The following is a 57,671-nucleotide window of genomic DNA, read 5'->3' as shown; positions in this document are numbered from 1 at the left end:
GATCCGCGATTGGCCATTAGTGGAATAAAACTACAGTTACTGGGCAACATGCGGAAACATGTACATCAATTGTTTAAAAATGAGCAATTGAGGAAACTTCTGGAATTTCCGGTTTTATTTTTAGGTGCCACACCGCAAAATACTCCTGCTTTATACAGTCTGATGAACTATGCAGATCTTGTTTTAGGTACCTGGTACCCCATGGGCGGGATGCATAAAATTGTGGCTGCCATGCAAAACATAGCTGAAGCTGAAGGCGTAAAATTTATTTTTGATACAGAAGTAACCAAAATTGAAGTTAAAAATAACATTGCTGAAGAAGTGATTACTGATAAGGGCACATTTAAAAGTGACTTTGTAGTGGGCAATGCTGATTATCAACATATAGATCAGCATTTATTTGAAAAACCATACCGCAATTACAGCGAAAAATATTGGAACAGTAGAACAATGGCTCCCTCATGCCTTTTATTTTATATTGGGCTTAACACAAAGCTAAAAAACGTTTTACACCACAACTTATTTTTCGATGAAAATTTCGATCAGCATGCAGAAGAAATCTACACGGATCCGAAATGGCCGGCTAAGCCCTTGTTTTATGCCTGCTGCCCTTCAGTTACCGATCCAAGCGTTGCACCTGAAGGTTGCGAGAACCTCTTTTTTTTAGTTCCGCTTGCACCCGGTTTAAGCGACAGTGAAAGCAAAAGGGAAGAATACTTTAATTTATTGCTTAAACGCTTCAAAGATTTAACAGGAAACGACATTACTAATCATATTTTGTTTAAACGCAGTTACGCTATGGATGATTTTGTTGCAGACTATCATGCCTTTAAAGGAAATGCGTATGGACTAGCAAACACTTTGAAACAGACCGCTTTCCTAAAACCTAAAATGAAAAGTAAAGTAACAAATTTTTTATATACCGGACAATTAACCGTTCCAGGCCCTGGAGTGCCACCTGCAATCATATCTGGACAAGTGGTAGCGAAAAGAAATAAAAAAAAAGTTAAAAAAAGCTTGACAAATTTAAAATTTCCCTTATCTTTATAACCACAGAACAAAAACACTGCAATAAAGCTTTAAAACGCATGAGAATTGTTCGAGGTTTGCATTTGTTTCGAAATAAGAGAGAAGGCGAATTGTTGAAAGCAAAAATCAAGAATCAACTAACCAAATATATGATAAGCAAAAAGGCCTGATAATTCAGGCCTTTTGCTTTTTACAGAAAACTGCAAATATCGAGTTCAATAGCTGATCGTCATTTCGGCCGGGCAACTAGGCAGAGGTAAAGCAATTCATTTATCGAAAGCCGTTATTGGCATTCAATTCATGATCCTTAAAAAAGATGCTTAGGTAATTCCGATTTTGCCAAAATATTAAGATCCCGCAAATAGATTTCTTAACTGCATTGCAATACGCCAGAAATCAAGGATCATATATATAAGGGAACAAGAAAGGGCCCAGATAAAATCTGAGCCCCAAGTTTTTCAATCGATGTATCTTAAGCCATTTCACTAACGGCAACTTCTTTAGAGTACGTTTTAAGGTATTTTTTCAAAATTCCTCTTGCAACGTGAATACGGGTTTTAACTGTTCCAATTGGAATTTCCAACATATCAGCAATTTCATGGTATTTATAGCCTTCAAAATAACGGATAAACGGCACATAATACTCTTCAGGTAATTGTGATAATGCTTTATCAATATCACCTAATACAAATTTACTTTCAGCCTGATTTTTTGTAGCACTATATGAAAGGTTAAGCAGAAGAAATATCCTCGCTTTGTGTAATTAATGTATTCGTTTTCACTAAACGGCGGTAGTTATTGATAAAAGTGTTTTTCATGATGGTAAATAACCAACCTTTTAAATTCGTACCCTCTTTAAACTTATTATAATAAGTGATCGCTTTCAGCATGGTATCCTGAACCAAAATCATTAGCGTCTTCTGCGTCTTTTGTAAAATTTAAAGCATCAGATATCAAGTGATACCGAGTGATGACTAACCAGATGATTGAATTCAAATTTTGTCATGATGTTTAGCTTTAGGGGATTTAAAAAAAACAAATGAATTTATGCTCATTCCCTTATTTGTAAACAAACTTAGTACCAAAAATTTTTGGCATGGTGCCAAAGGCGTACAAATACGCTAAGGCATGGTTTCGTCACAGAATATTTACTTCTCTTTCTAAAGTGACTCCAAAAGTGGACTTTACACTGTCTATAATCTGTTCAGAAAAAGCATACACTTCCGTGCCAGTTGCACCACCATGATTAACTAAAACCAAAGCTTGATTTTTCCAGGTGCCTGTTTGCCCAACAATTTTACCTTTCCAGCCACATTGTTCAATCAACCAGCCTGCAGCCAATTTAATTTTATTATCAGCTGTAGCGTAATGAACCACATCAGGGTGTTTTGATACAATATCTGCAAACTCATACTTTTCAATCACAGGATTTTTGAAGAAACTCCCGGCGTTTCCAATGGTTGAAGGATCTGGCAATTTGCTTACGCGGATATGTGATACAGCCGCCGAAACATCTGCAATAGTTGGATTTTCGATCTCTCTGTTATGCAATTCTGTTTCGATTGCACCATAAGAAGTATTTATTTTCGCTTCGGAAGAAAGGCGGAACGTAACAGATGTAATAATATATTGGCCCTTTAATTCCCCTTTAAAAATACTTTCGCGGTAGCCGAAGTGGCAATCTTCATAATTAAAAGTTTTAATTTGACCGGTGCTGATCTCAAATGCAGTACAGCTTTCAAAAACATCTTTAAGCTCTACCCCATATGCACCAATGTTTTGTACGGGCGATGCGCCTACAGTACCTGGAATCAGGCTTAAATTTTCTACACCAGCAAAATGATGCTGGACACAGTAGTTTACAAAATCATTCCATACCTCACCGGCACCTGCACTTACCAGGACCTTATCCTCCAAAACTTCAGATTGAATACCTTTGATGCTGATTTTGATTACCAAACCATCGTAATCCTTGGTAAACAACACATTGCTGCCTCCACCTACAATCAGAAGTTTTTGAGATTTTACCAGCTCATTTTCAAATAACTTAACCAGATCTTTTTCAGCAAATACCTCTGCGAAATATTTAGCTTTAACATCGATACCAAATGAATTGTATGGTTTTAGCGAAATATTTTCCTGAATTTGAAGCATAGTGATTTTGTATTATGCTGCAAAAGTAAAATAAAAATTAATTAAGGAACGATTTTGGTAATCTCCTTATCAAAATTAAAACTCAACCCCTTCGCTTTCGCATCTTCTGATTTTACCCCAGAAAGTTTCCAGCCAATAAATTCTGGTTTGGTTTTGGCCAGATCCAGCAGGCGGTACCGCTCTCTTAGTCAATTGCGCACTGATCAATCCTACACTATCAGATTCTTCCTGACTTAAATGTTCTATCTCACTTTCAAGCAAAGCCAAAGTTGTATCCATTTTACTTCCTTTTTTTAAGCTATCGGTATAAGCTTTAGGAGAAATAGTATAGATACTATCTAAACTTGCTTGATCAAAATCCAGGCCTTCATCACGGTTATCATAGCGGGCTTCTACAAGTGCAATGGCGCGATCTTTATTGGTTTTAGTTTTCTTACCACATGAATACAATAACAATGAAGCAGTACAAATAAGAATGATCAGAGAATAATTTTTCATATTGTAATTTAGCTTTTTAATACATCTTTCCTCACAAACAGCAATCCAAAAGCTTTCCCTTTCTCCTTACCCCTATTTTTATGGTGAATTTTATGCGCTTTCCGAACGGCCTGCAAATAGGTGTTGTTGCTCTTAAAAGTTTTAAACCGACGGTGCACAAACCAATCGTGTACCACAAAATAAATAATACCATATAAAGTAATACCCAGGCCGATAAAAAACTTATAGCTTAAGTGATCGCGATCTATATACATTAAATACAATGACAGTGCAGCAAATAAAACCGCAAAAACATCATTCCACTCAAAAAATGATTTCGCTTTTTGATGGTGGCTTTTATGCATAAACCATAGCGGGCCATGGAATAAATATTTATGTATAAACCAGGAGAAACACTCCATTATTATAATGGTAAATAGTACCGTTAGGAAATTGATAATTACTGACAAGTTTTATAAATGATTGGTTTGTAAAGATATATAAACACGCTAAGATTAAAAATTATGTCATACCATTGTAAGCTTAATATACTTTTCAATAAACCATTCCTGACAAATCATTTTTTAGCACTATTTTTGACTAAAATATTAAAAAAGTCAGAAAGTAGAAAAGTAAAATGATTGTAGCCGATAAAAAGAGAGAGCAAATTATTGATGGTGCTATAAAACGCTTTATCCATTTTGGGATTGGTAAAACAACGATGAATGATATTGCTGAGGACCTGTCAGTTTCCAAACCATCACTCTATTATTATTTTCCGGATAAAAAGCATTTAATCATTGGTGTAATTGAACGGGTATTTCACGATTTTTTTGAGTTGATAAAAAAGAAATACAATCCGGACCAACCCCTGGATGAAATACTTTTTAACACCATAGATGTAAGAAATACATTTTTTCAGAAATATTACATGTTAAGAATTACAGAAGGTATTCCTGATTTATTAAATGATGATGTAATTAAAGGCAAGTTACAAACACTTAAAAGATCTGAAAAAGATTTTTTTGCAGAGATATTCAGTCAGGCCGAAGCCAAGGGAGAAATAGAACATGATGATACGGCCCACGTTGCCGAACTCTACCTGGAAAGTTTGATGGGCCTTTGTACCATGTGCATTATGGAAACCGGAAAAGATCTGTTCCCTGATAAAAAAGCTTTCAACAGGATGACCCTTAAACAAAAAAACCTCACCAGCATTTTTGTTAGGGGTTTAAGGTGTGCAGACTAACAGAAAATAAAATCTTCAGCTATTACAGAAGAACTTAAATAAGAACCCAAAAACAAAAAAACAATACATTATGCTTAGAGTAAAAATGGTAAAATTAATGCTCATACTCCTTATCGGTTCGGTTTTGCCGCAACTGGTGGTTGCTCAGCAGCAAATTACCTTAAAAGATGCGCTAACCTTTGCGCTCCAAAACAACACCAAGGTTCGGAATGCGAAACTGGATATTGAAGGCGGACGTTATAAGGTAGAGGAAGTTAGGGCTCAGGCCTTACCTCAGCTTACAGGAAACGTAGGCTTAACCTATAACCCAATTATCGGCCAGTTGGTTGCTAACTTTGGCGGACAAACACAGGCGATTAAATTAGGCCAGAACTGGAATTCGACTGCAGGTGTTCAGCTTTCGCAACAGCTGTTTAACCAACAGGTTTTTACTGGTTTACAGGCGGCTAAATCAAGCGAGGAATATTATAACCTTACTTCTCAATACACAGAAGAGCAGATTATCGAATTGGTTGCCAACAATTATTACCAGGTTTTGGTAAACAGACAGCAGCTAAATGTAATTGATACAAACATTAAAAATGTAAAGATTGTAGAAAAAATTGTTTCCAATCAATATAAAAACGGTTTGGCAAGAAAAATCGATGTAGATCGTATTACTGTAAATTTAACCAACCTGAACACACAACGCGAACAGGTAATTAACGCGATTACCCAACTGGAAAATCAGTTAAAATTTTCGATGGGGATGCCGGTTTCTACACCAATCAGTTTACCTGCCACCGAATTAACTGAAGTAACTACTTTACCTGTTTTTACAGATTCTATTGATTTGGCGAACAGAACTGAGGTAAAACTTTTGGATAACCAGGATAAACTCTTATCGCTGCAAAGAAAAGCCTATGTTGCCGAATATTATCCATCGTTGGCTTTAACGGGTAATTATACTTACTCCAGTCAGAGCGATAGTTTCGACTTTTTAAAATCCAATGCGGCAGCAATTGGTTACGGGGCATCAGCAATTGGCTTAACCCTGAGAATCCCTATTTTCAATGGCTTTTTAACACGCTCTAAAATCCGCCAGGCAGATGTTGATATCAGAAAAGCAAAAGAAAGCCGAAAAGAATCGGTAAACTCTTTAAATCTTGCTTATGAAAATGCAAAGATCCAATTGCGGAATAACATCAATACCATAAAATCGCAGCGTAAAAATGCTGATTTAGCTCAGGAAATTTACAAAAGCACCCAAAATAACTACAACAATGGTTTAGCTTCATTAACCGATCTTTTGGATACGGAAAATGCACTTACCTCGGCACAAAACAGCTATACACAGGCTTTATTAAATTATAAAATCGCCGAAATACAATTAATCAAATCAAACGGAAATATTAAATCGCTAGTTAAATAGAAATGAAAAGAGTAATTATCATAATTGTCGTAATTGTTGTTGCCATTGGCGCAATAGCTTATGTTTTAAGCAACAATAAAAAGAAGAACGAAGAAAAAACTGCTTTCATTGCTAAAGGCGGTGGCGCTGTTGCTGTTCGTATTGCTGAGGTAGAGAAAAAAGCAGTGAATTTAGATTTCAGTGCAAATGGAAACTTTATTCCTAAGCAGGAACTTAATTTCTTATCAGAAAATGCTGGTCGTGTTACTGCCATTTATGTAGATGAAGGTGACCGCGTAAGCAAAGGACAGGTTTTGGCACGCGTTGATGCTGAAATTATCAATACCGACAGGGAAACTGCAGAGGCTAACTACCAAAATGCGGTTAAAGATGAAGCGAGGTATCAAAGTTCATTCTCAACAGGTGGGGTAACCCAACAACAGTTGGATCAGGCTAAATTGGCTACCAGAAATGCAAAATTGCGTTTACAGGCTTCGCAACGTAAATTAAGTGATGCCAATATTAAATCGCCAATTAATGGAATTGTTAACAAAAGATACATCGAAGTTGGTGCTTTTGTAAATACCCAGGGTACACAATTATTTGAACTGGTTGATGTTTCCAAATTAAAATTAAAGGTTAATGTGAACGAATCGCAGGTGGCCAACCTCAAAGTTGGAGATCAGATTGAAATTAAATCGTCGGTTTTCCCAACTGATAATTTCTCAGGAAAAATAACTTTCATCGCTGCTAAAGCTGATGCAACTTTAAACTTCCCGATTGAAATTGAGGTAGATAACAGCCATAAAAATACACTTAAAGCAGGTATGTATGGAACTGCGGTATTTAAATTCCCTAAACAGGCACCAAGCATCCTAATTCCACGTACCTCATTTGTTGGTAGTGTGAGGCAGCAACCAGGTTTTTGTATTGGATAAATCGAACAACACAGCCAAAACCCGCACAGTTGTAGCTGGCCGTATTTTGGGAGATAATGTTGAAATTCTTGATGGCTTAAAAGAAGGTGAAACGGTAATTACCAGCGGGCAGATTAACTTAACTGAAGGTACTGCAGTGAGTATCGTAAAATAAGTTAGGGGATTTTTTGGCTTTAAAACGCGGTACGCCAATCGCAAAACGCAATACTAATTAAAATGAAGATAACAGATATATCTATAAAAAGGCCTTCGCTGGTAATTGTGGTATTTACCGCATTAACCTTGCTTGGGCTACTAAGTTACTTTTCGTTGGGTTATGAATTACTTCCAAAATTCTCTAACAACGTAGTATCTATTTCGACCATCTACCCTGGTGCTTCACCAAATGAGGTTGAAAATACCGTAACCAAAAAGATTGAGGATGCGGTATCATCGATGGAAAACATTAAAAAGATCAACTCGGTATCGTTTGAGAGTTTATCAACTGTTACCATCACCTTAACTGATGCAGCAAACATTGATATTTCCTTAAATGATGCACAAAGAAAGGTAAATGCCATTCTTTCTGATCTGCCTGAGGATGTAAAAACACCATCATTAAGTAAATTCTCTTTGGATGATTTACCGGTAATTACCATGTCTGCTTCGGCAAATATGGACGATATTACATTTTACGATTTGATCGATAAACGTATTGCCCCGGTAATTTCGAGGGTAAGCGGTATTGCACAGGTAAACTTGGTTGGTGGTTCGGAACGCGAAATCCAGGTTTCGTTAGATGCTGATAAATTACAGGGCTATAACCTTTCTGTTCCACAGGTGCAGCAATTAATTCTGAGTTCTAACTTAGATTTCCCTACAGGAAGTGTTAAAACGCAAAACCAGGATGTACTGATCCGTTTATCGGGTAAGTACAGAAGTATGGAAGAGTTAAGAAACCTTGTTTTAACAACAACCAAAGATGGCGCACAAATTCGTTTAGGTGATGTTGCCGATGTTCAGGATTCACAAAAAGAAACTGAAAAACTGGCACGTATCGATCGTAAAGCTTCTATTGCAATCCAGATTATTAAACAAAGTGATGCAAACGCGGTAGAAGTGAGTAAAGGTGTGCATGCTATTATTGCTAAGCTTAAAAATGAATATGCTGCAAATAAGTTGGATATCAGAATTGTTAACGATAGTTCAATTTTCACCTTAGAATCTGCCGATGCGGTAATTCACGATTTAATACTTGCAGTTATCTTGGTGGCTTTCGTAATGCTTTTCTTCCTGCACAGTTTACGTAATGCGTTAATTGTAATGGTATCAATTCCGGTTTCATTAATTGCTACTTTTATCGGAATCAGCTTATTTGGCTTTACCTTAAACTTAATGTCGTTATTGGGGCTATCACTCGTGGTAGGTATCCTGGTGGATGATGCGATTGTGGTACTGGAAAATATCCAGCGACACATGGAGATGGGTAAAAACAAAGTAAGGGCAGCATCTGATGCAACAAGAGAAATCGGTTTTACCGTAGTATCCATTACTTTCGTAATTGTGGTGGTATTCTTCCCGATTGCGGTAAGTACAGGTTTGGTATCGAACATTCTTCGCCAGTTCTGTATTGTGGTAATTATTGCAACTTTGCTATCATTGGTAGCCTCATTCACCATTGTACCGCTTATTTTCTCACGTTTTGGTAAGTTAGAACGTATTGAAGGTAAAAACCTATTTGGCCGTTTCATCCTTTGGTTTGAAAAACAGTTAAAGAAATTTACACTTTGGATCACCAGCATCTTAACATGGTCATTAAACCATAAGGCACTAACATTGGTTGCCGTAGTAGTAATGTTTTTAAGTTCATGTGGTTTATTGGTTGGCGGCTTTATTGGATCAGAATTTTTCCCTAAATCAGATAAAGGAGAGTTCTTAGTGCAGTTGGAATTACCAAAAGATGCATCTTTAGAACAAACCAACTTTTTAACCCAAAAAGCTGAAGCTTATTTAGATAAACAACCAGAAATTACTCAGTTAATTACTACAGTTGGACAATCAACCGGTGATTTTGGTGGTACGCAAGCTACGGCATATAAATCGGAGATTAACGTAAAATTAGTTGAACGCGATCAGCGTAAAGGTGTTTCTTCGGATATTTTTGCTACAAAAATGAGTCGTGCGTTAGCTAAAGAGCTTGTTGGTGCTAAAGTTAAAACTGTGCCGATTAGTATTTTAGGTATTGCAGAAAATGCACCAATCCAGTTGGTGGTAATGGGATCTGATTTAGATAGTGCATTGAAATATGCTGAAGGTGCACAAAAAGTACTTGCTTCTATTCCCGGCGCAACTGAGATAAAATTATCGGTAGAAAAAGGTACACCAGAGATTAATGTTCAGGTAGACCGTGATAAGATGTCGGCTGTTGGCTTAACGTTACAAACGGTTGGTTCTACCATGCAAACCGCTTTTGCCGGTAATACTGATGGTAAATACCGTAAAGGTGAGTACGAATACGACATCAATATCCAATATCAAAACTTTAACCGTCAGAATATCGACGACGTAAGGAACCTGATTTTTGTAAACAGCGATAATAAACAGATTAAGTTATCACAGTTTGCAACCATTACAGAAGGTTCAGGACCGAGCCAGTTAGAACGTTTAAATAAATCTACTTCAGTATCGGTTAAAGCCCAATCAATTGGTAGGCCAACAGGAACCGTGGTTGCAGAATTCCAGGCAAAACTGGAAGATATGCAGAAAAACGGCAAATTAAAGGCACCGGTTGGCGTAAGTTATAGCTGGGCAGGTGATCAGGAGAATCAGAGCGAAGGTTTTGGTACTCTGGGTATCGCTTTATTGGCCTCGATTATTTTGGTTTACCTGATTATGGTTGCACTTTATGATAGTTTCATCTATCCTTTGGTGGTAATGTTCTCGCTTCCTTTGGCAGTAATCGGCGCATTGTTAGCCTTAGCATTAACCAATAACTCAATCGGTATCTTCACCATTTTAGGTTTAATTATGTTAATGGGTCTGGTAGCGAAAAATGCGATTATCCTTGTCGATTTTACCAACCACTTAAAAGCAGAAGGTAAAGAAACCAAAGAAGCGCTAGTTTTAGCCAACCACGCACGTTTACGCCCAATTTTAATGACCACCATTGCCATGGTATTCGGTATGCTTCCTATTGCATTGGCAAGCGGTGCAGGTGCTGAGTGGAAAAATGGTTTGGCCTGGGTTATTGTAGGCGGTTTAACCAGTTCGCTGTTCTTAACCCTGATTGTTGTACCTGTAGTATACTTAATATTCGATAGAATGTTAGAAAGATTAGGCTTCAATAAAAAAGGCAAAACAATTGATGAACTGATGGAAGAACCATACGATCATAAAGATGTAAATGAATACGATCTAGATCACGGACATTAATAAACATCCAGATTAACAATCAATTTAGCCCCGACCCCAAATCGGGGCTTTTTTGTGGATTTAAAAATCAGGAACAGTGGTTTAGCGAGCTATGAATCCTTCTGATGCACTATTAGGGTAAAAACAAATCATCCATGGTAACTTCATTCTGCACCAGCCCAATAGAATATATATTATTTTTAATACCATAAGTTGTAACCATGGCTAGAAATAATGCTTTTTTTGTTTTGCTCTGCCCACGGAATATCTCAAGTTTGTATTTTAACGCTTCAGCATAGGCTTTATCTATTGCGAATTCAGTATTCGAAAATTTCATTTCACATACACTGATCACATTATCTTGCCTGTCTAACAACAGATCCACCTGTGCACCGTTTCCATCTTTTGGGGCATATCGCCAAGCTGATGTTTCAGTAAACACTCCAGAGATACCCAGTGCCTGTTTAATATTAACTGTATGTTTCATGCAAATCCCTTCAAATGCATCAACCACTCCAGCTCCTCCACGAAGACGTTGATGATTTTTTAAGCCACGTACCTGCACCAGTGGCGCGGAGAGTGTTCGATAAATTTAAGATAGAAAAGGCTGTATTCGTCGCTGAGTTTGTAAATGCTCTGATTTGCATTCTTCTGAAAAGGCAGGTGCGGAGTAATGAAGCCAGATTCCACTAGTTCCTCAAGTAAAAAACTGGTAGTTCCCCCACTCTGCAGGTTACACGCCGCAATGATTTCGTTTCTTGTTAAGCCTGATGGTTTTTCTGCAAGTGCTTTGACTACCGAAATGTGCCTGTCTGCGTTTTCGAACAGCGAACGGTAAAGGTTAGCGAATTCTGTTGAAAGGAGGCCGTCCTTAGTGAAGCAAAGCCTATCGATGGCCTGAGTAGCACTTTCCCCCTTTTTTGATTTCTTTCAGGTAATGTGGCACACCGCCCATCGCCATAAAAATAGTCAGCATCTGGTAACGGTCAAGTTGGATATTATTGCTTTTTAGGTACTGTTCTGTTTCATGCAAGGTGAAAGGCAACAAGCGTATTTTTCGCGTTAACCGATTGTGCAGGCCGCCTTTGTTGTTTACAACTTTTTTAATCATCCAGGTGGCAGCAGATCCACATATCGCAACAATCAGATTCGGTTGTTGTGAGGCCCATTGGTTCCAAAAATATTCAAAGGCAGAAAGAAAGCCAGATTTATGTGAACTTAACCATGGAAATTCGTCAAAGAAAATTACAGCTTTTCTTTTTTTAAGTATAGGCGTTGCGAATTCTCTAAGTTGCCAAAAGGCTTCTGTCCAGTTTTTAGGCACTGCAGGAGTTAATGGCGAACCTAATGCTTCTGCAATGGCTTTGCTAAAATTAAGGAGTTGTTCGGCAGCATTTGCATCATGAACGCCAGAAAGTTCGAAAATGAGCTGTTTCTGGAAAACTGAGCGGATCAGGAAAGTTTTTCCTACCCTTCTCCTGCCAAACACCGCCAATAGTTCTGATGAAGATGAGGTAAGTGCCTCTGATAATATTTTTTTCTCAGCTATTCTTCCAATAAGCAATTCCATTTTTTATCCCTTTTAACGTTAACGATTGAAAACAATTTTATCCGCAGCCAAAACATGCTTCAAATATATGGTTTTGGCTGCGGATAAAAAAACATCCGCAGCCAAAACATACCTAAAATTTACGATTTTGGCTTCGGATAATGAATTATATTTAAATACAATATTTCCTGATATAATCGGAACCAATTATTTTATTAAATCCGTGAACACTGAAATTACTTTTAAATTAAGTGTATTGAACCCTGCGCGGATAATTCTACAATATTGTATCCAAACAAATTATAGCGCAATATTGTATATTAGGGATTATGTTTAAATTCATTTTTAGCCTGTTAATAGTCTGCTCGGTTCTCATAGTAAAAGCTCAACACCCTCCCGTATTTGCGGCAATGACTACTGATTCCAGTTTCATTAAACTTTCTAATCTTGATATTACCCTGGTAAAATACAGTTACAAACCCAATGGAATTAAATTTTTAGTGGTACATGATAATGAAGATACTGGCGTAAAAGCAGGCTTTGATTACATCCGTTGGAGTGGCGGCGAATTAATTGATAGTCAGTACGGTAGTATTAGGGATTATTATTTCAGTTATATGGATGATCAATACCGTATAGATCCGAATGCAATTTACACAGAAGTGGGTGTTAATACCCGATTAAAAAAGGATCTATTCAGTTCGAACGAAGTGGAAAAGGCAATCCTAAAGGCAGGTAAACAGATAGTTGATTTTTACGACCCAAAAGCTACCGGTTACTTTTTAACGCTACACAATAATGCAGATGGCGGCTTTGGAATCTCTTCTTATTTGCCAGGTTATGATTTGGCCAGCACTGCAGATTCCGTTTACATCAACTTTCAGATGGACGGCGATGACCTTATATATGTAACTGAACCCAGATTATTTTCGAGTTTGAAAAAAGCCAACGTGAATGTGATCCTGCAATCTAAATTCGCTTCTAATGATGGCTCACTTTCTATTTACGCCATGCAAAATAACATTCCATACATCAATGTTGAAGTGCAGCACGGGCATCAAGATGAAAATTTGCGCCTTATTGAATTAGCCGTTGCCACACTAAAAGAACATGGCTTGGTAAAGAAGGAGTAAATCTGCTTTCATTATGGTAACGTTGAAAAGTAAGCCAAAAAGGCGTACAGCCAATGCCTTTAAAATGAGCACATAATAATCTATTGAATTTTCTTTTGACGCAAATCAGGTTCTATCAATAAAAAAAATTATTTGGTAAGTTTAGTTGGAACTGGATATACAACACCATTAGGCAATAATATCACCTGTTGCAGCGAAGTGATTTTCCCTTTATCATCGCGGATCACATAAAGCCTTGTACTATTTTCACCATAGCTTGCATTATAGCCTTTAATTGTTAGCGTATCTTTATTCACTTCCCTTATCTTATAATCTTCGGATGGCTTACCAGGCATCAGCCCTCCTCCAGATAAGGCCGTCCTTTGTAGCAATTATATCCCGGTTATTGTTGTATTTACCAACGATGCCAGCATATCTTTTTTCCCAGCCAATATTCATTTATCTCCTGCCTTGCTATCTTCCAACTGCCATTTAACACTGGCTATTAAATCCGAATCTTTAGAATTTTTGATGATGTCTTCAAAGATTATTTGACGCGTTTTGGATAAGGACAGTTGACTTTTAACAACTGAATCGGGGATAACGCCTGTACCCTCCCAGCCCACCTGCGAGTTTGGTGCAACTACCATTTTAACTGGTAAAAAAGCGACAAGATTATTTTTCAAAGGAATGTAAGAGCCAGCAATTCCTGCTCCTGCTGAGGCTTCACCTATTATGGTTGCCCGGTGCATTTTTTGCATGGCATAAGCAAACCCTTCGGCAGCCGAACCTGTATTCGGACTTATCAATATAAATACTTTGGCGTTAACATTCCGCCTGCCCGGTACAAATGAATAGGTCCATTCCTGTTCATCCTGGGTACGATCTTTATAAAATCCGTTTAAATAAAACTTTTCATCCCCGGCTGCGAAAAAATAAGAGGCCAGAAATCTTCCCATTTGTCCACTGCCGCCACCATTCGCCCTTACATCTATAATTACATATTGGCTATAAGCTGCGGTATTCATTACTGCGGCGGCTGTTTCAAACGCTTCTTGAGTGGCGTAAAAAGGGCCTGGGATGTTAATATACGCTGTTGAAGATGAGGGATCGATATCTACACCGCGGAATCCGTAATTTTGTTTACGTAAAAGCTCATTTTCTGTTTCTTTCTCATCGGCTTGAGGTTTAGGATGCTGCAGTTTAGCAAATTCAGCTTCACTGCGAATAATACGCAAGTGCACATCGTTGTGCTGCAACTTCAAATCATTCGTTAACTTATCGGCAAGTTGCTGCTCAGTAAGATTGGCATATTTTCCATCGACCTCATTTTGCATAAGGCTTTTGCTATAAAGTGCAGATATTTCTGGAAACGGATAACGATCCTTCAATGCAGTGCCAAGTTTATCTACAATTTCATGCACATCTGCCTTACTTACAGTTTGAGCATTTGCATTAAAAAACATTAAAAATATGACTCCACATAATACTACCGTACATTTAAATGGCATTATCTTTTTAGTTTTTTTATTTCTCATTTTTATGTTGCTTAATTTTGTTGTTTGATTGCTGAGCCAAAATTTACAATGTTGCATTGATAATGAATATTTAATCATTATGCGCTACCTGGTAATACTCTAGTTACAATTTAGCTTTTTTAATCGATGGCAAAAGAACAAATTATCATGAAAATCAACATTAAAAAATCTCAGGTAACGTTAAAATAAAAAATGGGTGGCCCGACATATTGCCAGACAACCCTTTTTTGTTAAAAGTTATTAAACTATTAATCAGCTTAGTAAATAAGGTAATTAGAATACTCTGATGTTTTACCATTTTCTGTAATCGTAACAATCGCAAAAATCGCCCCACAGCTATCAGCAAAAGTGGCTGTTGCATTAAGGATTTTACCATCCGAATCTCTTACTTCAGTGCATGGACCATTATAATTCCCATAAAAATATACCATTCCAATGGTTTCATTGATATAAGCACTTCCCATGTAAGTATCTGCTGCTCTAACTACTGAATGTGATGGATTAATAATTTTTGCCTGTACTGTTTGAGCTCCAATGAATAAAGATGCTACGGCTGTTAATAAAAATAATTTTTTCATAATAAATGTATAATTGTTTAAATAAATTGATGTACAGGTATTACGCCTGGAAATTGAATAAGGTTGCCTGCCAGAGTAAAATTATTTGCATTAACATTCAAATTTCATTGATCAGTACCATAATTTTGGACAACAATGCAGGTTATCAAACTGATTTTCAGCCTATAAAAAGCACTGCAATACATTTTATTAAAGCTTAAGAATTTTAAAAAATAATACAGATGAAATGTTCTAAGCGTAAATTTTAACGTGGTGGATTACAAATTAAACACATCAACCAATAAAAAAAGCGCCCCACTTTCGTGAGCGCGCTTTCTTTCTAGCAAAGCCAAAGTATATTTTATTTGTATAGGTAATTAAGTGCAATAATATCATTTGCGTTAAAAGTTCCTGTGCCTGAACCAGCGCATGCCAACATGATTGATCCTGCATCTGCTGCAGATGGGGTTCCAGGTATATTGATGGCCCCCACACCTGATTGCCCTTCATTGTTGGTAGAAGGTACATATGGGCAACTGAAATCGCGATTAAAATAATCAGTGTGACGGAAACCAATACAGTGCCCTATTTCGTGTTGAATTACGGTTGCAACAAATTCGGTGCTTCTGCTTCCATAAGCATCAGGATGTTGGTTCATTTGGATTCTGTTACCCGGCTGACCAGATGCTGTAGGGAATGTGCCTTGTCCAAGGACAACTCCATTAACAGTACCTGGCTGAGAAAAACCGACAAGATCAATATTTCCTCTTGTGCCAACTGCTGCGCGTTGAAATTTTAAACGCAGACCTAAAGAATTGTATCTCGAAATCATAATATTTGCAGCATCACTAAATTTTTGCGGCAAATTAGTAACCGAAATGGTAATGGTTCTAGGCAGGGCTTTCACAAGATTTGTGGTTCTATATTGCTCTGTTTCTGCGATTTTTAAATTCGTTCCTGAAGATATTTCTGTTAAGTTTTCATCAGTTAATAAAAGGTCACCTTCAATAAGATAACCGTCAGCTGTTTTTACTACACCATTTGTACTGAAACCTAAAGCCTTTATCTGAGCAAGTTTATCGGCATTAACCACATTTGTGGTTGGCACATCAGCAACCTTTTCTGTGTTGCTTTCTTTACAGGCATTTAATGATGCGATGGTGAGACATACCGCAATAGCATTTAAAAATTTAATCTTTTTCATAGTGAAGATAGTAGTTAGTTAATAAATAATTGTTTGATTTATACTTAGCTTTGGTAGAGTAGAATGTGGTAAGAAATTGGGTATCCATAGGGTTTATGGCGTTTAAGCTACAATTGCATGGCAAATGACTCCAAGCAAATACAAACGATAAAATCATCACTTGAACTTGTAGAACAAGAGGTGCTGAAGAAATGCTAAAAGAATTAGAAGGGTATTTTTGGCGCTTGCAGATGTAATAAATATATCCCACTATTTGCATTTTTAGGTTTACAATGTGTACGTGGGATATAGACAAAGATAAAAACGAAATGTATATTGCTACAGGGATTAAGTTTATTTTACACGAAAAGAAAAACAGATCTTGCTTCAAAAGAAGAGGACCGGCATTTTTTTTAAGAACTTTACACAAAAGCTATTTTCCATTGTCGTTTAATTAAATATTGATAACCATTTAGTGCTGAAACTGATCCAATATTATTATTATTTGGTTTAGAAAGGTAGTTCAATGACAGGCTTAAACAGATCAGTTTTATTGTATACCGGAAAAATTATCTAGTTTATACTCTTAATCTTAGTAACCAAAAAAGTAATCAGCAATCCAAACACAGAAATGATCCCGAAAGAATAACGCAAACTTGATAGCTGCGATACATAGCCAATTAATGGCGGACCGAACAAAAACGCAAAATAACCAATGCTCGAAACCATTGTAATGGCCTTACCTGATGGCACTTTTTTATTGTTGCCGGCAATACTGTAAACCATTGGTACAATACTGGAAACACCTAACCCAATAAGCATAAAACCTAAAATTGCCACGATAATATGAGGGAATATTACAGCAAGGGCCATACCTACCGATATAATTGCACCACTGATTTGCAACAGGTTTTTACGCCCGAACCTATTGATCAGATAAACACCTAAAAACCTACCGCTGGCCATCATAAACATAAATGATGCATAGCCGATTATGGCCTTGTTGTGCGGTAGTTTAACCACATCTTCAAAGTAAATTGCACTCCAATCGAACATTGTTCCTTCGGTTGCCATACTGCAAAAAGCAATAACGCCCAATAACACTAATATACCTTGTGGCCGGGTAAAAAATTTTGCTTTCTCCATCAGCACATCTGGCTTACTGTAGTTCAATAATTTTTTCCCGTTAAATGCTACATTGGTTAAGGAGAATAAAGCGATTACCCAAAAATGGGTATACATGCCCAACTTTAAGTTTACCAAACCAAGTGCAATTAATGCCCCGGTTAAATTGCCTATAGCCCATGCACCATGAAAAGAACTCATAATGGGTTTACCATAAAAGTTTTCGCCGGCTACACCCTGTGTATTTAAGGCAATATTGCAAAGATTACCTGTGATACCGAACAGCACTAAAAAAAGCGGCCAGTTGTAAACCTGTGGTAGCCAGGGCTAAAAATGTTAATGCAATTGCATAAAGTGGTGCGGTTGCCCTTAACATTTTCTTGCTTCCAAAATGTGTGGTCAATTTTGCAGAAAAAAACATCGTAATAATCTGTCCTGCCGGCAATGCAAAAAGAATGGAACCTAATTCTGCATCATTAAGCCCCATAGATGCTTTGAAAGTTGGTATTCTACTTGCCCAACTGGCAAAACAAACGCCTTGCATAAAGTAAAATGCGGAAATGGCGAAACGTACTTGTTTTGGAGAGCTTTGTGCTGTTACAGGTGTATTTTCTTGTTTTATTAGAATTTCCTTTCCTTGCTTGCTTTCTTCCAAAATGATGTTTTAATTATAGATTGAGCTACAAAGTTCTTTAAATCTATTGTAAAAACCGACAATTTTTTAACTTTTATCCGAATTTCTGTCTGCAAACTGGTTAAAATCTTAAATTTTCCATTTTTCAAGTTGATAAGCACTATCCCAAAACATCCACTCCAATCGTGTAGCCATTTCAAAAGCCTCAAACATTTTCTGCCGGGTTTCGGTATTGGCAATAGCCGCCAGTTGATCTGCAATGGTAATCGCTTTTTCTACTGCGGTTGCAAATTCTGCTCCTGCATACATATCTATCCACCTTTTATATGGATTTTGATCTCCGCTTTGCTTCGAAAATATATAATCGCCAACTGCTTTGTAAATCCAGAAACAGGGTAAAACGGCGGCAACTGCAATTTCTACATTGGCGTAAGCAGCCTGACTAAGGATATAATTTGTATACAATAAGGTAGATGGTGTAGGCTGAACATTTGTTGCTAAGCCAAATTCTACAAAATAACTTTCATGTAAACTCCGCTCTGCGAAAAATTGCTCCTGTAGAAAATCCGGCGAAGGCCATTACCAGGTCGGCATGCTGCATCCGGCTGCTAATTGTACTTAACGTCCGCCCGAATTCCAATAAATAATAGGCATCCTGCGCCAGGTAAAAAAGGAACTTTTCTTGCGGTAAGGTACCATTGCTAAGTTCGGTATTAAAAGGCATTGTCAATATTTTGGCATAAATGGGTGCTACCTTTTCCCATGCCTGTTGGCTCCACATCATTGAATAATTAGTTTTAGCGGATTAAAAAAATGATTTAACGGGCCATTGCCCTTACCAGTTGTTACATTACTTCCACTTTGTAGTGCCTCGCTGATATATTTTTTTGCAAGTTTTATAGCCGTTAATAGATCATAACCTTTTGCCATCCCGGCAGCTATGGCTGATGATAAAGTACACCCCGTTCCATGCAGGTTTTTTGAAGCAATAAATGCACTTTCGAGTATAACTGGTGCATCTTTTCCATTTATGAAAACATCGTAAATAATTGGTCCGGCCAAGTGCCCGCCTTTCAGTAATACAGCGTTTGCGCCTTTTTGGATAATTTTGTACCCTGCCGCAATCATATCTTCAAGGTTATGGATCGGTTGCCCGGAAAGTATAACGGCTTCATCAATATTTGGGGTAACTAAACTAACAATAGGAAACAATTTTTCAATCAGGAGGATTACGGTATCGGGTTCTATTAAACGATGACCGCTGGTAGCCACCATAACAGGATCTAAAATTACCGGAGCAGGATTATTATAACTGCTTAATGCCTTTACAATTACCTGTACCACATCTGCACGGTTAATCATCCCGATTTTAATTGCAACAGGTGCAATATCATCCATCACGGCCTGCAATTGATCTTTGATGATTTCTATCGGAATGCCGTGTACGGATTTTACGCCCATAGTATTTTGTGCCGTTACTGCTGTAATTACAGAGGTACCAAAGCAGCCCAGTGCCGAAAAAGTTTTTAAATCGGCTTGTATACCAGCACCTCCTCCACTATCGGAGCCAGCTATTGTTAATACATTAATGTAATTCATTGCTTAAAGACTTCATTTTGTTTAAACAACTTCAGGAGTCTTCAAATGCAGTATGCATTTTACACAATATGTGCAGACAAACTAATTTTCCTACGCCGGCATTATCCGGATCAGGTTCATTTATAGGGCATAGGGTGTAAGGTTTAGGGCATAGGGTTGTTCACCTTCCGCTTTACCTCTTTGCTTTCACCTATAAAATGGGTATGTTCTCAGCCAACTTGTTTTTGAAGGCACCCCTAAAGTTTCGTACCGCAATATAGGGCTTAGTTTTTATTCTTTATTTATATAAATTAATTAAAGAGCTGATCCCCGCCTGCGCGAGGATAACGGTACGGAGTAAAATACTTGTTAAATCGTCATTTCGACCGTAGTGGAGAAATCTTTGAACTTCGTTTTTAATAAATTTAAAAGATTTCTAGGCTGCGCTATGTTTCGCTCGAAATGACGGATGGAAGAGTAAATTATCATTACGAGCTTGATTGAGCAACCTAATGTCGCTAAAAATGTGTGGTAAGATCCCCGCCTGCGCGAGGATGACTTTAATTGCCAACTTGCTAGAAAGTTAACAACTCTGAATTCAAATCAACTAATCAAACGTATAAAATTCAATGTTAAAGAGTTGTCAACTTTAATTGCCAACTTGCTAGGAAGTTGACAACTCTGAATTCAAATCAACCAATCAACTGTAAAGAAAATCAATGTTAAAGAGTTGTCAACTTTAATTGCCAATTTGCTAGAAAGTTGACAACTCTAAATTGAAAATTTAAATCAATCAACCGTAAAGAATTCAATGTTAAAGAGTTGCCAACTTTAATTGCCAACTTGCTAGAAAGTTGACAACTCAAAATTCAAATCAACCAATCAACCGTAAAGCAAATCATTGTTAAAGAGTTGTCAACTTTAATTGCCAACTTGCTAGAAAGTTGACAACTCAAAATTCAAATCAACTAATCAAACGTAAAGCAAATCAATGTTTAAGAGTTGTCAAACTTTAATTGCCAACTTGCTAGAAAGTTGACAACTCTAAATAAAAAAAGCCGACAATTTCTTATCGGCTTTTATCTTTGCATGATTAAACTTTATTAATCGACTCTAACATCGACTTATCAATTAAATATGTATCGCTCTGTTATCAGTTGCAGCAAGTGCAGCTTCTTTTAAAGCTTCTGTATAGGTTGGGTGAGCATGGCACGTACGTGCAATATCTTCTGCAGATGCACGGAATTCCATAGCAATAACCGCTTCGGCAATCATATCGGCAGCACGAGGACCAATCATGTGTACACCTAAAACTTCGTCAGTAGCAGCATCGGCCAAAACTTTAATAAAACCATCGGTATCCATGCTTGCTTTTGCACGTCCGCTGGCTTTGAAAGGGAATGAACCTGCTTTATATTTAACGCCTTTTTCTTTTAATTGCTCTTCGGTTAAACCTACAGAAGCCACTTCTGGCCAGGTGTAAACCACACCAGGAATTAAGTTATAGTTGATATGCGGTTTCTGCCCGGCAATGGTTTCGGCAACATAAGTACCTTCATCTTCTGCTTTGTGGGCCAACATGGCACCAGTAATTACATCGCCAATGGCATATACTCCTTTAACCGAGGTTTCTAAATGTTCGTTAACCGGAATTTTTTTACCTCTTTCTTCAATAGTGATTCCGATTTTATCTAAGCCCAAACCTTCGCTATAAGCGGTACGGCCAACGGCTACAATACAATAATCGGCATCAAATGATATGGTTTCGCCTTTTGGTGTTTCGGCAGTAACTGTTACAATTTTACCTTTGTTGGTAGCACCGGTAACTTTATGCCCATATAAAACTCCATGCCTAAGTTTTTCTTGAACACGCGTTGCAGCTCTTTACCTAAACCAGCATCCATTGTGTTAATAATTGATGGTAAAAACTCTACTACAGAAACTTTTGTACCTAAACGGGCATATACAGAACCCAACTCTAAACCGATTACACCGCCACCGATTACAACCATTGTTTTAGGTACTTCTTTAATATTTAAAGCCTCGGTAGAGGTAATGATGCGTTTTTTATCGATTGGCAAAAACGGTAAAGCTGTTGGTTTAGAACCAGTAGCAATAATTACGTTTTTAGCTGATAGGGTTTCGGTAGAGCCATCGGCTTTGGTAACGAGTATGGTATTTTTATCAACGAAAGAGCCAACTCCTTCGAAAGAATCGATTTTGTTCTTTTTAAATAAATAAGTAATACCAGCAGTATTTTGTGCAACAACATCATCTTTACGGGCGATCATCTGTGGCATATCAACCTTTAAATCTTTTATGTTGATACCGTGGGTAGTAAATGTGTGGGCAGCGTTGTGGTAGTGTTCTGAAGAATCCAACAAAGCTTTAGACGGGATACAGCCTACGTTTAAGCAGGTACCTCCAAAAGTTTTATATTTTTCAATAACTGCAGTTTTTAAACCTAACTGAGCACAACGGATTGCGCCTACATAACCGCCCGGCCCTGAACCGATAACAACGACATCGTATTGCATAATTTCTTGATAATTTTGATTAGTCAAATGTAGGGAAAAAAGGCCGAAAGCTGAAAGCGCATCAGGCAATAGAAGCACTTTCTTAGTCATTGTTTTATCAGTTATTTGCACTTCATCAATCGGCTATAGCCAATACACGTTTAGCTTAAGCGTAATTTTTAGAAAACAATTGATTAATCATTTGATACGCTTTGCCCAGTATGATTTTAAAATTTACTGGGGTAAGTGCTTATATCAATTCTTTTTGAAGCATAAATTCTTTAGCGTTTGCAAAACTTAAAAACAATTCATCAGCAATTTTTAATTTTTGATGTGCGCGCACATTATTTTGGATGGCATAACAGGTAATGCCCGCAGCCAAGGCAGATTTAACACCGTTTAATGTATCTTCAAAAACTATGCATTCGTCTTTTTGTAAGCCCAAACGTTCTACACAAAGGTTATAACTTTCGGGGTGAGGCTTAGAGTTACTTACATCGGTACGGGTAATAAACAATTTAAAGTACTTGGCCAATCCGTTGCGCTCAAAAACAGCTTCAACATCAATTTTAGGGCTTGCAGTAACCACAGCCAGCGTTAATCCTCTTGCGTATGCAAACTGGATAAAATCCAACGCAAAAGGCATTAGTTCAATATCGGTTGTTCTAAAACCATCGAAAGTAATCTTCTCCCTCCTGTTGATGAAACCTTCAAGCTCTTCGTTAATTTTATACCTGTCTATTATCGTTTTGGCATTTTTAGGCAATGGGATGCCTGCATAATTGCTTAGCCAATCTTTAAAATCGATAGCCACTCCATAATCGCACAAAAAAGTATTCCAACAATCGAAATGAAACTTTTCCGAATCAATTAATGTGCCGTCTAAATCGAACAGCAATGCTTTTATTTTACTCATTATAATTTTTAAAGGAATGATTTATGGGATGATCTCGAAGAGAAAAAATTGTTGTACCTGCGATTTCCCAAAGTTATTATCAACGCAAAAGATTAAAGATTGATGTCCGTTAGCCAATTTTGGACCAAAAGTTACGCCTTCAAAGTTGTCTATATGCCTGTTTAAAGTATCAAAATCAAAAAGCAGTTTTTTAGTTAACGGTTTTGGCGGATTTCTCACAAACGAAGGGTTATCAATTTCATTTTCTGCCCCGTTTAAATCAACCAGGTAAAGTTTTACAAAGCTATGGTCATCATGGCCTTTTGCCCAGGCCCTTTCCATAACCAAAAGCGTATGGTTATTTACCGCCAGTATTTCTGAAATGCCATTTACATTCCAGTCGTTTTCAACCGTTGGCTTAACTGGTAAAGCGCCAAGGTTATAAGCATATTGCGCAGTATTCTTTTTGCTTGCCACATCAAATTTCAGAATACGTGTTAAAGCTTTATCATATTCAAAAGCTGCCTGTAAACCATCTTCATATCTTGGCTCCTCTAAACTGGCATATAATGTTTTATAACCATCGGCATAAGTTAGGCCTTCAAACAATGCATTTTTGCGTGTTCCGTTTTCGGTTTTGGTAAAATGAAAACCTTTGGGCAGTGGGATGGTATCCAAAAACTTCCCATCAGTAGAAATAAAAGTTAAACCAGGTTGAACGATTGTTGTATCACCATTTTTAAATAACCTTTCGCCTTCACTACTCCAAATTAATTGCTTGCTTAATGGGTTATACCTTACCGATTCCCCATCTGGTTTAACGCTCTTATCAGTACCATATTTAGGATATTGTTTCCCGTTTTCCTGGAGCATATAAGTTACGCCCGTTATGCGAACAGTATCTATTTTATTTTCTTTAATATCAATCTGTGCGGTATAAATCCTCGCCGGACTAAATTGCGAAGGATCATCGCTGATCATATAATATTGGTTTTGTTTTACATCATAATCAATACCTGATAATCCGCCTACTACCGAATTTTGGAAATTTGGATTTAAAGGCATAATGTATTCATCCAAAAACTTAATGGCTGATACACTGCTTTCATTTTGTTTTACCGCAGCATACTTGGTTGCAGAACAAGATGAAAGAACGATGGAAAGAATAGAATAAACAAGGAAGAGCTGTGATACAGATTTCAAATCGTGATGTTTAGGCTGTAAAAATATGGATTTTTGATGGCACAAAATACGTCAACCTTAATTTATTTCAGGTTCTTAACAGTGATGATTGTTGTTTAAGTTTAACTAAAATAAATTTCTAATTTCATAACGATTAACGGAACAGTCGGATTCTACCATTTAACTGCACACTTAATAACTCGATCTGCTTAACTTCTTACAACATTATGAAAACCTGATTATTCTTTATAAAAAGAAACAGTCGAACGTTACCATCCGACTGCACAGTTATTGTATAATCTAGTGTCAGATGTTGTTATCTGACACTGATAAAATTTAAGATTTAAAACAACTTACCAATAACACGGTAAGTAATATTGTTTCCATCTACAATCTCTTCATAATATACATCATCAGGAGAAACAAAATATTTTTCATTTTTAATGGTCACTTCCCTGCATCCTTCTGGCAACTCGTTAATCACATCACCTATATTGTGCGAATCAACAGTTCCTCCATCAGTATTTAAAACCCCGTCTTTACCTGCAACCACATATACTGCTTTACCATCGGCATTTTCTTTTTGGGTGTAATAAACGCCCTTATATTCGTAATAATCTACCCCGTTAATGGTAACCTGAGTGGCATCAGAAGGTAAATTCGGAACTTCTGCACCAACAGGTGGAGTTACCACTTCATATTGTTCGTTATTTTGTTGATAGAATAATCCACCTGAGTAATAAAACTGATTGGCACCATAGTAAAACGGATAATAACCATAAGGCAATACACCAATTCTAATACCTAAAAACGGACGATAATAATTGTAGTAGCTATAATACGGACGGTAATAAGGTCTGCCATATCCCGGGCGATATGCATAACCTGGTCGGCCATACCCTGGTCTGCCATAACCTGGTCGGTAACCCGGTCTGTTATAACTGTAATTTGGTCTGGCTACACGTCCTCCGTAACTTGGGCTATAACTTCCTCTGCCTGGTGCACGCATTGATGGCTGTCTGGAAATCGAACCTCCACCTCTTGATGAACTTATCGAACCAGATCTTCCTCCTCCAGAAAATCCTCCTCCACCCCTACTTGCCCTTTGTGCAGAAACACTTTCGATGTTTAAGGTTGCAATCATCGCTGCTGCAGCGAAAACAACCAATCCTTTATTTAATAACCTATTCATTTTATTATGTTTAACTTGATTACGAATATGACGATGAAAACGGTTAAAAGATTATCCCTTAACAAGATTTAACTAAATTTTGATACAGCAATGACGAATGTAGCCCTTGGAATTACCTGCTCATGAATGGAAATTGTAAAACACCTTTCCCATCAATCCCATCCATGCTAACAAACCTTTTACGGGTTGTTTTTTTTTATCAATCGTTAATCACCTATATTTAAATTTTATTCCTTAAAACTAGCTTAAATGAACCTTACCAGAATTTTTAGCCTTTTATTTTGCCTGCTTATTGCTAACCAATTAATGGCCCAGCAAACCGATTCGGCTTATGTGAGAGAAAACTACACTAAAATAGAGCGCCAAATACCCATGCGCGATGGGGTTAAACTATTCACTTCCATTTATATACCCAAAAATCAATCCAAAAAATATCCATTTTTAATTAACCGCACACCATACACTGTTGCACCCTATGGCGAAGACAAATACAAGCTTAGTTTAGGTAACTTTCCGGCAATGATGCGCGAAGGATTTATCTTCGTTTATCAGGATGTACGTGGCCGTTGGATGAGTGAAGGTACCTTTGCCGATATCCGCCCGCAGCAAACTGGCAAAAAGAGCAAAAACGCCATTGATGAAAGCACCGATACCTATGATACTATTGACTGGCTGGTTAAAAATGTGAAAGGCAATAATGGTAATGCCGGAATTTATGGAATATCCTATCCTGGTTTTTATTCTACCACATCACTACCAAACGCACACCCGGCCTTAAAAGCTGTTTCGCCGCAGGCACCGGTTACCGATTGGTTTATGGGCGACGATTTTCACCACCGTGGAACTTTATTTTTAATGGATGCCTTTAGTTTTATGGGAAGTTTCGGTGTTCCGCGTCCTAAACCCATCACACCAGATAAAGGCCCTAAGGGTTTTCAATTCCCGATAGAAGACAATTACCGTTTTTACTTAGAAGCCGGATCGGTTAAAAGCCTTAAAGACAAATATTTTGCCGATAGCATTAAATTTTGGAATGATTTATTTAAACACCCAAACCTTGATACGTTTTGGAAAGCACGCTTAATTACCCCGCATTTAACCAATGTAAAACCTGCCGTAATGGTGGTAGGTGGTTTTTTTGATGCTGAAGATGCTTACGGAACCTTTGCAACCTATAAAGCAATTGAGAAGCAAAATCCCGGAGCCAATAATATTCTGGTTGCAGGTCCTTGGTTTCATGGCGGCTGGGTACGTAGCGATGGATCTTATTTTGGAGATATTCCTTTTGGTAAAACCACCAGTATAGATTATCAGGAGCAATATGAACTGCCATTTTTTAAACACTATTTAAAGGGTGAAGGAGATTTTAATGCCGCAGAGGCAAATATTTTTGTAACCGGCAGCAACGAATGGAAAAAGTTTAAAACATGGCCACCACAGGATGTAGAAAGCAAAAACCTGTATTTACAGCCTTACGGAAAACTGGCCTTCGAAAAAGTTGGCAGAACCGACAGTTGGGATGAATATGTGAGCGATCCGAATAACCCTGTGCCTTATCAGGATGGCATTCAATCCAAACGTACCCGAGAGTATATGATAGACGACCAACGCTTTGCAGCCCGCAGGCCAGATGTAAAATCTTACCAAACTGATGCCTTAACAGAAGACATTACCCTAACCGGACCTGTTTTAGCCAACCTTGTAGTTTCTACCACCGGAACCGATGCCGATTACGTAGTGAAATTGATTGACGTTTACCCGGAAGATGCACCAAACCCTGAACCTAACCCTAAAAATTTAATTATGGGTGGTTACGAAATGTTGGTACGCGGAGAGATTATGCGCGGCAAGTACCGCAACAGTTTCGAAAAACCCGAAGCTTTTATTCCAGGCACCATTACCAAAGTAAATTATCCATTGCCTGATGTGGCCCACACCTTTAAAAAAGGACACAAAATCATGATTCAGATTCAAAATTCATGGTTCCCTTTGGCTGATCGCAATCCGCAGAAATTTATGGATATTTATCAGGCAGAACCACAGGATTTTCAGAAAGCAACACATAAAATTTACCATGATATACACAACAGTTCATATATAACCGTTTCAGTATTGAAATAAAGCGAAAAAGTGCGCTCACACTCGTTTCTACGAGTGTGTAAATATTCAATCGTTTTCAACCATGCAAAAACATTACCCGGTTCGTGTTCCCACGAACCGGAAGCTTATAAAAGTACCCGCTTAACTTATTTATTCAAAATGAAATACTTTAAACTAATCATCATTCTGCTTTCAGCATCATCAGCATTTGCGCAAGGCGATGCCGGATACCCTAAAGCAAACTACACCAAAAAGGAAGTATACATCCCTATGCGCGATGGAACAAAACTTTTTACGGCAATTTACTCTCCTAAAGACGCCTCAAAAGATAAAAAATACCCTATGATTATGCAGCGTACCTGCTATAGTGTAGCCCCATACGGAGAAGATAAATTTCCTGCCCGCTTGGGTCCATCAGAACTCATGATGAAAGAAGGCTATATTGTGGTAATGCAGGATGTGAGGGGCCGTTGGAAAAGTGAAGGTACCTGGACCAACATGACACCTGTAATTGATAATAAAAAAAGCAAAAAGGATGTTGATGAAGGATCAGATACTTACGATACCATCGACTGGCTGGTTAAAAACGTAGCCAACAATAATGGTAAAGTTGGTCAATGGGGAATTTCCTATCCGGGTTTTTATACCGCAGCAGGAATTCTGAGTAATCATCCAGCATTGAAAGCATCATCGCCACAGGCACCAATTTCCGATTTCTTTTTTGATGATTTTCACCATAATGGATCATTCTTACAAAGTTATTTCTTCACCTTCCCGGTATTTGGAGTACAAAAAACCGATACCACATCTAAACCCTGGTACAATAACCAGATAATTTTGCCAAAAACAAAAGATGGTTACCAGTTTGCTTTAGATCTTGGCCCTTTAACCAATGCCGATAAATATTATAAGAATAACTTTTTTTGGCAGGAAACTGTAAACCATCCAAACTACGATGAGTTTTGGCAAAAACGCGGTTTATTAAAACATTACAATACTGTAAAACCTGCCGTAATGTTGGTTGGCGGATGGTATGATGCCGAAGATTTATCAGGCCCGTTAAACATTTATAAAACTATAGAAAAGAAAAATCCTAATGCTTACAATACAATAGTGATGGGGCCGTTTGGCCATGGAAGATGGAGCCGCGAAACTGGCCATACCATGCACAGCAATGTATATTTTGGCGACAGCATAGCTACCTTTTACCAAAAAGAAATCGAATCTAAATTTTTTAATCACTTTTTAAAAGGCAATGGCGACAAAAACTCTGGTTTACCAGAAGCCTACATGTTTGATACCGGCAAAAAAGAATGGGAAACTTTTACCAAATGGCCAACAGAGAAAGCTATTAAACAGAAATTGTATTTAACTGCCGATGGTAAACTCAGCATGACTGCCCCTGCTGCCGCTGGTTCCGTAAACTACATCAGCGACCCTTTAAAGCCTGTTCCTTATACAGAAGATTTAACCACAACATTGGGTTTTACGCCACATAATTACATGAGCGAAGACCAACGTTTTGCCGGAAGAAGACCAGATGTATTGGTTTATCAAACCGAAGTATTGGATAACGACATTACATTGGGTGGTGAAATTATGTCGCACCTTAAAATTGCAACTACAGGTACTGATGCCGATTTTATTGTAAAACTGATCGATGTTTATCCTGCCGATGAACCCAACAATGCTTATATGCCCAATAAAAACATTACCCTTAGCAATTACTGGCAAATGGTACGCTCGGAAATAATGCCTGCCCGTTTCCGTAACAGTTTTGAAAAACCTGAAGCTTTGGTTGCCAATCAAAAAACCGATGTAAACTTTCAGTTGCAGGATGTATTGCACACCTTTAAAAAAGGACATAAAATCATGATCCAGGTACAAAGCACTGCATTTCCGCTATTTGCACGCAACCCACAAAAATTTGTAGAAAATCCTTATAAAGCAACAGAAGCAGATTACATTAAAGCCACGCAAACGGTATTTAACGATAGCTTTATCGAAGTTGATATTATAAAATAGCGCGCGCGTAAATAGCCCCGATTCGTGTCTCCACAAACAGGAAAATTGATCAACACTGAAAAAAAATGAAAAAATTACTCTTCATCCTTGCAACCGCCCTAAGTATTTCAACTGCTCAGGCGCAGCTGCTTGGAAAAAACCAGGTAAACTCCCGCGCCGATAGTCTTCGTGGAACCCTTACCCCATTGCGCACCTGTTACGATATCAATTACTACCACTTAGATGTGAAGATTGATATTGATCAGAAATCGGTAAGCGGAAACAATGAATTTGCCTTTACTGCCACTCAGGATTTCACTAAACTACAATTCGATCTTTTCGACAACTTAAAAGTTGATAAAGTGGTTTATCAAGGCAATAATTTACCTTTTACACGCGAGTATAATGCTGTTTTTGTTACTTTCCCCAAAGCGGTAAAAAAAGGAAGTAAAGATAAATTCACAGTATTTTACTCCGGTAACCCTACCGTAGCAAAAACACCACCATGGGATGGCGGATTCATCTTTAAAAAAGATGCTGCAGGCAATCCTTTTGTTTCTGTGGCTTGCCAGGGGCTTGGTGCCAGCGTATGGTGGCCAAATAAAGATCACCAAAGTGATGAGGTAGACAGCATGTTGATTAGCATTACCATACCAAACACCTTGCAGGAAATATCAAACGGAAGGTTAAGAAACACAGTAGATAAACCCGATGGTTACAAACAATACAACTGGTTTGTGAGCAACCCCATTAATAACTATGATGTTACCTTTTACATTGGAAAATATGCACACTGGCAAGACAGTTACGATGGTGAAAACGGGAAACTGAGCATCGATTATTGGGCTTTACAAACGGATAGTGCCAAAGCGCGCCCACACTGGGATGCAGATGTTAAGCCCATGCTAAAATGTTTTGAATATTGGTTTGGCCCATACCCATGGTACAAAGACGGTTATAAACTGGTTGAGGCACCACACCTGGGTATGGAACATCAGAGTGCGGTAGCCTACGGCAATCAATTTAAGAAAGGCTATTTGGGTAGAGATTTGAGCGGAACCGGCCATGGCCTAAAATTTGATTTTATTACCGTACACGAAAGCGGCCACGAATGGTTTGGCAACAACATTACCGCAAAAGATATTGCCGATATGTGGATACATGAAGGTTTTACCAATTACTCAGAAGTATTGTTTACAGAATGTACAGAAAATAAAGCAGCTGCAGATGAATATGTAATCGGACTGCAAAAAATAATCAGCAACGACATTCCCGTGATCGGTGCTTATGGTGTTAATAAAGAAGGATCAGGCGATATGTACCCAAAAGGAGCAAACCTGATTAGCACCATCCGCCAATTAATTAATAATGATGAAAAATTCAGACAGATTCTTCGTGGATTAAACAAAACATTTTATCACCAAACCGTAACTACTGCACAAATCGAAAATTACATTGCTAAGCAGAGTGGTTTAAAATTAGATAAGGTGTTCGATCAGTATTTACGACATACCAATATCCCTGTACTTGAATATAAAATAGATAACGGAACCTTGTCTTATCGCTGGTTAACCGATGTAAAAGGCTTCGATATGCCTGTACGCGTTACCTTAAAAACTGGTGCTTATACATTAATCAAACCATCAAATGATTGGAAAACGGTTAAAGTAGACGCCAGTATTAGTGCTGATAATTTTAAACAAGATCCATTATTTTACATCAAAACAAATAAAGGATAATGGTTGATTTTTCTTTACCCCAGACTGGAATTTAAAGAAATTTTCACTTTGTGCAACTTTTCTGCAAAACAACCGTCTTATTAGAAAAACGACATTATTCCATTTAAAAATAAAATCTATAACCATGAAAAAAGTATTTGCAATATTATTGGCATCATTAACATTAACTGCTGGCGTTAACGCAATTGCAAAATATGGCAGCAACACAAATGAATTCCGTACCAAAAGCGACGATCGCCAGGTTAAAAACTTTAATGGCGTAGCATCTGCAGGCCCAATTAATGTAATTGTAACACTAGGCAATACCGAGAGCTGCCGTTTAGAAGGCGATTCAGAAGCAATTGCTTCAATTATTACGGAGGTAAAAGGCAATGTGTTGGTTATCCGCCCACAAACGAGTATCACCAGCTGGTCTAGAAAATACGAAGGCAAAAAAATCACAGCATACGTAACCGCAAAAGAGTTGGCAAGCTTAACAGTAAGTGGCGATGGAAACTTAACTGTTAGCGGCAAAATCAGCACTGGTAGCCTAACCACAACGGTGAGCGGTTCGGGCAGCATTAAAGCAACAGCAGATGTAGATGATTACAGCGGTGTGATTAGCGGATCGGGCGCAATTAATATCACTGGTGGCGCAGATCATGCAAAGGTAGTCATCAGCAGTTCTGGTACATTTTCAGGTAAATCATTTTCTACTAAAACCGTAAACAGTACCATTAGTGGATCAGGAACTGTAAATATTGCGGTTAGCGAAAGCATTAAAGCAGTAATCAGTGGTTCAGGAAACGTAAATTATTCTGGCAATCCAAGTGTTGATAAAACTGTTATTGGCTCAGGTGGTGTAAGAAAAGTTTAAATAAAAACCATTTAATAGCGAACACCTGTAAGAAATTACAGGTGTTTTTTTGTGGGTAAGGAATAAATTTTTAGTTCCATTCCCCAACACAATCGTTATGATGAACTTGTTATAGCATCTTTTTGTAAAACACCCTGATCCAGAAAGCTCTTTGGATAAGACCCGGTATTCAAACTAAAAAATTATCTTCGCTTAACAACATCCCTAGCTAATGAAAAAAACCTTATTTGCACTCCTTTTACTATTTAATATCAGCTTTGGTTACAGTCAAACACTCGATAAAAAGTATCTGCCAGTGGTAAATTCTTTTATCGCAACAATAAAAAGTGGTTCGATAGAAAAATTGAGCGCCAAAATCAAATATCCTTTAACCCGGACTTATCCCATCCCGCCAATTAAAAATAAGCAGGAATTTATAAAAAGATATAAAGAGGTTTTTGATGACCAACTCATCAAAAAAATTATCAACTCCAAACCCACAACGAATTGGAGCGATGTGGGCTGGAGAGGTATTATGCTTTTAAACGGCGATTTATGGCTCGATACCGATGGCAAAATCATTACAATAAACCAGCAATCAAAGCTCGAAGCCAAAGAACAAACTAAGCTAATTAATGCCGACAAAAACAAACTTTATCCATCTCTCGCTAATTTTACACAACCGGTTCTGGTTCTCGAAACTGCCCAATACCGGATCAGAATTGACGACCTTGGGAACAACAATTACAGATATGCCTCTTGGTCGCTAAAAAGTAACATGAGCGAAAAGCCTTCATTGGTATTAACCAAAGGTAGGTTGACGGCCGATGGCAGCGGCGGAAACCACAACTATCAATTTAAAAGTGGCCAATATACCTATACCTGTTATATTACAGTACTTGGAGAAGAAGATTCGCCTCCCGCCCTACTCACTATCACTAAATCAGGTAAAGAAATTTTATCTCAAGAAGCAAAAAAACTCACTTTATAATAATGCAAGCATATGCTTATCGAAACTTTAAAAGCACTTTTTAACCGTGATTTAAATAAGCTCAAATCCGAAATCGAATCCTATAATAATGAAACTAATTTATGGATTATAGATAGAAACATTGCCAATTCAGCAGGTAACCTTTGCCTTCATTTAATCGGAAACCTGAATACATATATCGGTGCAACCTTAGGTGCTAGTAATTACATCCGCAATCGGGAACTGGAGTTTTCTTTAAAAAATATCCCAAAACAAGAACTGATCAACATGATCCAAGCAACTCTGATAACAGTTACGCAAACTCTCGAAAAAATAACCGAAGAACAGCTTAACATTGAATATCCGATGTTAGTTCTTCAGGAGAAAACCTCAACCGGATTCTTTATGGTTCACCTTACCACACACTTAGCCTATCATTTAGGACAGATCAATTACCATAGAAGGTTGTTGGATGTTTAAAATTATGTTGTTATAAATAGAAGCCAGGTTGGGCATCCAGTAATGCAATCTACGTGCTAAACCATCAATTGCGAGGAGGATTTTCAGCGACAAAGCAATCAATCAAGAGAATGCAATTAATGCATGAGAATTACCCATCATGCAACAACCCTTTGCTCAAAATAAAAATAATATCCTCCGTGCCTTTATTTTCTGTGGCTTTATTTTCTGTGGCTTTCTACATCCAAAACAAAAAAGGAGGCTTAAGCCTCCTTCCATATCTTTTTAAAACTGAACCCCGATGAGCCACATATTTTCAATGTAGTTAATCTTCTGACTGGCATGATCGTACTCATCCCATCCAGTGGTATGCACATTTGTTAAATTGGTAGCACCAAACTTAGTGGTGTTCTGTAAATAAACATTTTTCCAAACGTAAAACTTAAGTCCGATTTTAGCCGACACCCCGTATCCTGAAATATTCCAGTGGTTGTTGCGGCCAAGTCCGAATAAGCGAACATCAGAACGAGGAACCATAATTCCTCCGCCTAAGCCAGTTTCTAATGTTAATGAAGTATTTCCACCTGGTGCAACCCAAATATCATCGTAACGTTCAACCTCTATATTGGCATAGTTAAAACCATCAGTATGTTCATAAGTAAGCATACTTTCTTTAACATTAATATTTTGCCCGTTATAATCACCTGCTAAAGATCCTGTTGCAACATTTTCGGGCGTAATATTGGCACCGATGTGCCCAGTAATGGCAACAGTTTGCGGAATATCCACCACATATTTCATGTGGTCCCATCCGATTGAAATGCTGTAGTTATCTTTAATAAAATAACCTACGCGAATATTATATTGCGGAACGGTGATTAAGCCCGGGTTTAAATAAGCCCAGCTCAATTTAGACTGCCTATCATGTGCAACAACATCTTTAAGTGTAAAATCGTAATTTGGGCCCTGAAACCTGATATCGCTTTTGCCATACCATGAACTGTTATAACCCCAGTGAAAAAAGAAATCGCCCTTGCGCGAAAAATTTCTTTTATGCTCAGGATTAAATAAACTTTTAGATGTTGGTGTATGGTCAGTTGAAGAGGTTTGAATCTCCTGAGCCTGCATACGCTTTCCGAACAAGAGTGCTAAAAATAGAATGGTAAGTCTTTTCACGGGGCAAATTGAGCAAAAAGACCAGTCAATTACAACAGCTTTAACATTTTGTAGGACTTATTGTACAAAAAATGACTTTGAAACATTAAAACCTGGTATAAACGGCCAGTTGAATGATATTATTAACTGTATTATTCGTCATGCCCTTACTCGCCTGGTTCATGTAACCTGCTTCAAGATCAAATTTCTTCGAAAATCGATAACCCGCAGCCACGTACAACCTGTTTTGATCGAAAACGCTATTGTTAATTTGATCTTTATTTTGGAGATTTAAAAAAACCTCGTTTTGCAAGGCCACAAACGGCCCTTTAGTAAAGGTAGGCTGTGTTTTTTGTAACGGTTGGATCAGCCTTAAAAAATAACGGAAACGCTGCGAAAATACATCCTCGCCAGAGCGGCCAATAAAACGTTGCTCTAACCTAACCCTATGACTGGCAAATACTGATTTTATTTTATGAGTGTAAATATATTGCTCGAAAATGCGGTGTTCGTGAAAAAGATTTTTACTGGTACCGATCAGATTCATATCAGTAGTTTGCCACAAATAACCCAAAGCCACATTATGTTTATCGTTAATAAAATATTGTACCGCAGGCCGCACCAGGGTATTTCTTAAATGACTCCAATCGTCACCAGAACGCAGCTGAACATCAAACTGAAGTCCCCATTTTTCGTTAAACTTGGTATTGTTTAAAAACATAAACCAACCCGAATTTTGCTTTTGGGTTTGCGCATAAAGCTTTCCAGATGCCACAATGATCAGCACCATGGCAGACAATAATATTTTTTTCATAAAAAGATAAACCGGTTTTATCTGTGTGCTGCTAAATTAAAAGAAATATGGCAAAGTGAAAAGAGAGTTGTTAATTAGTTAGAAAATCAGGAGATCGGAGTCCGCCATTTATTGCCTGCAACAACGTTCCAACCTGGCGTATTTAGCATCGTTATGGTTGTTGATAAGGTCGCAACCAACTACCTGTTCCTGGCCTTAGTATTAAAAACTCCAAATCCATTACCTAAACCAGTACGAATCCTTGTGTTAAAAACCCTTATTATTTAAAATTCATTTAACGTTAAGCGATTAAAAATTTATCTTCGTTAAAGATTTGGGCATTATGGCATCTTTAACTTGCCTTAAATTGCGCTTATTTTAATATTACAAAACGTAAAATAGAACAAAAATGATTATCGAACCTAGAATGAGGGGCTTTATCTGTTTAACCGCACATCCTGATGGCTGCGCACAAAACGTAAAGAATCAAATTGAATATGTAAAATCAAAAGGAGCTATAGATGGTCCTAAAAAAGTATTGGTAATTGGTGCATCAACCGGTTTTGGTTTGGCATCACGCATTACTGCTGCTTATGGATCTGGGGCGGCTACAATTGGCGTATTTTTCGAAAAGGCACCTTCTGAAGGTAAAACAGCATCACCAGGCTGGTACAACAGTGCAGCTTTCGAAAAAGAAGCGCATGCAGCTGGTTTATACGCAAAAAGCATAAATGGCGATGCGTTTTCTAAAGAAATTAAAGAAAAAACTTTAGCAACAATTAAAGCCGATTTAGGTCAGGTAGATTTAGTAATTTATAGCCTTGCATCTCCGGTAAGAAAACATCCTGATACAGAAGTATTACACCGTTCTACTTTAAAACCTATCGGAGGAACTTACACCAATAAAACTGTAGATTTCCATACAGGCAATGTAACCGAAATTTCTATCGAACCTGCTACAGAAGAAGATATAGTGAACACTGTGGCCGTAATGGGCGGCGAAGACTGGTCGATGTGGATTGATGCTTTAAAAGCAGAAAACCTGCTTGCCGAAGGTGCCACAACAGTAGCATATTCGTACATAGGCCCAGCTTTAACCGAGCCGGTATACCGTAAAGGAACCATTGGCCGTGCTAAAGATGATTTAGAAGCAACTGCATTTACCATAGCCGATAAATTAAAAGATATAAATGGTAAAGCTTATGTATCAGTTAATAAAGCATTGGTTACACAGGCAAGCTCTGCAATTCCGGTAATTCCGCTTTACATTTCACTGTTGTATAAAGTAATGAAAGCTGAAGGTATACATGAAGGTACAATTGAGCAGATTCAACGTTTATATGCAGAACGCTTATACACCGGAAATCCTGTTCCTGTTGATGAAAAAGGAAGAATCAGAATTGATGATTGGGAAATGCGCGAAGATATTCAGGATAAAGTTGCCAAACTATGGAACGAAGCAACAACTGAAACACTACCTGCAATAGGCGATTTAGCAGGATACAGATCTGATTTCTTGAGTTTATTCGGTTTCGAAATTGATAAAGTAGATTATCAAAAAGATGCACAGGAAGTGGTAGAAATAGAAGGTTTAGTAAATTAATTATTCAAATCCATTATCCTCAACCGCTATAGTTATTTCGACTTGAAGCAAAGCGGAATGGAAAAATCTGATAATAAACGGCTGGCTATATAGCCAGCCGTTTTTATACCCAAACACATGAATTTCGATTTACAGCAAACTTTAGAAAACGATTTAATCAAAGCCGTTCCATTAAAACAGGAAGATTTTGAGGTCCTTTTTGCGGTAGCCTCCGATCCATTAATTTGGGAGCAACACCCCAACAAAGACCGTTATAAACGGGAAGTTTTTGAAAATTTCTTTAAAGGTGCCATCGAATCACAAGGTGCTTTTATTGTTTATGAAAAAGGTACCGATAAAATAGTGGGCAGTTCGAGGTATTACGAACTGGATGAAGCAGATCGATCAGTTGCAGTTGGTTATACCTTTATTGCGCGCGAGTTTTGGGGCAAAGGGCATAACAGGGCATTAAAAACACTGATGTTCGATTATGCTTTTCAATTTGTGGATAAAGTGATCTTGCATATTGGCGCAACCAATTTCCGATCGCAAAAAGCTGCTGAAAAATTAGGAGCTGTTAAAATTGCCGATCTCGAAGTAGCCTATTACGGTGAGCCTGTTAAATGGAATTTTGTTTACCAGGTGGATAAAGATAAATGGATAAACAGGGCTTAATAAAATTAACAGATCAACACAGAAGTTTTTTAAATCTATCGTCATCGTTTGTAACGAGGATGACTGGAATTTGCATTTTTTAATGCAATAAGCAACTAATTATTAGCAGTTTTCTGACCACAGATTTTTCAGAGATCATCACAGAGGTTTTTTAAATCTATCGTCATCGTTTGTAACGAGGATGACTGGAATTTGCATTTTTTAATGCAATAAGCAGCTAATTATTAGCAGTTTGTGACCACAGATTTTCACAGATCAACACAGATGTTTTTAAGGTTATCGCTATCGTTTTTAATGAGGATGACTGGAATTTGCATTTTTAATGCAATAAGCAGCTAATTATTAGCAGTTTCTGACCACAGATTTTCACAGATCAACACAGATGTTTTTAAATCTATCGTCATCGTTTGTAACGAGGATGACTGGAATTTGCATTTTTTAATGCAATAAGCAGCTAATTATTAGCAGTTTTTAACCACGGAACAACGCAATTCAAATTATCCTATCTGTGTTCATCCTTTTCATCCGTGGTTAATTATATTGCCACCTATATGAGTTACCTTCCATGTTTCCGTAACCAACGTTATTGATAATGACAGAGAGCATAACCGAATAAAATCGTATTTATGCTTTAGTATTGTTATCTTTGTTTAATTCTCCATTCCACTCACCCTTCAAAACAAAAACAATTAAATAATATATGGCTAAATCTCAGGCAACATACAGTAAAAAAGAGAACGAAAAAAAACGATTAAAAAAGAAAAACGACAAACAAGAGAAAAAAGAAGAACGCCAGGCAAATGCTAAAAAAGGCTTATCTCTTGAAGACATGATGGCTTACGTTGACGAAAACGGAAACATCTCCTCTACTCCACCAGATCCGAAGAAAAAGAAAGTGATCAACACTGAAGATATTCAGATCGGTATTTCAAGACAAGAAGACATCATCGACGAAAATCCTGTAAAAAAAGGAACAGTTACTTTCTTTAACGACAGTAAAGGTTACGGTTTTATTAAAAACACCGAAACTCAGGATAGTATTTTCGTTCATGCAAACGGTTTAATCACCCAGATTAAAGAAGGTGATAAAGTTACGTTTGAAGTAGAAATGGGCCAAAAAGGACCAACTGCTGTTAAAGTATCAAAGGTATAATACCTTGATTCAAATTCTTTTTGCAGTTCTCTAACTGCAAAACATGATTAAAATTCTGCAGAAAACTCTGCTGCGCCAGGTTTTATAACCCTATATAATTCCGACTATTTAAGCATAAAACCTAGCGCATAATTTTACTCTCTTTCTATTACTTTAGAAAATCAGGTTTCTATTGGCATTGGCTATTCAATCCCGCCATAGCTATTAGCCCTCATTTTGATGCGTTGCCATTCCGGGCTATCCGCTTTGTCGGGTTTATGTAGCTAGCGCAACCACTTTTTTTAATAGACAAATGCCTAAAGGAATATTTGCGCCATAAAAGAATAATATTTTTAAGGTTAAAATTTATTCCCAAAGCCATTAATTAGGCTGAATCGGTTTTTTTAAAGATTCGCATAATCCTTTGTTAATAAACCCGATAACAACGGCAGCTCCTGATTTTTTCTTCGGGGCTAGAGTATATAGCGGCGCAATTTTGACACAACTACTGGCATACATTTCCCTAAAAGATAAAAAAATAATAATCTCGGTGTGGAATTTGTGTACGCTTCACATCATTACAGTACACACAAAGAAAAATAGATATGAAAAAGTTAATAGCATTTGCACTGGTTGCATTTTTAGGTTTATCATCAGCGATGGCTCAACAAGTAGATTTACGCAGAAAAATTAGCGTAAGCGGAACAGCTGAAACAGAAGTTACCCCAGATATTATTTACATCAGTATTTCCTTAAAAGAATATTTAAACGGAAAGAAAAAGGTAGACATTACAGAATTAGAGAAACAATTGTTTGCAGCAGTACAAAAAGCGGGCATTGCAAAAGAAAACTTAACCATTAGCAATTTAAGCAGCTGGAACTACGCTACTGAGAAAAAGAAAAATCCTGATTTTTTAGCAAGCAAACAGTACCGTTTAAAAGTTAGCGATTTAAACAAATTCAATTCAATTTTAGAATCAATAGATGCCAAAGGAATTGCAAACACCAATATCGAAAGCTACGATTACTCTAAAATTGAAACGTTAAAAAAAGAGCTTAAAGTTAAGGCACTTTTATCAGCAAAAGAGAAAGCTGCTTACATGGTAGAAGCTTTAGGCGATAAATTAGGTGGTGTAATTGAAATACAGGATGGTGGAGACAATGTGATACAACCTGTTTACAGAAATTTTGCAATGAAAGCTGAAATGGCCGATGCAGCAGAAGCACCAGAAATCGATTTCAAAAAAATAAAGCTGAATTTTACAGTAAATGCCATTTTCGAGATCAAATAACAATTTTAACAGTTAAATTAATGCTTTTTTAAAACCTACCGGAACATTTTGGTAGGTTTTTTGTTAGGTAGAGGTTGAACACTAAAAAATTAGATATTATGAAAAAATTCATCTACACGTTAGCCTTGATTTTCGCTTTGGGAATTAGTTTTAATTCAGTTCAGGCGGCTGATAAACCTGCAAAAAACCCAACAGAATTAACTGCAGAACAAGCTGTAAAACTTGAAAAAATTAAAACCCGTGTTGAAGAAATCAGAGACATGGACAAATCGAACTTAACTAAAGCAGAACGTAAAGCATTACGTAGCGAGTTAAGAGAATTAAAAGGCCAGGCCCGTGCAGTTTCTGGAGGTGTTTACCTTTCAGTTGGTGCAATTATCATCATCATTTTATTATTGATCTTGATTTTATAATCAATACACAACACTCATCTATCTATAAAAAACAAAAAAGCTTTGCACTACTGCAAAGCTTTTTTTTATGAGGAATATCGTCGTTGCTGTAATGATTTATCAATTAATCAATAATATCAAAACCTGTATATTTTACTAAAGCTTCAGGAATTTTAATACCATACTTCTGTTTGATAATTTTCTAAAATTGAAGCTACAATACGCGGTAAGGCCAACGCACTTCCATTTAATGAATGTGCAAGCTGTGCTTTTCCTTTTTTTCCTTTAAAACGCAATTTTAAACGGTTACTCTGGTAAGTTTCGAAATTAGATACAGAAGAAACTTCCAACCAACGCTCTTGCGCTGCGCTCCAAACCTCCATATCATAGGTCATGGCAGAAGTAAAGCCCATATCGCCACCGCATAAACGCAGCACACGGTAATGTAAACCAAGTTCTTTCAGTAAAGACTGAACATACAGACTCATATCTTCTAAAGTTTCATAAGATTTATCCGGGTGGGTAATTTGAACCACTTCAACCTTATCAAACTGGTGTAATCTATTTAAACCACGCACATGCGCCCCATATGAACCTGCTTCTCTACGGAAACAAGGCGTATATGCGGTATTTTTAATCGGCAAATCCTCTTCCTTTACAATTACATCACGGTACAAATTGGTAACAGGAACTTCGGCTGTTGGAATTAAATATAAATCATCAACAGTTGAGTGGTACATCTGTCCCTCTTTATCTGGCAACTGGCCCATTTCCAAAGCCCGAAGCTGCATTAACCAAATGAGGTACCTGCATTTCTTTATAACCTGCAGCCGTAGCATGATCCAGGAAAAAATTGATTAATGCACGTTGTAACCGTGCTCCTTTCCCTTTATAAAACCGGAAAACCTGCACCCGTGATTTTTACACCCAGTTCGAAATCAATAATATCGTACTTAGCTGCCAGTTCCCAATGTGGCAAAGCTTTGGTAGGCAATTGTGCGGGTTCACCATGGGTTAAAACAATTTCATTATCCTCGGCAGTAGAACCTTGTTTTACCAAATGATAAGGTAAATTAGGTAACTGAACAATTAAATTATGTTGGGCAGTTTCCAACTCGGTAAGTTTATCGCCAAGGTTTTTAATGCTTTCTTTATGAGAAGCAGTTTGTGCCTTAATCGCTTCAGCTTCTTCTTTTTTACCTGTGCGCATTAAATCGCCAATCTGTTTGGCAGCTGCATTAGCCTCAGCAGAAATATTATCAAGCGAAGTTTGTGTAGAACGGCGGTCTTCATCAATTTTAATGATTTCATCTACCAGTTCTGGCTGTTTAAAATTACGGATACTTAAACGTTCTAAAACTTTCTCTCTATTTTCGCGGATATAGTTAACTTGCAGCATTATTTAATTTTTTAAGCAAAGATAGCAAGAGTTTGGAGTTTGGGGTAAGGAGTTTGGAAAAAACTGCAAACCATTAACTGTAAACTGCAAACTGAAATATGGATGGCAAACTATTTCTCGTACCAACGCCAATAGGCAATTTGGAGGATATGACCTTTAGGGCAATCCGTATATTAAAAGAATGTGATTTAATACTGGCTGAAGACACCCGTACCAGTGCGCCAATGCTTAAACATTTTGGTATTGATAAGAGAGTTTTCTCACATCATCAGCATAATGAGCATAAAGCAACTTCCGAAATCATTAAGTTTTTAAATGAAGGGCAAAAAATTGCCTTGATTTCTGATGCCGGAACACCTGCCATTTCTGATCCGAGTTTTTTCCTGGTACGCGAAGCTATAAAAAATGATATTGCTGTAGAGTGCCTGCCAGGTGCAACGGCTTTTGTGCCTGCTTTGGTTAATTCGGGCTTACCTGCTGATGCATTTTGTTTTGAAGGATTTTTACCTGTTAAGAAAGGAAGACAAACAAAATTTAAAAAACTGGCAGAAGAAGACCGTACCATTATACTTTACGAAAGTCCGCACCGCTTATTAAAAACTTTAGAAGAGTTTGCCCAATATTTGGGGGCAGATCGGCAGGCATCAGTAAGCAGGGAACTGACCAAGATGTTCGAGGAAACCGTTCGCGGTACTTTGGTAGAAATAAAATCACATTTCGAAAACAATACTTTAAAAGGAGAATTTGTAATTTGCATAGCGGGGAAACCCAATATTAAAAGCAAAAACAAATATGATGATGCTGAAGAATAGCATTTAAACGTAACCACACAACAATTTTAAAAACATTATGATTAGCATAGATAGATTTCTGAGTGACGAACAAGACCCAAAAGCGGTTGAAAAAGTTATTGGAAAATTAAACGACCTTTTAACCACAGGCGAAGAACTTTTATATTTGGCCGTACAAAAAAAACCTGCGGTAAATTTGTTGCCAGATAGCATTGCGATTTCGAATAAACGCATTTTTTACTGCGAACCTGGCAATTTAGGTTTGACCATGAACTTTAAAGATATTTCGTGGAAAAGCATTAAAGAAGTATCATTTAAGGAAGAATTTTTTGGTTCTAAATTTATCTGTGTGCCACAACATGGCGAAAATATTGTAACCGAATTTATCCCAAAAGTACAGGCCCGCAAATTGCATCAGGCCGCAAATCAGCAATTGGAAGAATATAAAGAATTGCTCCGTCAACAAAAACTGGAAGAAAACCGTGCAACTTCTTCCCCGATTAATTTAAATGCGCAACCCATTGCCGAAATTCCTGCTTATGAGCCCACTCCTGAGCCAGAACAACCAGTGATTCAGATTGCTGAAGTTGTAGAAGAGCCTGAAGATGAAACCACATTAAAATTACGTAAGCTTAAAACGTTGTACGATAAACACCTGATTACCCAGGAAGAATACGAAGCTAAAAAGGCCAATATTTTAGATAGTTTGTAAACCAAATCCGTTATCCTGAATTTGTTTTAGATCTTAATAAGAGTTTATTTAAAAGATGCTGAAATAAATTCAGCATGACAGGGCGTAAAACGGCGAAAAATAGCAAAAATGAACAAAAAACAAACTTACCTCCTCGCCCTCTTAAGTGCATTTTTACTTTGGCTCGCCTGGCCACCAATGCCATTTACCACACCCTTGCTGTTAATCGGTTTGGTACCATTATTTATTGCGCTAACTTCTATTTCGGGCAATCCGGAAAAAAAACAGGGAAAAAGGATTTTCTTAACAGCTGGCTTAACTTTTTTAGTTTGGAATACAGCATCAACTTACTGGGTTTATAATGCCATAAGTGCCTATAACGGACCTTTGGTAGCCATACCGGTTTCTTTAATTCCTTATGGTTTAGGTGCACTTTTAATGACTTTTGCTTTTTGGTTATATTACCGATTGGGCAAATACGTAAATAAAAAAATCGCTTACCTCGGTTTAATTGCCTTTTACATTGGTTTAGAATACCTTCAACAAACCTGGGATCTGGCTTTCCCCTGGATGACTCTAGGAAATGGCCTGGCGGGCATGCATCAGCTTGCCCAATGGTATGATTATACTGGCATTTATGGTGGTTCGTTATGGATTTTAGTGAGTAATATCCTGGCTTTTGAAGCTTATAAGAATTTTAAATCACAAAACGGTTATTTAAGGTTTAGAACCACAGAATTTGGGTTTCAGTAGTAATTATTCCCATCAGCATTTCATTAGCCAAATACTTTACGGCAGAACAAAAAGGGACGCCAAGTAATGTAGTAGTGGTGCAACCGAATATTGATCCTTATCAAAAGCTAGAGAATATTCCTCCTTTGGAGCAGGTTAAAATATTAACACAATTATCCGATTCGATCGGGCAAACCAACACCGAATATTTTATCTGGCCAGAAACGGCTATACCAAGTTACGACAATGAAGACCGGATCCGTGAAACTACAACTTTTGGTACCTTACAAAACTTCATTGGTAAATATAAAAACGGGACATTAATAACCGGGATAGAAAGCATTAAAATCTATCCGGATAAAAAAACACTTTCTGCGCGATACGATTCGCAGGCGAACCTTTACGTTGATCATTTCAATACGGCCATGCAGATTGAAAATTCTGCTGATGTTCAGTTTTACCATAAATCCAAGTTGGTACCTGGTGTAGAAAAAATGCCTTTCCCGAAAGTATTTTCATTTTTAGATGTTGTTTTTGCACAATTGGGCGGTGCTGTTGATGGGTGGGGATGGCAGGAAAAACCGGATGTGCTTTACGCACAAAGTGGAATTGGGGTTGCGCCGGTAATTTGCTATGAAAGCCTATGGGGTGATTGGATCGGACAATCGGTTAAAGATGGTGCCCAATTTATTGCAGTGATAACCAACGATGCCTGGTGGGGAAATACCTCGGGCAAAGATCAGCACATGATGTACGCCAAACTCGAGAGCCATAGAAACCCATCGCGATGTGGCCCGTTCTGCAAACACCGGAATTTCCTGTTTCATTAATCAACGTGGTGATATTACGCAGCGTACCAAATGGTGGACAAGAACGGCTATCAAAGGCAACGTGAACCTTAATGACGACATCACCTTTTATGTAAAAAGTGGCGATATCATTGCAAAAATATTTAGCGTTTTAGCCGTGATCTTAGCCTTGATTATTCCTTATAAAAAATGGGTAAAAAAATAACCCTTCAATAAACTTCAATTATAAAAACATGCAACATTTTAAAAGCCTTCGGTGGTCTGTTTTATTATTACTGCTAACGCTAAATTTTGGTTGCGATCAGATTTCAAAGAATATTGTACGAACCGAGATTTCAGATTATGAACACATCAGTATCATTAAAGACCGTTTTACACTCACAAAAGTAGAAAATAGTGGTGCTTTTTTAAGTTTAGGCGACAACATGCCTTACATCTTCAGAATTATAATATTAACAGGTTTACCATTGCTATTTTTAGCTTACGGATTGTATTTTTTATTCGCTAAACCAAACCTTCCTGCAAGTATGCAAATTGCGATCTGCTTTTTAATTGGTGGTGGTATCGGAAATCTTTACGATCGGATTGTACATGGCTCAGTTACGGATTTTATGCACCTGGATTTATACCTTTTTCAAACAGGCGTGTTCAATTTTGCCGATATTTCGATCATGATCGGTGTAGGTATACTACTTTTTCAATCTTTTAGAAGTAAAATGGTTAAAGAAGAGCCAACAGAAGCAGAGACTGAGTAATAGCATCATTTCTTAACAAAGAATTGCTACCATTAAACAAACATATTTTTATCTTTAGGTGTTAAACAATCTAAAAATAAAATCCCATCATGAAAAGAAATGCAACAGCCGTATGGCAAGGTTCTATTAAAGAAGGTAATGGCAATATTACTACCCAAAGCACTACATTAAACAACACACAATATTCTTTTAATTCTCGTTTTGCAGAGGGTGTTGGCACCAATCCTGAAGAATTAATTGCTGCTGCACATGCAGGCTGTTTTACGATGAAATTATCTGCAAACTTAACCGAAGCAGGATTTACAGCTGATAAATTAGAAACAAAATGCGAAATCAACCTTGATCCATCAAAAGGTGAAATTGTAGAATCTCATTTAACTTTAACGGCTTCTGTACCTAATCTTACACAAGAAAAATTTGATGAACTGGTTGCTGATGCAGAAAAAAACTGCCCGATCTCTAAATTATTAAATACAACGATTACTGTTGATGCTACTTTAGCATAAATAAATTTTAAACCTCGCAGGTTTTGAAAAACATGCGAGGTTTATCATTATGAAAAAATAATATAAGCTGACGATTTTCTTCACACAGTTTCCCGGTTTTCAGTTTACAGCTTAATCAAACCTAATAATTAGGCCGTTAAATAACTTAAGCCATATATTTACCTACTATTGGCATTCTTCTGCCCATACCAAATGCTTTTGGCGATACCCTTAAAATTGGTGGCGTTTGATAACGTTTAAATTCAGCGATATTGACCATCTTTAAAATGCGCTTAACTAATTCTGCATCATAACCCTGGGCTATAATGGCTTTCGAGCCTTGCTTTTTTTCGATATGCTGGTACAATATTTTATCTAAAATTTCATACTCAGGAAGTGAATCAGAGTCTTTTTGATCAGGTCTTAACTCCGCTGATGGCGGTTTAACAATCGTATTAACCGGAATAATTTCTCTTTCTTTATTGATGTATTTTGCCAACTCAAAAACCTGCATTTTATATACATCGCCAATTACCCCTATCGCACCACACATATCGCCATATAAAGTACCATAACCTACCGCACACTCGCTTTTATTGGAGGTATTTAATAAAATATAACCAAATTTGTTGCTCATGGCCATATTAATAATTCCCCGGATACGGGCCTGGATGTTTTCTTCTGTAAGGTTAAAAGGCATGCCTTTAAAAGCTGGTGCCAATATCTGATCAAAAGCTTCAGCTGCATCTTTAATCGGCACAATTTCGTGCATGCAACCAATATTATTTACCAGATCCAGGGCATCTTGTACAGAGTGGTCAGAAGAATATTTTGATGGCATTAAAACCGTCATCACATTCTCAGGCCCTAATGCCCTGCAAGCTAATGCACAAACCACAGCCGAATCTATCCCGCCAGAAAGACCCAAAACGGCTTTACTGAAACTAGATTTCTTAAAATAATCGCTGATTCCTAAAATCAGCGCATCATGAATCTGCTCAATATCCGTCATTCTTTCCAGTTGAGGATATTTGTTTCGTACATTTTCAACTTCTTCCAAATCAAAAACCTGAAGATCTTCTTCAAAATATTTCATCTCGGCTTTCATTGTTCCATCTGCATCAAAAACCATCGATCCACCGTCGAAAATAATTTCAGTTTGTGCGCCAACCTGGTTTACATAAAATACCGGAAGTTTATACTTTTTCGCATTATCCGCCAATACCTGTATCCGTTCATCATCGTGTGTATAAGAAAAAGGCGATGCTGCAATATTGATCATCACATCAGGCTGCTCTTTAATCAGCTCATCCATCGGATTGGATACATACAATGGGTTATCATTTATATTCCATAAGTCTTCACAAATGGTTAGCGCAATCTTTTTCCCTTTAAAATCAATACAGCTAAATTGGGTGGCGGGCTCGAAATAACGGTATTCATCAAAAACATCGTAAGTTGGTAAAAGTGCCTTTCTAACCACCGCTTTAATCTTTCCTGCCTCAATAAAATAGGCCGCATTAAACAAATCCTTACCTTGTAATACCTCGTTTTTAATCGGCAAACCAACAATGCAGGCAATATCGGTGCAATGTTTGGCTATTTCCTCCACAGCGGTTTCGCAATGTATTATAAACTCATCAAATTCTAAAAAATCTCTTGGTGGGTACCCACAGATAGCCAGCTCAGCAAAAACAACAAGATCAGCACCTTTATTTTTCGCCAATTGGATATTTTCAGTTATTTTTTGGGTATTATGCTCAAAGTTTCCGATGTGATAATTGAGTTGTGCCAGTGCTATTTTCATTTTGCTTATCTAGTTTTTGTTATAAAGGGATTGTATCAGGCGGCATATGTGTTTCCTCCGATTAGAAGAAAACACCGAAATTAAGTGCCAGGTAGTGATTTTTAACATTCCTGCCTTTATCCGATACAATATTAGTAAAGCCGTTATTAAAAGTTAAACCAGCTACAATACTGGTATTGCCAGAAATATCAAATTCACCACCACCACCAATAATTAATCCGGCGCGATAAAGTTTGATATTATCTGATACATTTTGATTATCGCCAACAGTAGTACCGCCGGTTACAGCATCTTGTTTAGCACTGATATTAATAGAATTAGACAAACCAAACTGACCGTACCAACGCTTACCATCGGCCTTTACCGTTTTTAATTTAACAGTTAAGGGTAGATCTACATATTGTAATTTATACTTTAAATCGTAAGCTTTAGGGGCAGTACTGGTACCGCCTGCATAATATGGCAAAACATTAGCCTCCGTGCTTTTACCGTTAATTGAAGTAATGGTTAACGCAGTAGAAAAACTATAATTTGGTGCAAAGTTAAAATCGCCGATCAATCCATAAGAAAAACCCAATGCTAAACCGTCGGTTTTTCCTTGTTCAGGTTTAATCCATCCAAAAATTGGCGTAGCGGTTAAGCCCAACCTAAAACCATAGCTGGTTAAAGGAGAATTTTGCGCCCAGGCACCAATAGTTAATAGAGATAAAATTAAAATGGTCGATATTCTTTTCATGCTATAGCTGATTATATATATTTGTTCTACATGATGTATAACGTAAAACACTGGCAAATTTATCTAATTTTTCTTTTTGCCATCGCATTTATTTCCTGCAAGCAAAACAACAGGCCAGATGTTAGTAATATACAGGTAAATATCAAAATAGAACGATTTGATAACGAGCTATTTACAGGCAAAAACAAAAATATTATTGATGTAGATAAGCAGTTGAACATGAAATATGGTGTATTTTATGACGACTTTATTCATAGAATCCTCGATAGCAAATATTCAAATACCGAATCGTTGGCCAATTTGTACCACGATCAGGCCTATACGGATTTAAGCAAAGAAGTTGACAGCGTTTTTCCAAATTTAAAGGCTCAAGAAGAAGGACTAAATGAAACTTTTAAATACATCAAATATTACTATCCAAAAGCAAAAATTCCTAGGTTTATTTCCTTTGCATCGGGTTTTGCTTATCAGATGCCTGTGGGCGATAATTACCTGGGTATCGGTTTAGATATGTTTCTTGGCAAAGACAGCAAATTTTACAGGGCCATTGTGCAAAGTGTTCCATTATACCTTTCAAAGAGATTTGCTCCCGAATATATTGTACCACGCGTGGCAGAAACCTTTGCACACGAAGAACTTTTTGCCGAACCTGATGAAAACAGGACCCTGCTTTCTAAAATGATTTTTCAGGGAAAGATTTTGTACTTTTTAGACCAGGTTTTACCTGAAAACACGAGCGACTCTACAAAAATTGGATACACTCAGCAACAATTGGATTGGGCACAAAATTTTGAGGGGGATATTTGGGCATATTTTTTGGAGAACAATTATTTATATGAAACGGATTACCAGAAGATTCAGGTATTCTTATCAGAAGGTCCATTTACTCCAGGTTTAGGAGAGAATAGAGATTCGGCACCAAAATTGGGTGTTTGGACGGGTTGGCAAATTGTTAGAAAATATATGAAAGCACACCCTGAAGTTACTTTACAAAAATTAATGGCCGATCAGGATGCACAAAAAATTTTAACACAATCGAAATACAAACCTAAACAACAGAAGTAACTGCATTTTTTAATAGTTCATTTATGTACGCAGGTTAAATACAATTACACAATCAAGCAGTTTTAAACAATTATCCCAAAGTAAATCTATGAAAGTTGGCATTGTATTATCAGGCGGAGGCATAAGGGGAATAGCGCATTTAGGTGTTTTAAAAGCTTTTAGCAATTTAGGCATTACCTTTAGTCACATTAGCGGAACCAGTGCTGGAGCAATTGCCGGAGCTTTTTTTGCTGCAGGAATAGATCCGGAAGAAGGTTTGAGCATTTTCTTAAAAACAAAATTATGGCGTTTTGTTAGACCTGCAGTAGGCTCTTTGGGTTTGATTAACATTGAAAATACCTCATTAATTTTAAAAGAATACTTTCCCGACAATACAATTGAAAAGTTAAAAATACCTTTAACCATTGCGGCAGTAAACTTTAGCGAAGGCCGATTGGTTTATTTTACCAAAGGCCCGTTAATTAGGGCTATTCATGCTTCGAGCTGCATCCCAGGTATATTTAAACCCATTATGATTGATGGTCAGATGTATGTAGACGGCGGCATTTTAAATAATTTTCCTGTAGAACCTTTAATGGAAGATTGCGATTTCATTATTGGATCATCGTGTAATCACCTCAAACCTGTTGATAAAATTACCGGAATAACCAATTTAATGGGTCGCGCCGGTATCATGTCAATCAACCACGACATGGAAAGAAAAGCGAAATTTTGCAATGTTTTAATTGAACCAAAAGGTTTGGGCGCCATTAGTACCTTCGATATGAAACGTGCTGAAGATATTTATTGGCTAGCCCATGAAGAAGCTTTAATTACAATCAAAAGCAGCCCGGTTATCTCCGATTTAATAACTAAATAAACATTCAGATATTTATTTCATTATCGGATGAAATATAGTATTTATAATACACATATATTTATATTTGTTACAAATTTATAAAGTGTATAATATACACTTATGCAATAAAAATATTACAATTCTCTTGGTGTTGATGTAATATTATTCTATTTTAGGATTATACTTTGCAAATGCAGAGCCAATCATCCTAAATTCTATCTATGTTTTTCAACCTTATTATTCTTTTCCAAAAAAGAAGAATTCCTGTTTTTACGATTTTCTAACTTGAGTTTCAGACCGAAAAAGATCATTAATTTTTACCTAAAAACCTAAACCATGAAATTCTTAAAATCAAACAAAACGCTTTTAACTGCATTAGCGTTAACCACAGTATTATTTGCCTGTAAAAAAGAGAAACCAACAGAAATAACAAACTTAGATAAACCAGAAATAACAGCTGTTAATCCACTTGGTGATATCAAAATCTGTACAGAAAGATCTTTGGATGGTACTACTCCAAGGGGTGCTGTTTTAAAATCTACAAAATGGGCACCAGGAACCACAATTAAAGTAAGTTTAAACGGAAGCACAGCGGCAATCCGTGCCAAAGTAATTCAGTTTGCAAAACAGTGGGAAACTTATGCCAATATAAAATTCAACTTTGTAACCAATGATAACACTGCCAAAATTAGGGTAAGTTTTGTTAGTGGTGATGGATCTTGGTCTTACATCGGTAAATCGACTCCAAGCACCGGTGCCACCATGAATTACGGTTGGTTAACCGCAACAACAGCAGATTCGGAGTATAGCCGTGTGGTAATTCACGAATTTGGCCATGCTTTAGGCTTAATCCATGAGCACCAACACCCATTGGTAGCCATCCCTTGGGATAAACCAGCAGTTTACGCTTATTATGCTGCCGCACCGAATTATTGGAGCCAGGCTGATGTTGATAACAACCTATTTGCCAAATACAGCACAACACAAACCAACTATAGTGCTTACGACAAAAGTTCGATTATGCATTACTCGGTTCCAAACGAATTAACCATTGGTGATTTCGAAGTGGGATGGAATACCGTATTATCACCAACTGATAAGTCATTTATCGCTACAGTATATCCATTTTAAAAAATAATTAATACACATAGTGGTTTAAATCACCACTATGTGTATTTTGCTTGTATAAACTGAAAAAAATATGTCTATCGCTTTGCGAAACTTTTCTTTAAAACCATTTTTTGCCTGCTTAATTCTTATCCTCTCTTACCAGGTTTCGTTTGCACAAGATGTGTTGCATAAATGGGAAGTAAAGCCATATGTTGGCATAGAACAGGCCAGGTTCGATTGGTCTATTGCAGGAAATACTGCCGGAACCAATCCGAATATATTGTCAGAGTTGATTTGGAAAAATCTTAAAGGACCAGGTTTTGGCTTAAATGTAAAATACCTCATCACCAATAGGCTAAGCGTTAAGGTAAACAACCAGTATAGTAATATTACCAAAGGTGATGCAGAAGATACCGACTATGCAGATGATAACAGGCAAAATGCATTTTATTTCGACCTGCTAAATGCTAATAAAGGATACTTGTACAATGCTGATTTACAATTTAGCTACCAGCTTTTAACATTTGGGCAATTTAACATTAAACCGATTATTGGTGTATCGTACAATCAGCAAAAATTTTATCTTTTGGAAAGCGCAAACAATCCAGACAGCAAAGGTTTAAATTCTACTTATCAGGCACGATATAAAGGTTTTGATTTTGGCTCTGAATTTATTTTTAAAACACAAAAATTCAGTATCGGTGCAACAATTTTAGCTGGATTTTACAATTATTCGGCAAAAGCCAACTGGAATTTAATTCCTGACTTTGCAAAACCAATAAGCTTTACGCATAAGGCAAATTCCTTCGCACTAGGTGGAAATGTAAATCTTTCTGTCCCTCTGAACAAAAGTTTAGGTTTGCAGCTCGACTATCAATTAAATAATATTAAAACTTATTCTGGCGTAGATAAAGCCTATTTTAATACGCAACCTACTGAAGAAACCCAATTTAACGGCGCAAATTTTAGAAAAAACGCGGTTTTGCTCGGCTTAAACTTTAGCTTTTAGCCCCATTTTGGTGCTTTTAATGCTTTAAGGCCACTAAACGTGCCCCATCTAAAACAGGTATTGCTTTGCAAAGATTTAACTGCAAACAGAAAACCACGTCTTCTTCAATATTCAATTGGGCTAAACGATGGCTATGCGAAGATTTATACAGGTATTTTCGTAAATCTATTTTTGCCAGTGAATATAAATCTTCAGCAGCTACACTAGAATCATCGAAATGTTCAAAATTCTGTCGCAGTTTACTCACTACCGCTCCGGCAAAAAGAGTATCTTCTAAATTAAACTGATCTTTCCATCCGGCACACAGTAAAAGCACATTTTTATCCTGAATTTTCAGGTAATCGCAAAGTGCATCAAGATTTAAGAATGAGCCAATAATTACCTGGTAAGCTCTTTTCTGTGCCAGATGCAACGCTTTTGTACCATTTGTAGTTGTTAAAACAACAGTTTTTCCGCCTACTTTTTCTTTGGTGTATGAAAAAGGTGAGTTTCCGAAATCGTACCCTTCTACTACTTCACCATTTCGTTCTGCAGCCAATAAAAACCCACTGTCGCTATACGTTAAGCAATCTTCCACGTTGGCAACAGGAATAATGGCCTCAGCTCCGTTATCTATTCCATAAGTGATGGATGATGTAGCCCTTAAAATATCGATAACCACCACAATACTTTCCTCGATATCATATAAATCGATCAAGGCTGGTGTTAAACAAACTTCTATTTTTTTTGACATTTAGTGAGATATGAGGTGTGAGATATGGGATATGAGATTTTAGCGGTCAAACCGTCTCAAATCTCATATCTATTGTCTCAAATCTTATTTATAAAAAGGAAACTTAACTACTTTAGCCTTAATTGGCGTATTACGGATTAAAATAAAAACTTCAGTTCCTTCTTTAGTAAATTCTTTAGCGATATAACCCATACCTATTGCTTTTTGCAATGAAGGGGCCTGCGTACCTGAAGTTACTTTACCAATAATATTTCCTTCAGCATCAGCAATTTGATAATCATGACGTGGAATACCTCGATCGATCATTTCAAAGCCAACTAATTTCTTTTGAATACCCGCTTCTTTTTGTGCCAGTAACGCCTCAGAATTGGTAAAGGTTTTAGAAAATTTGGTAATCCAGCCTAAACCTGCTTCAATTGGCGAAGTGGTATCATCAATATCATTTCCGTATAAACAGAAACCCATTTCTAAACGTAAGGTATCTCGGGCACCTAAACCGATTGGCTGAATATTGTATGGTGCACCAGCTTTAAAGATGGCATCCCAGATTTGATCAGCATATTCATTTTCAAAATAAATCTCGAAACCACCAGCTCCAGTATAACCTGTTGCAGAAATCACCACGTTATCTATACCAGCAAAAGTACCTTTTACGAAAGTGTAATATTCCATTGAAGCCAGATTTACATCAGTTAAGCTTTGTAAGGCATCTGCAGCTTTCGGCCCCTGAATAGCCAAAAGGGAGGTTTGATCGGAAATATTATGCATTTCTACACCTTTCGAATTAAACTGTTGAATCCAATTCCAATCTTTTTCGATGTTTGAGGCATTCACCACCAACATATAAGTTTTATCGTCTATTTTATAAACCAGAAGATCATCTACAATACCGCCATCTTTATTTGGTAGGCAGGAGTATTGAACCTTGCCATTATATAATTTAGAAGCATCATTACTGGTTACACGTTGAATAAGATCCAGTGCATTTTCACCTTTAAGGATAAATTCGCCCATGTGGCTTACATCAAAAACACCTACACCATTACGAACAGTTGCATGCTCGGCATTAATACCTTCGTAAGTAACAGGCATATTGTAACCTGCAAATGGAACCATTTTAGCGCCTAAAGCGATGTGTTTTTCTGTTAATGCGGTGTTTTTCATCCGTAAGTTTATTTTTTTATGATAATGAAGCTATTTGATGTATTTTATTTAACGCATTAGGCTTTGAATAAAGGTTTTCCAGCCTAATCTTTCTGGGTGGCAAAACTACTAAGAAAAAGACAAAATTTTGAGGTTAATTTTAAGGAGTTTATTAGCAGAATTCTTCTCGTAATCGTTATGCTCAACCTATTTCAGCATCTATTTACGAAATTTCCAGAGTAGACAACTTTTCTTTCTAAATGCATAGAAAAGTTGTAAACTCTTGTTATTGCTACGCGTTCACCAATTCTTCGTAAATCTTCAGCATTTTGCTAGAGATTAAATGAACACCGTGGTCATTTTCTACCGTTTTGCGTGCATTTTCACCAATTTCCATCCAGCGTTTTGGATTGATGATACACTGTAATATTGACCGGTAAAATTCATCTGCAGAATCTGCAATCAAAATATCATGACCGTGCCTGCAATTAATACCCTCTGCCGCTGTAGTGGTAGCAATAATGCATTTTTTCATGGCCATACCTTCAATAATCTTTACCCGCATGCCGGTTCCTGAAATTAAAGGGACAATCATTATGGCTTTAGAGTTCATAAATTCTACGGCATCAAACACCTCTCCTTCTACAATAAGGTTTTCGGAATCGTATTCGAAGAAATGTTTTTGCATGTTTTTCCCTGCAATATAAAAGCGGAGATCTTTATTTAATTTCTCAATATCGGGCCATATATCATCCAAAAACCATTCTAATCCTTCCTGATTCGGACGCCAATCCATAGCCCCCAGATGAAAAAGTGTTGGAAAACTTGTTTTACTTTTATCTACTTTGTATTTTTCTAAATCGATGGCAACAGGAAAAACTGTCATGGGCACTTCGCAGCCAAACATCAGTATACTTTGGCGGTCGGGCTCAGAAATGGCAAAAATTTGGTGAAAACGGTTAATTTGATCAGTTTCATAAGCTTTTAACCTTTGTGCCAAAAAGGCGAGGTACTTTCGGCGTATTAGAAACTTTTCTGAATGTGAAAGTCGCTCCCAAAGTGTAAATTCGATATTATGCGCACGGTAAATTAACTTCGCATTGCTATTTGCTTTTACTACATCTAAATAGGGAACAACAAAAAGGCCTTCAAACTGGATAATATCAAATGCATTTTCGCGCAGGAGATTTTCTAACTGACGGGCGGCATCTTCGCTGTAATACCTGGAAACATTATAAGATTCGTTAGTGAAAATATTAAAAAATGCCGACCATACGTTTACTTCGGTATCTAAATCGTAGGTATGGTATTTAATCTGTTCAAAAATAGGATCATAGATATCTTCCATATCTATTTTTCCTTTTTGTTGGGTTAAGGCTAAACAAAGTAATATCTGCACCAAGTTGCAGCAAGCCTTTTATGGTATTGTAAACCACAATGGGATAACCACTATTTGGCGGAAAGGGAACCCGCTTAGTAATCAACAGAATTTTCACAATGTTGTGAAAATACGAAAATTTAGGCGTTTTTTGAAAACAGTTCCAATTGAGGATCGCTCACGTTAAAAGTTTTGCGGTGAAAAGGCGATAAGCCGATTTCTATCACGGCTCTGCGGTGTGCTATTGTTGGGTATCCTTTATTCTGCTGCCAATTGTAATGGGGATAATCAATATGCAGATTAGTCATATATTCATCCCTGTGTGTTTTGGCCAATATAGATGCCGCGGCGATATTTAAATATTTGCCATCGCCCTTAACAATACAGCTATGTGGAATTTGGGGATAGGTTTTAAAACGGTTGCCATCTATTACCAGGTATTTTGGTTGGGTATGCAATTTTTCTATCGCCCTGTGCATAGCCAGAAATGAAGCATTTAGAATATTAATCTGGTCAATTTCTTCGTGATCGCATGAGGCTACAGCCCAGGCCAGAGCTTCTTTTTCAATAATTGGCCGTAACAGGTCTCTCTCTTCATGAGATAACTGCTTCGAATCATTTAATCCTTCCAACACAAAGCCTTTTGGTAAAATAACCGCCGCGGCAAAAACAGGACCAGCGAGACAACCTCTTCCAGCTTCATCACACCCAGCCTCTAATAATTCTTCCTGATAGCAGTTTAACAACATATTGCAAATTTAATTAATTTATTATTTGCGAAAGGAATCTTAAAAGATTAAATTGTTTTAATTGAACCTGCATCACGCTGTACTTACTATATGCTCAAATTTCTTAACGTAATATGGATGTTATTTATCAGTCATTCGGTGATTGCGCAGTTTGGTCCTCTAAAAAATCTTTCAATAGAGGAGGAATCAAAGTTAATGGAGTACAATTCTAAATGTGTACATAGAGATAAATATAGTCCTTCCCAAAGGCAACAGCTTTATCCTTTTAACCAGACAGTACTCATTTCTTTAATATCTTTTCAAGATACAGTATCCGAATTTTCAAGCCATCTGCCAGTTAAAAAAGGAATTTTAGATACGGGAATGGTAAAGGAGGAAATCAGATTATCCAAAGCAGACATTAATAAACTGACCGATTTACTTTTTAATTATGGTTATAAATCTAAAAAGTATGGAGTGATTGAAGACAGGATGTCCTGCTATGACCCCCACAATGCCATCTTATTCTTTAACAATCAGAGAAAAGTAATCGCTTATATCGAAATCTGCTTCGATTGCCTACGTATGAAATTTAGCTCAGAAAAAATAAAAGTGGGAGAAAACTGCACTGAAAAATTCAGTATCC

General features: G+C 37.3%; 52 protein-coding genes and 5 pseudogenes (2 of these 57 running past the window's edge). 29 read left to right on the top strand and 28 right to left on the bottom strand.

Annotation, left to right across the window (positions count from 1 at the left end):
- Nucleotides 1–1,050: the 3' portion of a phytoene desaturase family protein gene (locus AC0IWE_RS02730; RefSeq protein WP_471791814.1), read on the top strand. The gene continues 462 nt to the left of window position 1, outside the view; only the last 1,050 of its 1,512 coding nucleotides appear in the window; its start codon lies off the left edge, out of view; the stop codon is at nt 1,048–1,050.
- Nucleotides 1,051–1,501: 451 nt separating this feature from the next.
- On the opposite strand, the pseudogene AC0IWE_RS02725 reads toward AC0IWE_RS02730, so the two are convergent.
- The 4 genes and pseudogenes from AC0IWE_RS02725 to AC0IWE_RS02710 all read right to left on the bottom strand — a co-directional run bounded on the left by AC0IWE_RS02725 (nt 1,502) and on the right by AC0IWE_RS02710 (nt 4,130).
- Nucleotides 1,502–2,035, bottom strand: a pseudogene (locus tag AC0IWE_RS02725) (RNA polymerase sigma factor).
- A 131-nt stretch (nt 2,036–2,166) separates the two neighbouring features.
- The gene (gene murB, locus AC0IWE_RS02720) at nt 2,167–3,183 is read right to left on the bottom strand and encodes a UDP-N-acetylmuramate dehydrogenase (RefSeq protein ID WP_471791813.1); all 1,017 of its coding nucleotides are present in this window, start codon (nt 3,181–3,183) and stop codon (nt 2,167–2,169) included.
- Between the two features lie 75 nt (nt 3,184–3,258).
- Nucleotides 3,259–3,681: a hypothetical protein gene (locus AC0IWE_RS02715; RefSeq protein WP_471791812.1), complete on the bottom strand. Its 423-nt coding sequence runs from the start codon at nt 3,679–3,681 to the stop codon at nt 3,259–3,261.
- An 8-nt stretch (nt 3,682–3,689) separates the two neighbouring features.
- Nucleotides 3,690–4,130 carry a sterol desaturase family protein gene (locus AC0IWE_RS02710; protein ID WP_471791811.1) on the bottom strand — a complete coding sequence of 147 codons (441 nt, stop codon included), beginning with the start codon at nt 4,128–4,130 and terminating at the stop codon, nt 3,690–3,692.
- Nucleotides 4,131–4,297: 167 nt separating this feature from the next.
- Between AC0IWE_RS02710 and AC0IWE_RS02705 the strand changes: the two genes are divergently transcribed.
- The 4 genes and pseudogenes from AC0IWE_RS02705 (at nt 4,298) to AC0IWE_RS02690 (ending at nt 10,648) form a co-directional block, all read left to right on the top strand.
- Nucleotides 4,298–4,909 carry a TetR/AcrR family transcriptional regulator gene (locus tag AC0IWE_RS02705; protein ID WP_471791810.1) on the top strand — a complete coding sequence of 204 codons (612 nt, stop codon included), beginning with the start codon at nt 4,298–4,300 and terminating at the stop codon, nt 4,907–4,909.
- A gap of 70 nt (nt 4,910–4,979) precedes the next feature.
- Nucleotides 4,980–6,320, top strand: a complete 1,341-nt coding sequence (locus AC0IWE_RS02700) for a TolC family protein (protein ID WP_055908471.1) — start codon at nt 4,980–4,982, stop codon at nt 6,318–6,320.
- Between the two features lie 2 nt (nt 6,321–6,322).
- A pseudogene (locus AC0IWE_RS02695) lies at nt 6,323–7,391 on the top strand (efflux RND transporter periplasmic adaptor subunit).
- A gap of 62 nt (nt 7,392–7,453) precedes the next feature.
- Nucleotides 7,454–10,648: an efflux RND transporter permease subunit gene (locus tag AC0IWE_RS02690; protein WP_471791809.1), complete on the top strand. Its 3,195-nt coding sequence runs from the start codon at nt 7,454–7,456 to the stop codon at nt 10,646–10,648.
- Nucleotides 10,649–10,760: 112 nt separating this feature from the next.
- On the opposite strand, the gene AC0IWE_RS02685 is transcribed toward AC0IWE_RS02690, so the two are convergent.
- Nucleotides 10,761–11,114 (bottom strand): ATPase, encoded by a 354-nt coding sequence (locus AC0IWE_RS02685; RefSeq protein ID WP_471791808.1) that lies wholly within the window; start codon nt 11,112–11,114, stop codon nt 10,761–10,763.
- Nucleotides 11,115–11,513: 399 nt separating this feature from the next.
- A complete protein-coding gene (locus AC0IWE_RS02680; protein WP_471791807.1) occupies nt 11,514–12,197 on the bottom strand; it encodes an AAA family ATPase in 684 nt (227 codons plus the stop codon).
- A 389-nt stretch (nt 12,198–12,586) separates the two neighbouring features.
- Between AC0IWE_RS02680 and AC0IWE_RS02675 the strand changes: the two genes are divergently transcribed.
- Nucleotides 12,587–13,309: a hypothetical protein gene (locus AC0IWE_RS02675; protein WP_471791806.1), complete on the top strand. Its 723-nt coding sequence runs from the start codon at nt 12,587–12,589 to the stop codon at nt 13,307–13,309.
- Between the two features lie 128 nt (nt 13,310–13,437).
- On the opposite strand, the gene AC0IWE_RS02670 is transcribed toward AC0IWE_RS02675, so the two are convergent.
- The 13 genes and pseudogenes from AC0IWE_RS02670 to AC0IWE_RS02610 form a co-directional block, all read right to left on the bottom strand.
- Nucleotides 13,438–13,680 (bottom strand): hypothetical protein, encoded by a 243-nt coding sequence (locus AC0IWE_RS02670; protein WP_471791805.1) that lies wholly within the window; start codon nt 13,678–13,680, stop codon nt 13,438–13,440.
- Nucleotides 13,681–13,743: 63 nt separating this feature from the next.
- Complete coding sequence (locus tag AC0IWE_RS02665; protein ID WP_471791804.1) at nt 13,744–14,826, bottom strand: S41 family peptidase; 1,083 nt, start codon at nt 14,824–14,826, stop codon at nt 13,744–13,746.
- A 257-nt stretch (nt 14,827–15,083) separates the two neighbouring features.
- Nucleotides 15,084–15,404 carry a hypothetical protein gene (locus tag AC0IWE_RS02660; RefSeq protein ID WP_471791803.1) on the bottom strand — a complete coding sequence of 107 codons (321 nt, stop codon included), beginning with the start codon at nt 15,402–15,404 and terminating at the stop codon, nt 15,084–15,086.
- A 340-nt stretch (nt 15,405–15,744) separates the two neighbouring features.
- Nucleotides 15,745–16,587, bottom strand: coding sequence for a M57 family metalloprotease (locus AC0IWE_RS02655; protein WP_471791802.1), 843 nt, complete (start codon nt 16,585–16,587; stop codon nt 15,745–15,747).
- 552 nt (nt 16,588–17,139) lie between these two features.
- On the bottom strand, nt 17,140–17,979 hold the full coding sequence (locus AC0IWE_RS02650) for an MFS transporter (RefSeq protein WP_471791801.1): 840 nt from the start codon (nt 17,977–17,979) through the stop codon (nt 17,140–17,142).
- Nucleotides 17,957–18,346 carry a hypothetical protein gene (locus tag AC0IWE_RS02645; protein ID WP_471791800.1) on the bottom strand — a complete coding sequence of 130 codons (390 nt, stop codon included), beginning with the start codon at nt 18,344–18,346 and terminating at the stop codon, nt 17,957–17,959. Before AC0IWE_RS02645 ends, AC0IWE_RS02650 begins: the two co-directional genes overlap by 23 nt.
- A 108-nt stretch (nt 18,347–18,454) precedes the next feature.
- Nucleotides 18,455–18,799: pseudogene (locus AC0IWE_RS02640) on the bottom strand (thiaminase II/PqqC family protein); the annotation flags it as partial.
- 49 nt (nt 18,800–18,848) lie between these two features.
- The gene (locus AC0IWE_RS02635; RefSeq protein WP_471791799.1) at nt 18,849–19,109 is read right to left on the bottom strand and encodes a thiaminase II/PqqC family protein; all 261 of its coding nucleotides are present in this window, start codon (nt 19,107–19,109) and stop codon (nt 18,849–18,851) included.
- Entirely contained in the window at nt 19,106–19,924 is an 819-nt protein-coding gene (gene thiD / locus AC0IWE_RS02630; RefSeq protein WP_471791798.1) for a bifunctional hydroxymethylpyrimidine kinase/phosphomethylpyrimidine kinase, read from the bottom strand. The genes AC0IWE_RS02635 and thiD overlap by 4 nt, the downstream gene beginning before the upstream one ends.
- 1,110 nt (nt 19,925–21,034) lie before the next feature.
- Nucleotides 21,035–22,440, bottom strand: a pseudogene (lpdA, locus tag AC0IWE_RS02625) (dihydrolipoyl dehydrogenase).
- Nucleotides 22,441–22,669: 229 nt separating this feature from the next.
- Nucleotides 22,670–23,335 carry an HAD family hydrolase gene (locus AC0IWE_RS02620; RefSeq protein WP_471791797.1) on the bottom strand — a complete coding sequence of 222 codons (666 nt, stop codon included), beginning with the start codon at nt 23,333–23,335 and terminating at the stop codon, nt 22,670–22,672.
- Nucleotides 23,336–23,356: 21 nt separating this feature from the next.
- On the bottom strand, nt 23,357–24,517 hold the full coding sequence (locus tag AC0IWE_RS02615; RefSeq protein ID WP_471791796.1) for an esterase-like activity of phytase family protein: 1,161 nt from the start codon (nt 24,515–24,517) through the stop codon (nt 23,357–23,359).
- A 322-nt stretch (nt 24,518–24,839) separates the two neighbouring features.
- Nucleotides 24,840–25,688: a DUF6515 family protein gene (locus AC0IWE_RS02610; RefSeq protein WP_471791795.1), complete on the bottom strand. Its 849-nt coding sequence runs from the start codon at nt 25,686–25,688 to the stop codon at nt 24,840–24,842.
- A 249-nt stretch (nt 25,689–25,937) separates the two neighbouring features.
- On the opposite strand from AC0IWE_RS02610, the gene AC0IWE_RS02605 reads away from it, so the two are divergent.
- The 6 genes from AC0IWE_RS02605 (at nt 25,938) to AC0IWE_RS02580 (ending at nt 33,816) form a co-directional block, all read left to right on the top strand.
- Nucleotides 25,938–27,809 (top strand): CocE/NonD family hydrolase, encoded by a 1,872-nt coding sequence (locus AC0IWE_RS02605; protein WP_471791794.1) that lies wholly within the window; start codon nt 25,938–25,940, stop codon nt 27,807–27,809.
- Between the two features lie 138 nt (nt 27,810–27,947).
- On the top strand, nt 27,948–29,813 hold the full coding sequence (locus AC0IWE_RS02600; protein WP_471791793.1) for a CocE/NonD family hydrolase: 1,866 nt from the start codon (nt 27,948–27,950) through the stop codon (nt 29,811–29,813).
- A 65-nt stretch (nt 29,814–29,878) separates the two neighbouring features.
- Nucleotides 29,879–31,531, top strand: coding sequence for a M1 family metallopeptidase (locus AC0IWE_RS02595; RefSeq protein ID WP_471791792.1), 1,653 nt, complete (start codon nt 29,879–29,881; stop codon nt 31,529–31,531).
- Nucleotides 31,532–31,655: 124 nt separating this feature from the next.
- The gene (locus AC0IWE_RS02590; RefSeq protein ID WP_471791791.1) at nt 31,656–32,387 is read left to right on the top strand and encodes a head GIN domain-containing protein; all 732 of its coding nucleotides are present in this window, start codon (nt 31,656–31,658) and stop codon (nt 32,385–32,387) included.
- Nucleotides 32,388–32,598: 211 nt separating this feature from the next.
- Nucleotides 32,599–33,357 (top strand): hypothetical protein, encoded by a 759-nt coding sequence (locus AC0IWE_RS02585; RefSeq protein WP_471791790.1) that lies wholly within the window; start codon nt 32,599–32,601, stop codon nt 33,355–33,357.
- Nucleotides 33,358–33,369: 12 nt separating this feature from the next.
- Entirely contained in the window at nt 33,370–33,816 is a 447-nt protein-coding gene (locus AC0IWE_RS02580; protein ID WP_471791789.1) for a DUF1572 family protein, read from the top strand.
- A 264-nt stretch (nt 33,817–34,080) separates the two neighbouring features.
- On the opposite strand, the gene AC0IWE_RS02575 is transcribed toward AC0IWE_RS02580, so the two are convergent.
- Together AC0IWE_RS02575 and AC0IWE_RS02570 are read right to left on the bottom strand one after the other, a co-directional pair.
- Nucleotides 34,081–34,971: a hypothetical protein gene (locus tag AC0IWE_RS02575; protein WP_471791788.1), complete on the bottom strand. Its 891-nt coding sequence runs from the start codon at nt 34,969–34,971 to the stop codon at nt 34,081–34,083.
- Between the two features lie 85 nt (nt 34,972–35,056).
- A complete protein-coding gene (locus tag AC0IWE_RS02570) occupies nt 35,057–35,764 on the bottom strand; it encodes a DUF2490 domain-containing protein (protein ID WP_471791787.1) in 708 nt (235 codons plus the stop codon).
- Nucleotides 35,765–36,152: 388 nt separating this feature from the next.
- On the opposite strand from AC0IWE_RS02570, the gene fabV reads away from it, so the two are divergent.
- From fabV to AC0IWE_RS02545, 5 genes are all read left to right on the top strand, one after another.
- Nucleotides 36,153–37,346 carry an enoyl-ACP reductase FabV gene (fabV, locus tag AC0IWE_RS02565; RefSeq protein ID WP_471791786.1) on the top strand — a complete coding sequence of 398 codons (1,194 nt, stop codon included), beginning with the start codon at nt 36,153–36,155 and terminating at the stop codon, nt 37,344–37,346.
- 117 nt (nt 37,347–37,463) lie between these two features.
- Nucleotides 37,464–38,000: a GNAT family N-acetyltransferase gene (locus AC0IWE_RS02560; protein ID WP_471791785.1), complete on the top strand. Its 537-nt coding sequence runs from the start codon at nt 37,464–37,466 to the stop codon at nt 37,998–38,000.
- A 700-nt stretch (nt 38,001–38,700) separates the two neighbouring features.
- A complete protein-coding gene (locus tag AC0IWE_RS02555; protein WP_025142069.1) occupies nt 38,701–39,153 on the top strand; it encodes a cold-shock protein in 453 nt (150 codons plus the stop codon).
- A gap of 584 nt (nt 39,154–39,737) precedes the next feature.
- Nucleotides 39,738–40,424 (top strand): SIMPL domain-containing protein, encoded by a 687-nt coding sequence (locus AC0IWE_RS02550; protein WP_471791784.1) that lies wholly within the window; start codon nt 39,738–39,740, stop codon nt 40,422–40,424.
- Between the two features lie 98 nt (nt 40,425–40,522).
- A complete protein-coding gene (locus tag AC0IWE_RS02545) occupies nt 40,523–40,837 on the top strand; it encodes a hypothetical protein (RefSeq protein ID WP_055908547.1) in 315 nt (104 codons plus the stop codon).
- 103 nt (nt 40,838–40,940) lie between these two features.
- On the opposite strand, the pseudogene serS reads toward AC0IWE_RS02545, so the two are convergent.
- Nucleotides 40,941–42,215 (bottom strand): annotated as a pseudogene (serS, locus tag AC0IWE_RS02540) (serine--tRNA ligase).
- 98 nt (nt 42,216–42,313) lie between these two features.
- Between serS and rsmI the strand changes: the two are divergent.
- The 7 genes from rsmI (at nt 42,314) to AC0IWE_RS02505 (ending at nt 46,499) form a co-directional block, all read left to right on the top strand.
- Entirely contained in the window at nt 42,314–43,027 is a 714-nt protein-coding gene (rsmI, locus tag AC0IWE_RS02535; RefSeq protein WP_471791783.1) for a 16S rRNA (cytidine(1402)-2'-O)-methyltransferase, read from the top strand.
- Between the two features lie 37 nt (nt 43,028–43,064).
- Entirely contained in the window at nt 43,065–43,718 is a 654-nt protein-coding gene (locus AC0IWE_RS02530) for a PH domain-containing protein (RefSeq protein WP_055908557.1), read from the top strand.
- A 108-nt stretch (nt 43,719–43,826) separates the two neighbouring features.
- Nucleotides 43,827–44,450, top strand: coding sequence for a hypothetical protein (locus AC0IWE_RS02525; RefSeq protein ID WP_471791782.1), 624 nt, complete (start codon nt 43,827–43,829; stop codon nt 44,448–44,450).
- Nucleotides 44,451–44,527: 77 nt separating this feature from the next.
- Entirely contained in the window at nt 44,528–45,259 is a 732-nt protein-coding gene (locus AC0IWE_RS02520) for a nitrilase-related carbon-nitrogen hydrolase (RefSeq protein ID WP_471791781.1), read from the top strand.
- Nucleotides 45,219–45,443, top strand: coding sequence for a hypothetical protein (locus tag AC0IWE_RS02515; RefSeq protein ID WP_471791780.1), 225 nt, complete (start codon nt 45,219–45,221; stop codon nt 45,441–45,443). Before AC0IWE_RS02520 ends, AC0IWE_RS02515 begins: the two co-directional genes overlap by 41 nt.
- 28 nt (nt 45,444–45,471) lie before the next feature.
- Nucleotides 45,472–45,993 (top strand): signal peptidase II, encoded by a 522-nt coding sequence (gene lspA, locus AC0IWE_RS02510; protein ID WP_055908564.1) that lies wholly within the window; start codon nt 45,472–45,474, stop codon nt 45,991–45,993.
- A gap of 89 nt (nt 45,994–46,082) precedes the next feature.
- The gene (locus tag AC0IWE_RS02505; protein WP_086548955.1) at nt 46,083–46,499 is read left to right on the top strand and encodes an OsmC family protein; all 417 of its coding nucleotides are present in this window, start codon (nt 46,083–46,085) and stop codon (nt 46,497–46,499) included.
- A 145-nt stretch (nt 46,500–46,644) separates the two neighbouring features.
- Here AC0IWE_RS02505 and AC0IWE_RS02500 read toward each other — a convergent pair whose 3' ends face one another.
- Nucleotides 46,645–48,285 carry an NAD+ synthase gene (locus AC0IWE_RS02500; RefSeq protein ID WP_471791779.1) on the bottom strand — a complete coding sequence of 547 codons (1,641 nt, stop codon included), beginning with the start codon at nt 48,283–48,285 and terminating at the stop codon, nt 46,645–46,647.
- A gap of 61 nt (nt 48,286–48,346) precedes the next feature.
- Entirely contained in the window at nt 48,347–49,021 is a 675-nt protein-coding gene (locus tag AC0IWE_RS02495; protein WP_471791778.1) for a porin family protein, read from the bottom strand.
- Between the two features lie 30 nt (nt 49,022–49,051).
- On the opposite strand from AC0IWE_RS02495, the gene gldB reads away from it, so the two are divergent.
- The 4 genes from gldB to AC0IWE_RS02475 all read left to right on the top strand — a co-directional run bounded on the left by gldB (nt 49,052) and on the right by AC0IWE_RS02475 (nt 53,043).
- Nucleotides 49,052–50,086, top strand: a complete 1,035-nt coding sequence (gldB, locus tag AC0IWE_RS02490) for a gliding motility lipoprotein GldB (RefSeq protein ID WP_471791777.1) — start codon at nt 49,052–49,054, stop codon at nt 50,084–50,086.
- An 88-nt stretch (nt 50,087–50,174) separates the two neighbouring features.
- A complete protein-coding gene (locus AC0IWE_RS02485; RefSeq protein ID WP_471791776.1) occupies nt 50,175–50,945 on the top strand; it encodes a patatin-like phospholipase family protein in 771 nt (256 codons plus the stop codon).
- Nucleotides 50,946–51,260: 315 nt separating this feature from the next.
- Nucleotides 51,261–52,055, top strand: a complete 795-nt coding sequence (locus AC0IWE_RS02480) for a M12 family metallopeptidase (protein WP_471791775.1) — start codon at nt 51,261–51,263, stop codon at nt 52,053–52,055.
- 70 nt (nt 52,056–52,125) lie between these two features.
- Complete coding sequence (locus AC0IWE_RS02475; RefSeq protein WP_471791774.1) at nt 52,126–53,043, top strand: hypothetical protein; 918 nt, start codon at nt 52,126–52,128, stop codon at nt 53,041–53,043.
- Between the two features lie 16 nt (nt 53,044–53,059).
- Here AC0IWE_RS02475 and AC0IWE_RS02470 read toward each other — a convergent pair whose 3' ends face one another.
- The 4 genes from AC0IWE_RS02470 to AC0IWE_RS02455 all read right to left on the bottom strand — a co-directional run bounded on the left by AC0IWE_RS02470 (nt 53,060) and on the right by AC0IWE_RS02455 (nt 57,046).
- Nucleotides 53,060–53,776: a 2-phosphosulfolactate phosphatase gene (locus tag AC0IWE_RS02470; protein ID WP_471791773.1), complete on the bottom strand. Its 717-nt coding sequence runs from the start codon at nt 53,774–53,776 to the stop codon at nt 53,060–53,062.
- Nucleotides 53,777–53,860: 84 nt separating this feature from the next.
- Nucleotides 53,861–54,940, bottom strand: a complete 1,080-nt coding sequence (gcvT, locus tag AC0IWE_RS02465) for a glycine cleavage system aminomethyltransferase GcvT (protein WP_471791772.1) — start codon at nt 54,938–54,940, stop codon at nt 53,861–53,863.
- A 271-nt stretch (nt 54,941–55,211) separates the two neighbouring features.
- Complete coding sequence (locus AC0IWE_RS02460; protein WP_471791771.1) at nt 55,212–56,267, bottom strand: glycosyltransferase family 4 protein; 1,056 nt, start codon at nt 56,265–56,267, stop codon at nt 55,212–55,214.
- A 170-nt stretch (nt 56,268–56,437) separates the two neighbouring features.
- Nucleotides 56,438–57,046, bottom strand: coding sequence for a ribonuclease HII (locus AC0IWE_RS02455; RefSeq protein ID WP_471791770.1), 609 nt, complete (start codon nt 57,044–57,046; stop codon nt 56,438–56,440).
- A gap of 117 nt (nt 57,047–57,163) precedes the next feature.
- Between AC0IWE_RS02455 and AC0IWE_RS02450 the strand changes: the two genes are divergently transcribed.
- Nucleotides 57,164–57,671, top strand: partial view of a hypothetical protein gene (locus AC0IWE_RS02450; protein WP_471791769.1) — the 5' portion only. The gene runs 59 nt beyond the window's last position; 508 of the gene's 567 nt are visible here — the first part of the coding sequence; it begins with the start codon at nt 57,164–57,166; the stop codon falls past the right edge of the window.

Source organism: Pedobacter sp. AC402 (assembly GCF_979252805.1).
The sequence above is the reverse complement of the archived record's forward strand: the minus strand, read 5'-3'. Positions and strand labels throughout refer to the sequence as shown.

Bases quoted from the DNA above. Each gene is read 5' to 3' on its own strand.
- murB (WP_471791813.1), bottom strand. From the start codon at position 3,183: ATGCTTCAAATTCAGGAAAATATTTCGCTAAAACCATACAATTCATTT.
- AC0IWE_RS02715 (WP_471791812.1), bottom strand. From the start codon at position 3,681: ATGAAAAATTATTCTCTGATCATTCTTATTTGTACTGCTTCATTGTTA.
- AC0IWE_RS02705 (WP_471791810.1), top strand. From the start codon at position 4,298: ATGATTGTAGCCGATAAAAAGAGAGAGCAAATTATTGATGGTGCTATA.
- AC0IWE_RS02700 (WP_055908471.1), top strand. From the start codon at position 4,980: ATGCTTAGAGTAAAAATGGTAAAATTAATGCTCATACTCCTTATCGGT.
- AC0IWE_RS02690 (WP_471791809.1), top strand. From the start codon at position 7,454: ATGAAGATAACAGATATATCTATAAAAAGGCCTTCGCTGGTAATTGTG.
- AC0IWE_RS02685 (WP_471791808.1), bottom strand. From the start codon at position 11,114: ATGAAACATACAGTTAATATTAAACAGGCACTGGGTATCTCTGGAGTG.
- AC0IWE_RS02680 (WP_471791807.1), bottom strand. From the start codon at position 12,197: ATGGAATTGCTTATTGGAAGAATAGCTGAGAAAAAAATATTATCAGAG.
- AC0IWE_RS02675 (WP_471791806.1), top strand. From the start codon at position 12,587: ATGACTACTGATTCCAGTTTCATTAAACTTTCTAATCTTGATATTACC.
- AC0IWE_RS02665 (WP_471791804.1), bottom strand. From the start codon at position 14,826: ATGAGAAATAAAAAAACTAAAAAGATAATGCCATTTAAATGTACGGTA.
- AC0IWE_RS02660 (WP_471791803.1), bottom strand. From the start codon at position 15,404: ATGAAAAAATTATTTTTATTAACAGCCGTAGCATCTTTATTCATTGGA.
- AC0IWE_RS02655 (WP_471791802.1), bottom strand. From the start codon at position 16,587: ATGAAAAAGATTAAATTTTTAAATGCTATTGCGGTATGTCTCACCATC.
- AC0IWE_RS02635 (WP_471791799.1), bottom strand. From the start codon at position 19,109: ATGATGTGGAGCCAACAGGCATGGGAAAAGGTAGCACCCATTTATGCC.
- thiD (WP_471791798.1), bottom strand. From the start codon at position 19,924: ATGAATTACATTAATGTATTAACAATAGCTGGCTCCGATAGTGGAGGA.
- AC0IWE_RS02620 (WP_471791797.1), bottom strand. From the start codon at position 23,335: ATGAGTAAAATAAAAGCATTGCTGTTCGATTTAGACGGCACATTAATT.
- AC0IWE_RS02610 (WP_471791795.1), bottom strand. From the start codon at position 25,688: ATGAATAGGTTATTAAATAAAGGATTGGTTGTTTTCGCTGCAGCAGCG.
- AC0IWE_RS02605 (WP_471791794.1), top strand. From the start codon at position 25,938: ATGAACCTTACCAGAATTTTTAGCCTTTTATTTTGCCTGCTTATTGCT.
- AC0IWE_RS02600 (WP_471791793.1), top strand. From the start codon at position 27,948: ATGAAATACTTTAAACTAATCATCATTCTGCTTTCAGCATCATCAGCA.
- AC0IWE_RS02595 (WP_471791792.1), top strand. From the start codon at position 29,879: ATGAAAAAATTACTCTTCATCCTTGCAACCGCCCTAAGTATTTCAACT.
- AC0IWE_RS02590 (WP_471791791.1), top strand. From the start codon at position 31,656: ATGAAAAAAGTATTTGCAATATTATTGGCATCATTAACATTAACTGCT.
- AC0IWE_RS02585 (WP_471791790.1), top strand. From the start codon at position 32,599: ATGAAAAAAACCTTATTTGCACTCCTTTTACTATTTAATATCAGCTTT.
- AC0IWE_RS02580 (WP_471791789.1), top strand. From the start codon at position 33,370: ATGCTTATCGAAACTTTAAAAGCACTTTTTAACCGTGATTTAAATAAG.
- AC0IWE_RS02570 (WP_471791787.1), bottom strand. From the start codon at position 35,764: ATGAAAAAAATATTATTGTCTGCCATGGTGCTGATCATTGTGGCATCT.
- fabV (WP_471791786.1), top strand. From the start codon at position 36,153: ATGATTATCGAACCTAGAATGAGGGGCTTTATCTGTTTAACCGCACAT.
- AC0IWE_RS02560 (WP_471791785.1), top strand. From the start codon at position 37,464: ATGAATTTCGATTTACAGCAAACTTTAGAAAACGATTTAATCAAAGCC.
- AC0IWE_RS02555 (WP_025142069.1), top strand. From the start codon at position 38,701: ATGGCTAAATCTCAGGCAACATACAGTAAAAAAGAGAACGAAAAAAAA.
- AC0IWE_RS02550 (WP_471791784.1), top strand. From the start codon at position 39,738: ATGAAAAAGTTAATAGCATTTGCACTGGTTGCATTTTTAGGTTTATCA.
- AC0IWE_RS02545 (WP_055908547.1), top strand. From the start codon at position 40,523: ATGAAAAAATTCATCTACACGTTAGCCTTGATTTTCGCTTTGGGAATT.
- rsmI (WP_471791783.1), top strand. From the start codon at position 42,314: ATGGATGGCAAACTATTTCTCGTACCAACGCCAATAGGCAATTTGGAG.
- AC0IWE_RS02530 (WP_055908557.1), top strand. From the start codon at position 43,065: ATGATTAGCATAGATAGATTTCTGAGTGACGAACAAGACCCAAAAGCG.
- AC0IWE_RS02525 (WP_471791782.1), top strand. From the start codon at position 43,827: ATGAACAAAAAACAAACTTACCTCCTCGCCCTCTTAAGTGCATTTTTA.
- lspA (WP_055908564.1), top strand. From the start codon at position 45,472: ATGCAACATTTTAAAAGCCTTCGGTGGTCTGTTTTATTATTACTGCTA.
- AC0IWE_RS02505 (WP_086548955.1), top strand. From the start codon at position 46,083: ATGAAAAGAAATGCAACAGCCGTATGGCAAGGTTCTATTAAAGAAGGT.
- AC0IWE_RS02500 (WP_471791779.1), bottom strand. From the start codon at position 48,285: ATGAAAATAGCACTGGCACAACTCAATTATCACATCGGAAACTTTGAG.
- AC0IWE_RS02495 (WP_471791778.1), bottom strand. From the start codon at position 49,021: ATGAAAAGAATATCGACCATTTTAATTTTATCTCTATTAACTATTGGT.
- gldB (WP_471791777.1), top strand. From the start codon at position 49,052: ATGATGTATAACGTAAAACACTGGCAAATTTATCTAATTTTTCTTTTT.
- AC0IWE_RS02485 (WP_471791776.1), top strand. From the start codon at position 50,175: ATGAAAGTTGGCATTGTATTATCAGGCGGAGGCATAAGGGGAATAGCG.
- AC0IWE_RS02480 (WP_471791775.1), top strand. From the start codon at position 51,261: ATGAAATTCTTAAAATCAAACAAAACGCTTTTAACTGCATTAGCGTTA.
- AC0IWE_RS02475 (WP_471791774.1), top strand. From the start codon at position 52,126: ATGTCTATCGCTTTGCGAAACTTTTCTTTAAAACCATTTTTTGCCTGC.
- AC0IWE_RS02470 (WP_471791773.1), bottom strand. From the start codon at position 53,776: ATGTCAAAAAAAATAGAAGTTTGTTTAACACCAGCCTTGATCGATTTA.
- gcvT (WP_471791772.1), bottom strand. From the start codon at position 54,940: ATGAAAAACACCGCATTAACAGAAAAACACATCGCTTTAGGCGCTAAA.
- AC0IWE_RS02460 (WP_471791771.1), bottom strand. From the start codon at position 56,267: ATGGAAGATATCTATGATCCTATTTTTGAACAGATTAAATACCATACC.
- AC0IWE_RS02455 (WP_471791770.1), bottom strand. From the start codon at position 57,046: ATGTTGTTAAACTGCTATCAGGAAGAATTATTAGAGGCTGGGTGTGAT.